Here is a 53,989-nt window from a genome sequence, read left to right as displayed (position 1 = left end):
GCGTTTGGCTTGCCGGACGATTGCCGGATACTGCTCCCGCATCCAGGCCTCGACCAGTTGAGGGTCGCGTTGGTAAGCACGCGCAAGCGGTCGCTGGGGTGAAAGCCCGAGCTTGCGGAGCAGTCGGCCCACCGATACCTCAGAGAGCCTGACGTTGAAGTGTTCACGGATCAATTCCCGCACCATGTCTCGCGTCCATAACGCAAACTCGAACTTCATCTGCATCGGATTCTTCGTCGTGACTGTCTGATAGACGAAGCGGATAGCCTCGGACGACAGCTTCATCGGCCTGCCAGGAATCGCCTTGGCGCGTAATGCCTCAAAGCCTCCTTCGCGCCAGGCCGCCAACCATTCGTAAATGCGCGCTCTGGAAAATCCCAGTGTCCGGATCACGTCCTCCGGCGACTCGCCGTCTTCGACGCGCTTGACGGCGCGAATGCGGATCTCTTCAAGCGTTGCATGTGAAAGCTGTCGGCCGTCGTCTTCCCGCATTGCGCCTCTCCCCAAGCTCCTTAAAGCTTAGAACATAGCGTCAATCTATGTTCGCTTATTTATGCACTGGTTAGTAAGTCGCGAACGCCAGCAACGTGCTGAGCCGTTTCCCGACTTAACGATCGTCGTACCGTCTACAACGACGAAGCACTGACCCGTTTGGCCGACGCGGTACAAAGCGCAGCCGCGAACATATTCGCATAGCTAATAAGCCCCCAAATCTGTCCATCGCTGTGGACGCACGGGAATTGTGGCGGCGGCTAGTCTTTAATCTGCTCATCACCAATACCGACGACCATCTCCAAAACTTGGGCTTCCTGTACGACGGCAGTGGCTTTTGGCGTATTGCGCCTGCATTCGACGTGAATCCAATGCCCGGCAAACTGCGCGAGTCCAAGACCTGGCTCACGGAGGACGCCGGCCCAATCGATTCGGTTCAAATGCTTTTGGATGCGTGCGCGTATTTCGCGCTGTCCAAGGCCGAGGCGCTGCTAGTCCTCGCCGAAGTTCTCGACGCGGTGCTGGACTGGAAGCAGGTGGCGCTGAAGCCTGACGTCGGCCTTACCCAGGAGGAACTACCGGACCTCGAGGACGCTTTTGAGCACGACCAGACGGACCAGGCGCGCAAGTTGTTGGGTCGGCCGATGCTGCGTCCCGATCTCGAAGAAGAAACCGGATAGCGAGCGGTGGCCACCTCGGGTCACACGAGCGCCTTCTTTAAAAGCCACAGCAAACGCGCTGCTTACATCGCCTTCTTGAACGGCGCGCCCGAATGCTCGCGTAACTCATTGAACACGACCTTCGGCCACGCTTTCTGCGCGACTTCAATTTCAGAGACGTGCGATGCGAGATAAGTCGGTGCATTCGATGCATCGAATGCGATCCGCGCCGAATAGGCATCGGTAAAGCGCCGCAATTCAGCCGCGTCGTCGCACGTCACCCAACGCGACATACGGTAGCGTGCCGGCGCCATCCGCACGTCGACCTTGTACTCGGTCGACAGCCGGTGCGACACCACTTCGAACTGCAGTTGCCCAACGGCGCCGAGAATCATCAGGCCGCCGACGACTGGCCGGAACACCTGAATCGCGCCCTCTTCGCCGAGCTGCTTCAGCGCTTCGCCGAGCTGCTTCGCACGCATCGGATCGACCACTTCCACAGTCTGAAATATTTCCGGTGCGAAGAACGGCAAGCCGACGAACTGTAGCGTCTCGCCTTCGGTCAGCGTATCGCCGAGGCTCAAAGTCCCGTGGTTCGGAATACCGATGATATCGCCCGGATACGCCTCGCTGACCGTCTCGCGACGTTGCGACAGGAACGTCACCACGTTGTTGGCACGGAACGTCTTGTTCGAACGCGTCACCTTCAAAGCCATGCCACGTTCGAAATGCCCCGAGCACACACGGATAAACGCGACGCGATCGCGGTGCGCCAGATCCATATTGGCCTGCACCTTGAACACGACGCCCGTGAACTTCGGCTCGTCCGGCTCCACAGACCGCTGCACTGCCATCCGTGCCGACGGTGGCGGCGCGAGATCGACCAGCGCGTCGAGAATTTCCTTCACGCCGAAGTTATTGATAGCCGAGCCGAACAGCACCGGCGATTGCTGGCCGGCCAAAAACTGCTCGCGGTCAAAATCAGGCGTCGCACCGGTGATCAGGTCGATTTCTTCTTTCGCCTTGGCCCAGCTATGGCCGAAGCGGCGTTCGCCTTCTTCGTCGCTGAGCGCTTGCAGCGTTTCAACCTCGCCGCCCGCCTTATCCTGTCCGGCGCGGAACAAGCGCACCTGATCGCGTTGGATATCGTAGACGCCCTGGAATTCCTTACCCATGCCGATCGGCCAGGTGAACGGAATCGCCGAGACGCCCAGATGCTGTTCGATTTCGTCCAGCAGTTCCAGTGGCTCACGCACTTCGCGGTCGAGCTTGTTGATGAAGGTGACGATCGGCGTCTTGCGGCTGCGGCAGACTTCGAGCAGCTTCAGCGTTTGCGCTTCGACGCCGTTGGCGCCGTCGATCACCATCACGGCGGCGTCGACCGCGGTCAGCACACGGTAGGTATCTTCGGAGAAGTCCTCGTGGCCCGGGGTGTCGAGCAGGTTGATCACGGCGTCGCCGTACTCGAACTGCATGACCGAGCTGGCCACCGAAATGCCCCGCTGCTTTTCGATCTCCATCCAGTCCGAGGTCGCGTAGCGATTGCTCTTGCGGCCCTTCACGGTGCCGGCGATCTGGATCGCGCCCGAGAACAGCAGCAGCTTTTCAGTCAGCGTGGTCTTGCCCGCGTCCGGGTGGGAAATGACCGCGAACGTGCGGCGGCGTTTGAGTTCGGAGACTGACATCGGGTCTGGCGGTCACAGAGAAAGGTTCGGGCGGTCTTCAGAAGCTTGTGGCCTCTGCTCTGCCACGTCTGGCGCGGCGGCGTCGAGCTGCGGGAGTTGGGTCCGGGACCCGCTTCACCATGGCAAAACCGCCGCGTCATAGCCACGCTACGCACGAGCGTTCGAAAATGCGGGAATTGCCAGCGCAGAACAGCGCAGGGAACGAATGATACACGTCATAGGGACCGACGGAGGGAAATGGGGTTTGGGGGACGGATGGGGCGCCAGTGCGAACACCCGCACCCTGAGCTCCGTCATTCAACGATCCCTGGTGGAATCCGCCTGCTGCGCCGCCGCCCCACCCACGCAATGCCCTTCCACCGAGATGTACGCGGCGCCGGTCTTACCCGTCTGCTTCGGCAACACATAATCAATCCGGCACTGCTCGGACCCCGCCTCACCCCACTTCACAAACAGCGCGCCTTTGTCCTCGAGGCCACGCGCAAAAATCCGGCTGTCCTGTGCGACGACGCCAACGGTCTTGCCGTTTTCATCCACTACATCCACACCGAACGGCAGCGCCTTGTCACCCAGTCGCGGCGCACGAATCAACGCCGCGCGACCGCTCATCGTCTTGTACTTGATCATCACCACCGAACCGAGACGCGGCACGGCCTGCTCCGAGGTCGATTCAAATTCGACATCAGTCGACGTGCCTTTCGGATCGATGTCGACGGTGTTCATGCCATACGGCGTCAGGTACGGCACAACGGCATAGCCGTGGCTATTGACCTTGACGCCTGGCGCGCTCGATACGCTTGCCCCCGCCGCACCCTGCGCGTCGACAATGCCGAACGTATCGCCGACGGTTTGCGAGAACGTCACGCCGCCCGGATGCGCTACGACGGACCCGCTAATGCCGGCCGAAACCTGGCTAGAACCGGAACCCGCGCTCGCTGACGCGGTCACCTGCGCATACGGCGCGCGATACACACCGCTCACACCCGCATTCGAAGCACTGCCACTGCTGGCGGCGTTATAAGTGCCATACGCGTTGTACGAGTACTGGTTGCTATCCCCCAGCGACCCGCTCACGTTCGCCTGCATATTCGCGGCACCGCCCGTGCTCGACAGATTGGTCGACAGCAACGGTGAGTGCTGACCATGACCGAGCGGAATCGTCGCGCTGACCATGAACTGATTCTCCATCGAACCGTCCGAGTCGCGCGTGCGTCCCGCCGTGATGCTGTAGGTGCCGTACTTGAAACTGTTGGTGTAGCCGGCCTGGTAAAACGTGTCGCTGCCACTATGATTCCAGTACTGCTGCGACGAAGCGCTCAGGAACACGCTGCCGTGGTCCTTGAAATTCTGGTTGATCGTCAGTTGCAACCGGTTGCGCTGGCGATAGACCGAGTTGATATCGCCACCGTGCATCGCCTGATCGCGCACCGATGCCGCATCCGACAAATTCAGGAAGCCGGCGGTCGAATAACGATAGGCGGCAACCGCGATGTTGGTGTCGGTCGGGTCGATGAACTTGCTGTAGCCAATGCGCAAGCTGGTGCCGCGCATCGTCTCCCGCCCGGGCACTTGCGTCTGTGCGCCTGTCACGTCGGCCGAAAAGGCGCCGTACCTCGTGTTGAGGGCCGCGCCCAGGTCCGCCGCCACATAACCGTTACCTACGATGCCGCCGCCATAGGCAGTCACCGTGTTGGTGAGACCGCGCTGCACCGTGAACTGCGCAAAAGCCGGCTTCGACTCGAGGGAATCGTTGCGCAACTGTCCAGCCGTTACCGAAAAGCGTGTGGTGCCCGGCCTCAGCGATTGCGCAACCGAAGCGTAGGGCACCGTAAAGCTTTCGGTGCGGCCGTCAGCTTCCGTGACGGTTACGTCGAGGTTGCCGCCGTATCCGGTGGCGTACAGGTCCTTGATCTCGAACGGCCCTGGCGACACGTTCGTTTCGTAGATCACCTGCCCGTTCTGCCGGATCGTCACCCGTGCGTTCGATTGCGCCGTGCCGCGCACGACCGGAGCATAGCCGCGCAGCGATTCGGGCAGCATGCGGTCGTCGGTCGCGATCTGCACGCCGCGGAACGCCACGCTGTCGAATACGTCGCCCGACGTGTTGGCATCGCCCACCGTCAGCTGGGACTTGAGCTTCGTAACATCGTGCTGAATGTAAGTGGCAATGTTGTCGAACTGCGTGCCTTGCCCTGACGTCGAGGTGATCGACGACTGATGGCGAAAATGCCACCCGCCGATGTTCACGCCCGCGTTAAGTCCCAGATAGCTTTGCGTCGAATTGATACCTGCGCCGTTGGTGCGGTAGGTATTCGCGTCGTAGCTCACGAAGCCTGCGTTCACCCCCTGTTGCCACATCTCGGGCGGCACATAGCCACGCGCCGCATTACGCATGTACTTTTGCGGCACCGTCAGCGTGAGCTTTTGTTCCGAGAAGTCGAAGTCGACGGTCGCATCGGGAACCGCGGTACTCAGGTCGATGCATTCGTTCGCATCGGTCGTGTCGCCAGCCGACTTGTTAGCAGTGGTCTCGCCCGTCGTTTCAGCACCCGCCTTAGCGCCGGCGTCCACGCCGACTTTGGCGAAATCGACACCGAAGCTTTCCAGCATCTTGCGGCTCAAACACGGGCGCGCTCCTTGCCCTTCGCGTGCGGCCACAAAACGCACATCCTCCCGCGACACGCGGATCTCGTTCACCCAGACATCGACTGCATACACGCCCGGCGACACCGAGTTGCCGCGCGCAAAACGCGCGACGTCCACGGTCTGGTTCGGATCGGTGCGCAGAAACGTCGTGTCGAACGACACGGCCGCGTCGGCGTTAGCCGTTTCAGATGCACTCACGCTCGCCGACTGGACGCCGCCCACCACCGCGAAAACGGACAGGACAACTGCCGTTACCCGATTCAGGCCGAACGGACCAGATACAGCACTGATATGAGCATGCGGTTGATGTAGTGGTGAGCGTTTCATGATCTGGTCGACCTCAAAGTCCTGCAACAGGCGTGCGTTGTCCCTGTGCGTTGCCTGTGCAACGCACGCTATGTGCAGGGAGATTCTTTAAATGGGCAGGAGGCGCCCGCCCGACCGGCGTGCTGCTGCGGCCTATTGACCCAGCGTTGCGTCGCCGTTAATGGCGCCGCCGTAATCGCTGATTGCGGTGTAGTGGACCTTCGCGCCTGCGGGTACTGCATTCATCTGTGCAACGGGCAACACTTCGGTCGCGTGGGGCGCAACCATGCCGCCCTTTTCGTTCTTGAAGGTGTGACCGCCACTCTCGACATCGACTTCGCTAAACGATACGTAGTACGGAGTCGGATTCGATACGCTTAGCGCCTCGCCTTTTCCGCCGGACGCTGCCGCGAGCTTCCAGGTCAATTGAGCCGGCGCGTCTTCGGGCTTGCCCGGCAGCTTCGCGGGGCGCACGAACACCTTGATGCGCGTGCGATACGCGAGCTGCAACGTGTTGGCGTCGGTCGTACCTGCCGCCTTGGGCGGAATGTCGAGCACGTTGAGCCAGTACACCGATTCGCGATCGGTCGGCAATGCTTCGCCGCTGTACATGACGCGCAGCGTCTGCGACTTCTTCGCGTCCATCCGGAAAATCGGCGGGGTAATGACAAAAGGCACTTTGATATCGCCTGGCTTCGCATCCGGATGACCATCGTCCATCCACACCTGCACCAGCGAAGGCAACTTGCTGTCGTTATCCAGCTTGACGGTCACTTCGCGCTGGTCAAGCGGATACACCACCCGCGTGCCGCCAATCGTCACGCTTGCCTCCGCGTTGCCTGCCAGCAGCGCACAGGCAAAACCGATTCCAACTGCTATTCGACCCAGCTTCATCACATTCACCTTTTGAAAAACAATCTTGAAAATTAGCCGTTAAAAAGGCGTTCGAATGAGCGAACGCCTTGATCTACCGCTTACTGGTACTGCATCGTGTATTGCACCGACGTATTCACAGCACCGGGAGTGGCCGCGCCAGTCGAGTAGTACTGCGCGAAATACTTCAGGTTGCCGCTGCCGCTGGTAATCGTCGCGCCGTCATTGGCGATATCGTTGTTCGTACCGGTCGTGATGTTGATCGGCAGAAGCGATGCGTTCAGCAGGCGGACTTCGACGTTCCCAGCACCACCCGAACCTGCAGCGGTCTGGTTAGCCAGATTGCCGGTGGTCTGGTCAACGGTCGGACCGTTTTCGAAGTTGGCGATCGCCTTGGTTGCGCCGCCCGTGCAGCCGCTCAATGCCAGCACCATTTGGGTCGGGTTCGACGTACCGGCAACAGCGCCTGCCGTCGACAGCGTGCCGGCCGAAACCGTCGGCAACGTGACCGACAGGTCTGCCGGCGCACCCGATGCCACGCCATTGATCGAGCACGTGGTGTTGGATACGGTGCCGGTGAAGGTAATCGTGCCGTCGGCCGCGTGGGCGCCGAACGATGCCACGCCCAACAAACCGCCCGTTACGATGGCCAATGCGGGGAGAAATGATTTCATTTTGCTGCTCCAATGCGTGAGAAAAATTTTTGCTAAAGATCAACAGCGAATTCGTGTTCAGAACGACCCGCCATTTGCCCCTGGGCGCTCCAATGTTCATCGCCGGCAAATGGCGGTCTTTCTTTCGAACCATTGGCCTATCGTTCAGGCGCAACTTAATGGTATGGATTGGCGAGTCCTAAGTACCTAGGACGATTCTTATTTGAGTAGGGGTTTTCTTATCCAGGAGTCAGACTCCGTAGGACAGCGGCCGCTCACGCACCGACGCACGAGTCGGAGTAATCTGCCGATCGGAGAAGGGCGATAGGGTCAGTCCGTTTCCGCCCACGACGATGCACGGCGACGCAACGGTCCGTGCCGCCGCCTCACCTCGTTCGAAGTCGAGCCAGCCATACTAAAATCAAACAACGAATTTCATTATTATTTTTATAAATGAAATGCTCAATCAGTTAATCACATTAATCGAAACAATTACAAACTCAACATCATTGCGGATTATCCAACGTTAGCATACGATTAAGCACGGTCGCCGCATGGCTTGGCGTCCGCAATAAACCCGCTCAGGCATTCGCCTGTGAGATATCCGGAAAACCTGGAGGTAGGTGTATGTCCGACGAAAATAATCCGGCTTCCGCTACTAAACGTCGTGATTTTCTTAAAGGCGTGGCCACAGTTGGCATCGCCACTGGTTTGGGCACGGTCGTAGGTGAAGCGCTGGCGCAAAACCCGACAAGCCCTAAAGCCACGGGTACCGGCGCAAAGCCACCCACCAAGGCAACCCGTGAAGCAAACGCCGTATATGCCAATCAGCTAGCGTTTAACGATACTCAGGATTTCCAGGACGCCACCCGCGGACTGATTGCCACTTTGCCCGATCCCGGCATTATTCCAAGTTCAAAAGGCGGCGCCGCCTGGGACCTGGGACAATTCGCTTTTATCAGCGGCGGCCCTGAAAATAATTCACCTGATTCAGTTAATCCCAGCTTATGGCGTAATGCCAAGCTGAATATGAATCACGGTCTTTTCGAAGTCGTGGATGGAATATGGCAGGTTCGTGGTTATGACCTGTCGGTGATGAGTATTATCCGCGGCGATACCGGCTGGATTGTGATTGACCCGCTGATGACCGAAGACGCTTCAGTCGTTGTATGGAAGCAGTTGGTCGTCCCGCATCTCGGTGACCGGCCGATTACCCACGTCATTTACACCCATAGCCACGCAGACCACTACGGCGGCATTCGCGGCATCGTCGATGAAGCCGATATCAAAGCGGGTAAGGTAAAAATCTACGCTCCGGCGGGTTTCACCGAAGCCGCGGTCGGCGAAAACGTGATCGCTGGTAATGCGATGAGCCGGCGGGCCGCCTATATGTACGGCAATCTGCTGCCGCGAAACCCCAGCGGCGTGGTCGACGGCGGCTTGGGCAAGACGACGTCCGTGGGCGCCATCACACTCATCACACCGACTGACTTCGCGAACACGACGGGCGAGAAGCTGACGCTGGACGGCGTCGAGATGACTGTGATCATGGCGCCGGAATCTGAAGCGCCGTCTGAGTTCATGTTCTACATCCCGAAGTACAAGGCGTTCTGTGCCGCGGAAGACGCCACCCATACGCTCCACAACCTGTACACGCTGCGCGGCGCCAAGGTTCGCGACGCGTTGTTGTGGTCTAAATACCTTCAGGCCGCCATTGATATGTTCGGCGGCGAAATGGAAGTGTTGTTTGCTTCGCATTACTGGCCGACGTGGGGCAATGACCGAATCGTCGCCTTCTTGAAGGCCCAGCGCGACATGTACCGGTATTTGCACGACCAGACCATGCGCCTTGCCAATACCGGCTATACCCCGCTGGAGATCGCCGACACGCTGCGGTTGCCCGACAGCCTGGCCAAGCAATGGTATTGCCGCAGCTATTACGGCACGGTGTTTCATGACCTCGTCGCGCAATACAACCTTCGACTTGGTTTTTTCGACGGCGTACCGGCCAATCTTCACCGGTTGCCACCTGTCGAAAACGGCAAGCGTTACGTCGAGTTCATGGGTGGCTCCGCCGCCGTGTTGCAGAAGGCCCAGCACTACTACGACAAAGGCGAATATCGCTGGGTCGCTGAGGTGGTGAACCATGTCGTGTTTGCCGATCCGCAAAACGTCGCTGCCAAGCACATGCTGGCCGATGCTTATGAGCAGATGGGTTATCAGGCGGAATCGGCAAGCTGGCGCAATTTCTATCTGACTGGCGCCATGGAGTTGCGCAACGGTGTGCATCGGGTGCCGTTCGGCAGCTCGCAAAGTCCCGACACGATCAAAGCGATGCCTTTGGAGATGTTTCTCGACTACCAGGGTGTTCGCCTGAATGGCGCCCGCGCGGCCGGCAAATCCATTACGTTTAACTTCGTGATGACCGACACGAATGAAAACTACGTGGTCGGCGTCGAGAATTCGGCGATCCATTACTCGAAAGGCAAGACGTCGGATACCGCGGATGCATCGGTCACCATGACACGCGTCGATCTCAACGAAGTCATGATGGGCAATACGTCGATGGAGAAACTGGTGATGGCCGGTAGAGCCAAGATTTCCGGGAGTGCTCCAAAGCTGGGGGAATTCGTGTCCTGGCTCGACAATTTTGACTTCTGGTTCAACATCGTCACGCCTTGACAGGCATGTGGCTCTCAACACGGAACCGAAACGATGTGCGCAATCTGCGACCTGAAGATCGAATTTAATATTGGGCACCCTCAGGCGCTCACCGTGGCCGTTGCAACGCGAGAAGCAATGGACGCAGGAGCGTTGCCGGAGACAGCGGTTGACGGTGCGTTAAGCAACATGAAGCTGCGCATGGCTGCCATCGATGCGCTTAAAGGCCTGCAGGCTAAGCTGGAAGGTTCGCTGCCGGTCAGTCGGTTGATGGCGCTGCCTGACTTCTACGTCCTCCTGATCGAAATCGGTACGTGGGGATTTTTTCATGCGACCGAGACTGGATTCGATCCTGACATCACGCCGGAGCCGCCCGACGTGACCTCGGAAGACCAGGCTGATCGGGATGTCGTGTTTGTGTCGTCGGAGGCGGCGATGCAGGCTATCCTGGACGGAGAACTCTCCGTTGACGCTGCTTTCGCCGACAATCTGCTCGTCCTGGACGCTGGCGAAACGCATACCAAGTTGCTGCGTTCTGCACTCGATGCGGCGTTTCCCGTAGAAGGGAATAAGGCGGTCAATTTCTGAGCGGAGGTTGTGCAGATCTCTGCTTGAGTCGCTTTTCGCTCTTGCCAGCGAGCGTTATCCGATACGGCCGAACGATGCACGTTCGGCCGTATCGTTTTGGCGGATGATTGATTGATGAAGTATCACCGCACTACGCCCCGCTCGCCTCATTGAGCGTCAGATGCTTCGTTTCCGGCGCCCACGCAATCGACACCACCATGCCAATCAGGAGTACCGCGGCGAGCACCATCATCGTGACGTGGAAGCCAAGTTGCGCAATGCCGAGCGGGAGCAGAAACGTGCCCACCGCTGAACCGAGCCGGCTGCACGCAATCGCGAGGCCTACTCCACACGCCCGCACTTCCGTCGGAAAGCACTCGGGCGGGAACACGCCGACCAGATTCGAGAACGCCGACATGGTCAACGTGAAGATGGCGAACGCCACGATCATTGCAATCATCGCCGACTCAGGCAGCAAACTCAACGCCACCAGCGACAGGCACGTCACTGCGAACGACCCGATCAGGAACACTCGACGCGGCAACTGAATCGTGAGCCAGATGCCGATCAGCGCACCGAGTACGAGAAATCCGTTCAACAGGAAGTCTGCACCGGAGCCATCGTTCAGATGGATCGCCTTGAGAATGGTCGGCAGGAACGTGTAGATCGCGAAATACGGAATCACGAGGCACACGAAGAACGCGCAGTTGAAAATCGTCCGGCGAATCAGGTCCTTTCTGAAGAGACGCGCGAAGCCGCCCTGCACATGCGCGTGCTCATCGTGGCCGCCGTCGAGCGTGACGTTCGGTCCGAAGTGCTTCAAGACAATGGCCTTGGCTTCTGCGATGCGTCCTTTGCCATGCAGCCAACGGGGCGATTCGGGCGTGCCCATGCGCAGCAACAGCACGATCAGCGCGGGTACACCTGCCGACGCGAGCAACCAGCGCCACGCGTCCGGTGCCGCGTTCGCGTATTGCATGCCGAGCACATTGGCCACGACGTAGCCCACTGTCCACACCACACTGAACGAACCGAGTAGCGTGCCGCGATGTTTGCGAGGTGAGAATTCGGCCAGAATCGCGTGCCCAACCGCAAAATCACCGCCCATGCCAATACCGATCAGCACGCGCAACACACACAACTCAGCGGGCGACGTGACATAGAACTGCGCAAACGCTGCCGCGGTGATGATGAGAAAGCTCAGCAGGAAGATCTTCTGGCGCCCCAACTTGTCCGACAGCCAGCCGAACACGAGACTACCGAGGAAAATGCCCATCAAAGCGGAACTGCCGATCATGCCCATCCAGAACGCGTCGAGCGGCATCTGCCGATTCAGCGAAGCGAGCGCATAACCGATCGTGCCGAGCGCGTAGCCTTCGGTGAAGTGCGCACCGAAGGTCAGACCGGCGATCTTGATGTGAAACCCGTTCAGCGGAACGTCGTCGAGGGGAATGCGGCCGTGCGCGGGTGCGGTGTTGGTGGCGCGAGGCGCGATTGGGGCGAGGCCAAGGGTGCCTGCCTGGGTATCCTGATTGCTCACGCTGTCTCCTTACTTGTTGGAGCAGCCGTGCTACAGCCAGCGTATTGCCGGATCGCCGGACCGCCGGATCGCGCACGAGACTGCATCGTCCGCTTCGCGCGTGCGCAACGCGAAGCGGACCGTTGTTGCCGGTATTGCGACGATCAGCGTCCGAGGCCGCCCATCATCGTGTACTTCAGTTCCATGTACTCGTCGAGCCCATACTTCGAGCCCTCACGGCCCAGACCCGACTCCTTCACGCCGCCAAACGGCGCCACTTCCGTGGAGATGATGCCTTCGTTGACGCCCACCATGCCGCTTTCCAGCGCCTCAGCCACGCGCCATGCGCGGCCGAGATCGCGCGTATAGAAGTACGCGGACAAGCCGAATGGTGTGTCGTTGGCCGCGGCGATCGCTTCTTCCTCAGTCTTGAAGCGGAAGCATGCGGCAACCGGACCGAAAGTTTCTTCGCCAGCGATCAGCATCGACTCCGAAGCGTCGACCAGCACTGTCGGCTCGTAGAACGTGCCGCCCAGCGCGTGACGTTTAGCGCCCGTCAACACCTTGGCGCCCTTCTGCAACGCATCGGCGACATGGGTTTCCACTTTCTTCAACGCAGCTGCGTTGATCAACGGCCCCTGTTCGACTTCACCTTCTAGCGCGTTGCCGACGCGCATCTTCTGCACGGCCTTCGTCAGCGCCTGGGTGAACGCGTCGTAGACGCCGTCCTGCACGTAGAAGCGATTAACGCATACACAGGTCTGGCCGGTGTTGCGAAACTTTGAAGCCATCGCACCTTGAACGGCGGCTTCGATATCCGCATCGTCGAATACGATGAAGGGCGCGTTACCGCCGAGTTCGAGCGAGAGCTTCTTGAGCGTGTCTGCGGATTGTTTCGCGAGCAGCTTGCCCACTCGCGTCGAACCGGTGAACGACAGCTTGCGCACCACGGGCGATGCCGTCAACTCGCCGCCAATCGCTACTGCGTCGCCGGACACAATGTTGAACACGCCAGCCGGAATACCTGCACGCTCGGCCAGTACGGCCAGCGCAAACGCCGACAACGGCGTTTCTTCGGAAGGCTTGAGCACCAATGTGCAACCTGCGGCGAGCGCCGGACCGGCCTTGCGCGTGATCATCGCCAGCGGGAAATTCCACGGCGTGATGGCCGCGACCACGCCAATCGGCTCACGCGTCACGATGATCTTCGCCTTCGGATTCGGGCTCGGAATCACGTCGCCATAGGCGCGCTTCGCTTCTTCGGCAAACCATTCAAGGAAGCTGGCAGCGTAGCCCACTTCGCCGCGCGCCTCAGCGAGCGGCTTGCCCTGTTCGCGCGACATCAATTCAGCCAACGCGTCCCGGTTCTCGAGCATCAGCTCGCCCCAGCACTTCACCCGCGCGCTGCGTTCCTTCGCGGTCAGCGCGCGCCATGCCGGATATGCGCGTTCAGCCGCGGCAATCGCCTGCGCGGTTTCCGCCGCGCCGCCCTTTGCGACATGGGCGATCACCTCGCCAGTGGCGGGATTGGAAACAGGATACGTCTCGGCGCCCGCGTACCACTCGCCATTGATGTAGTGCCCGGTACGGAGAAATTCACTCATGCTGCTTTATCCATGGTTTGGACGAACGTCCCTTGCGCGGGGCGCGACTCGCGCGCGATGCGTTTGCCAGCCGTGTAATCGTTGATCAGATCGCACGGCGTGTAATTACGTTCGAGTTCGTAGAGTTCGTCGGCCGAGAGCTTCGTGTCGAGTGCGGCAAGCGCGCTGTCGAATTGCGCCGGCGTATCAGCACCGACCAGCATGCTTGCGATACCGCCGTGATTGAGCACCCACGCCTGCGCGATCTGCGCCGCCGACACGCCACGCGCCGCCGCCACTCGCGCCACCGAAGCAGCAATCTCACGCGAAGCCGTATCGCCGTACATTTGCGCGGTGAAGAAGTCGGTCTGGTTACGCGTCGAGTTCGGATCGCTCGTCAGCAGACCGCGAGCGAGCGGGCTGAACACCGAGACACCCACGCCCTGATCTTCGCAGTACGGAATCATCTCGCGCTCTTCCTCGCGGTACGCGAGGTTCAACTGCAACTGCATGTTGATCGGCTTGTGCCAGCCATTGCGCTCGCAGACCTGCATGATCTTGGCGAACTGCCACGTGTACATCGTCGACACGCCGATATAACGCGCCTTGCCAGCGCGCACGATATCGTTCAACGCGCCCATGGTTTCTTCGACCGGCGTATTCACGTCGAAGAAGTGCAGCATGTAGATATCGACGTAGTCCATGCCGAGTCGCGTGAGCGACCCGTCGATGCCATCCATGATGTGCTTGCGCGAATGGCCGCCGGCGTTCTGATACGTGCCCATGTCGTAGCCGACTTTGGTCGTCACGACGATCTCCTCACGGCGCGCAATGCGCTTGAGAATGCGGCCCACCACTTCTTCACCGACGCCGGTCGAATAGAAATCCGCGAGGTCGATGAAGTTCACGCCGGCTTCGAGCGCGTGACGTACGATCGGCTCGCTTTGCGCTTCGTCGAAAATCCACGGCTTCCATTGCGGCGTGCCCATGTTCATCGTGCCGAGGCACAGACGCGAAACCTTCAGGCCAGATTGGCCGAGGCGGATGTATTCCATTTGTTGTCTCCAGTGTCGACTGGGGTTAGCGCTTTAACGCTTGCTCCAGTTCCATGCATGGTTGCAATGGCGGCGGCTGCGCTGCTCGAGTGGCGCGCGAACCGCGGCGTTTTGGTGGGCGCTTTAGCGTTGTTTCGGCGTATAGAACGGGTTCGATACTTGGCGCGCGGCGGCGAACACTTCGTCGCGATGCGGCAGGCCTTTCATGGCCGCGAGGATCGCGTTCTTGCACGCGCGATAGTTGTTCTCGAAGACGGCATCGAGATCGTCGGTTTTCGGGTTGACCCAGTTCGCCGATACGACGACCCAGTCGTTTTCCGCTTCCGGCGGCAGCGTGCCGTTCTCGAGCGATTCGGCAACCGCCTTGGCGATGCCCGCTTGCGATGCGCCCCACGTGGCATTGCCGTGGAAGTCGCCTTCGATCTGCGCCTTGTTCACATACAGCGTGAGCGGCTTGGTCGGAATACCCGGACGGGCGATCACCACGAACGGTGCGTGCCCCGCGGACGGCGTCGAGAGCGCGGTGGCGAATGCCTGGCCTGCCGGCCCATTGCGCGGGCCGACCAATACGTTGATGTGCGCGAGGTTTACGCCCGGGCCTTCGAAGCCTTCACCGATATACAACTGCTTTTCCGTCGATACGCTCATGTCTGATCCCGTCAAGGGTTGGGTGGATGAGCGGATTGTGCTATTCGAGATGGCCGACCATGAATCGATGTTTTTTGATCCGGGGTATGAGACGGACTCAACTCCGGGTTTGTCCTGGGCGCATCGCTGCGTTTGCAACGGTTTCGACGTTAAGGTGAGGGTTTTCGGGACCTGCGGAGAAAACGGTCAGAAAGCCGCTTGAGGTGATGCGCGTCGGCATGTCGCGCGCACCGGACATTCTGCACTCCGCGCTAAATCGGAGATGGGATGACGAAGGAGAAGATGCAAATAGAAGTGATACGAGTGACGGGCCACACGGCATCATGAAAGCGCGAAAACCCTTGCCGGACAAGGGTTCCCAGCTTCACACCAGACACGGTGCAACACGCAAAACAGCGCTCGTGGCTGGCGCATAGGCACGGCGCGCGCTCAAGAAAAGCATTTCAAAACGAACGGCGGCACGCAATGCAAAACGCAGCCGTGTACGGACTCAACGGCTGCGGCAAAAACGAAAGGTGAGGGTTTTCGGGACCAGCGCGGCGGTGCGCAAAGTCATCGCCGCCGCTTCACTTGTGGAGGAAGGCACGCCGTTTCGGGCCGCGCCATCCGGTATGTAACGCTTAGTCAGTGATCAGGAAGCGTTCGCGATTCTTGCCTGCCAGCCATCCCGGCGAACGGCCGCGGCCACTCCAGGTCTCGCCGGTTTTGGGGTTGCGATATTTCGCCGGCGACGGCGTCTTCTTCGCCGCTGCACGTTTGCCTGCGAAGCCAAGCTCCTCTGCGGTAATGCCGTATTCCACAATCTTCTGCTTGATATCGGCAATCGCCTGCTCGATTTCTTTCTCACGCGCGAGCGCGACTTCCTTATGAAGCTTTTCGAGCTGTGCAGTCAATTGTTTGTAGGTGGCCATGTAGCGTCGTCTCCAGTCGGTTGGATAACTGCAGTGTGACCCTATCAGATCGAAAAAGTGCCGGATAGCATTCGTTCGCGAATTACAAGATTAACGGTGAATGAAACAAGCCGCACGGTCAGTCGTCGATGCCGGATCGCGCAACACGCGCGGTGCCGCCAGGCGAGTCACAACCCCGAACACTTCTCCCCGGTCGACATAGTGTTGCGTCGACGCCGTCAGTTGCGTGAGTCCTGTTGGGAAACATCCTGCTGTCCGCATCGGGCGTGCTGAGTGCGCAGTTAGCCCGCATCGCTGATGGTTGATTGTTGAGTCCCGCGCGGGCCGTGCAGAAATTGCAGACGACCTTTGCCCGCCGGGTAAGAATGGAACGTAACGTTATGCACCTATCGGCTAAACGTTATCGCGCATTTCCTGGAACGGCCGCCCGTTCTACTCTCGCCTCGAGCGCGCTGAGGGCGTCGTTGAGGCGTTTGAGACGGCTTGCCTGCGACGGCACCACAGCCGTACCCAATATTAATTTGAGCCGGCCGCGCCAATACGACAGCGGAATGCGGTCCGCGGAGGAAATCCGCGCGATCACGTGTTCGAGATGCTCAATGTCTTTTTCGAGTTGGTGATGATTCATTACTTTCCCCGGAGATTCTGGTCTGACCGAATACAAGCATGAAACGTGCCGCGTGGCGCCTCTTTCACCGTGGCCGTGAGATTCTTCCCGGTTGCCTTTTCTTCGCTGCTTATTGGCACGTGCCGGCCCGCTGACATGGCCCGACTACAGGGCGCTCTGCTAGAGACGATGAAGGCAAATACGATAAGCTTCCGTTGGCCTCCGCACTGAAGAATGTGAGTTCATCATTCAAGCAACGCCGATAATAAATCGTGAAGCCATCAACAATAGCGGTGTCGAGGCCACCGGTATTTTTCATACTTTCGAAACAAATTTCCGAGGATTGGACGAATTCTATATAACCGAGCATTCCGCACACAGCGTGATACTGGAATTAAGCCCCGGCCAATATGACGGTTTTATGCACAGCATTTATGACACGGAGGGCGATTTCAACGCACGCAGGATTTATATACGGCGTTGGCCGCCAGTGTCGGCGCGAAGTCCATGCAGGTAATCGGACGCGACAGGCAACACAACGTTGCTTCCTTTAGCGGAGAAACTAGCCGGTGAACGGCGCATGGGGTCGCCTGGAGCCCGCCCGCCAGACCGGCCCGCGTCTGGCGGGCGGCGGCGATCAACCTCTACCAGCCTCTACTGCGCCCGGATCGGACACGCGTAGATCAGACTGAGCGTGCCGTTCTCGCTCGACTGGCGCACCACCTCGAACTGGCCACCGCAATTGACGCGTGCCTGCTGCGCGCACGAATCGGAGCCTGCCGGACATTGCACCAGCGTGGTCGGACGGCCGTCCGGCAGGAACAGCGGCGGGCTGCTGCTGCAACCGGCGAGCGCCGCGAGCAGAGCAACCCCGGTCGCGCCGAGCGCGGTACGCATGAGGCGATCCGTCCGAGCAGAAAATGAGTAGCTGCGTTTCATTGAGAACCCCGATCCCTTTTTAATTCTTCGACCCAGCGATTGTGCCATGCGCGCGTTGCACTGCGTCACTCGTGAGTAGTGGGATCGCTTGCGGGCTCGCTTACAGGTTGGCTTGGCGCGGCAAGCGTTTTGTAGGAAAGCGGCCCGCGCGCATCCGTATTGATGCGGATGAAGACCTGCTCGACATCGGGGATCGCTTCGAGCTGTTGTTGCAGCACATGGACATCGAAAGCGCGCGGCGCGCATCCTTCAGCGTAGACAAAACGGCGCTGCACTGTGATCCATACGCTCGTGCCATCGAAGGCATGGGTATCGGTGAAGTGCGCGCGTATCGCCCCGGCGATGTCCGCGTCGTACATATATGAATTGGGCTTGGTGCACTTGTGCGCCAGCCAACAGGTCGTGCCACGCTCGACGCGGTAGTGCGCGTCGTCCTCCATTTGCGCACGGGTCATAAATGGGCCGAGAGGCACAGGACAGTCGGCGAAGGCCCGCGAGAGCGCGAAGAACGGGTCGTTGTACCAGTTTTTCAGTTCGGGCTCCTGCGCATGAGGCGCAGCACTCAGCAGAAACAGCAGGATTGCCACAGGCCAGGGTTGCCAGGGTTTCATGAGACCTCCGACTGCATCGATCGACCAGACTGCTCAAGGCAGCCGCCGTCACAACATGGCAGCCACCCCTCGCTCAGACTTCAATGCCGTATGCCGCGATTTTCTTATAGAGCGTGGCGCGGCCCATGCCAATCTGCGCGGCCGCATCGACCACTCGTCCGCCGTTGGCGCGCAGCGCTTCGCTCAGAAAGCGCTTCTCGAAGCCGGCCATCGCCTCCGCCCACGAGGGCTGCACAGTCTCGGGCTGCGCAACGGATGCATGCGACGCGACCTGGGCAGCCTGCGAGACCGATGCAAACGGCATTGCCTTGACGCCCTGCCCACTCGCCTGCAGCGGACTGATGAAAGACGCGAGGGCGTTGGCATCAATACGCTCACTATCGGACAACATCACTGCGCGCTCCAAAGTGTTGCGCAATTCACGCACATTGCCGGGCCACGCGTGCGAACACAGGAGACGCAATGCGTCCTCCTGCAATTCGAAATGGGCGCCGCCGTGCGCCCGCGCCGAAAGGTCTTCGAGCATCGCGTAAGCCAGCGATTCGATGTCCGCAAGCCGCTCGCGTAAAGGGGGCGCGTGAATGGTCAGCACGTTCAGACGATAGAACAGGTCCGCGCGAAAGCGCCCCGCTGCTACCAGCGAGGGCAAATCGGCCGAGGTGGCCGCGATGATGCGCACATCGGAACGCACGATGCGGTTCGAGCCGAGCGGCTCGAACTCGTTGTCCTGTAGCACGCGCAACAGCTTGCCCTGCAACGGCAGAGGCATATCGCCGACCTCGTCGAGAAACAGCGTGCCGCGATTGGCCAGTTCGAACTTCCCGACCCGGCCCTTGCGATCGGCACCGGTGTAGGCGCCAGGCGCGGCGCCGAAGAATTCGACTTCGAGCAACGTGTCGGGAATGGCGGCTACATTGACCGTCACGAGCGGTTGATTGGCCCGCACCGACGCGCCGTGGATCGCATGCGCCAGCAGTTCCTTGCCGGTGCCGGTCTCGCCGAGCAGCAACACCGGCGAATCGACCTGGGCCGCGCGGCGCCCCTGGCGCTTGACCTCGAGACTCGCCGCACTCGTCCCCACAAAGCTCGCGAACGTGTATTTGGCGCGGCGGGCCTGCGCTAGCGACTGGCGCGTCGCAATCAACTCCTCCTGGAGCCGCGAGTAGTGCGAGAAGAGTGGCGTCAGCGCCTTCAGTTCATCGAACAGGGCAAAGCCGACGGCGCCGACTGTGGCGCCGCTATCGTCCTTCAACGGCAGACGCGTGACGACGAGCGGCTCGCGGTCGGTTTCGAGAATATCCAGCAGAATCGGCTTGCCGGTATTCACAACTTCGCGCATCAAGCTATTGGGAATCACGGCTTCGCAATCGCGGCCGATCGCCTGTTGCGGATCGGCAAAGCCAAAGCGGGCAGCGTAGCGTTTGTTGATCCACACCACGCGTGCGTCGGCATCGACAATGAAGGTCCCCTCGCTGAAATTCTCGAAGGTCCGAAACAGCGATTCCATCGCCCGGCGCAGTACATCGCTGTAGTTGGCGGGCAGTCCTGCCCAGTCGTTCATCATCCTGACGCTGTCTCCAGTTATCGTCGTCGTTGCTGCACTTGTCTCTATTTGTAGACGAGCTTATCTCAATGTGGAGATCGCCGGCAAGCCCACCAGCAAAGGCTTCCCGGCGCTCGCGGCGGATATTGAGACGTCAAGCATCCCGAAATTGAGACGATTCGGTACAATCGCTCGAATCGCGCGCCCGCGCCGCGCAGCAAAAGCGCGGCAACAGGCCGGTCTGCCACGAGTGGCACGGAACCTGCATTCGCGGGCCCGGGTCGCCGTGCCACCGGGCGCGTGGACACGTAGAACAACCAAGTTTTGGAGACTCAATGTCCTTTGTTATCGTCCTCGCCGCTCTGGCGTTTCTCATGTTTGCCGCTTATCGCGGCTACAGCGTGATTCTCGTCGCGCCGATTGCCGCCCTCGGCGCCGTGTTGCTGACCGACCCCGCCGCCGTCGCGCCGGTGTTCTCCGGCATCTTCATGGACAAGATGGTCGGCTTCGTGAAGCTCTACTTTCCAGTGTTCATGCTCGGCGCGGTGTTCGGCAAGGTTATCGAATTGTCGGGCTTCTCCGAGTCGATCGTGGCCGCTGCGATTCGCTACATCGGACGCTCACGGGCCAATGCGGTGATCGTCGCGGTGTGCGCGTTGCTCACCTACGGTGGCGTGTCGCTGTTCGTCGTCGTGTTCGCGGTGTATCCGTTCGCGGCCGAACTGTATCGCCAGAGCAATATTCCGAAGCGCCTGATGCCGGGTGCGATCGCGCTGGGCGCCTTCTCGTTCACGATGGATTCGCTGCCAGGCACGCCGCAAATCCAGAACATCATCCCGACCACCTTCTTCAAGACCACCTCGTGGGCGGCGCCGTGGCTCGGTACGATCGGCTCGGTGTTCATCATCATCGTCGGCCTGACCTATCTGGAATGGCGCCGGCGCTCCGCGATGGCCAAGGGCGAAGGCTACGGCACGTCGCTCGTGAATGAGCCGGACCGCATCGAGTCGAAGCAACTGCCGCATCCGCTGCTGGCGGTCGCGCCTCTCGTGCTGGTGGGCGTAGCCAACTTTGCGCTGACCAAGCTGATCCCCGACTGGTACGGCGCGTCGTACACGGTCGCACCGGAAGTGCTGCCCGGCATTCATGCGCCTGTCACGACTGCGATCAAGACTGTAGTCGGGATCTGGGCCGTGGAAGGCGCGTTGTTGCTCGGCATCGTGCTGGTCATGCTGACCGCCTTTCGCCGCATGCGTGAACGCTTCGCTAGCGGCACCAAGGCGGCCGTTGGGGGCGCGCTGCTGGCGTCGCTCAATACCGCGTCGGAATATGGGTTTGGTGGCGTGATCGCCGCGTTGCCTGGCTTTCTGGTGGTGAGCGATGCGCTCAAGAGCATTCCCAATCCGCTTGTCAACGCGGCGGTGTCGGTTAGCTCGCTCGCGGGAATTACCGGGTCGGCATCGGGCGGCATGAGTATCGCGCTCGCTGCCATGTCGGACACCTTCATCAAGGCGGCCACCGCGGCGCATATCCCGATGGAAGTGCTGCACCGCGTGGTGGCCATGGCAAGCGGCGGGATGGATACGCTGCCGCACAACGGCGCCGTGATTACGCTGCTGGCCGTGACAGGGTTGACGCACCGCGAGTCGTATCGCGACATCTTCGCCGTGACGATCATCAAGACGCTGGCCGTGTTCTTTGTGATTGCCGTGTATTACACGACTGGGCTGGTTTAAGCCCACTCGCGAAGTTGAATGGGTTTGCTGACAACACCGAAGTTTGAGTTTGAATCAAACTTTGGTGTTCCCGCCCATCACCGTTGCCCTAAGATTGACCGCGGTTTCGGCTGAATAACAGCATCGCGCCGCTCTTTTTGGGCAAATACGAACTTACGACTACTCCACAGCGCCATCACTGTCACGACAGTTATTGCGCCTGCGATCAAGTCGACGAGATAGTGCTCCCCACGTGTCGGCGTTGAAGCGGTAACGACAATATTTAGTATTAAAAAAACAGAATATAGGGGCGTTTTCCGCATCACATATACCAGCAGCATGGCCATAATCATATGAAAAGAGGGGATTGAAACGAGTCCCTGCATTTTTCGCAAATCGATTATTCTTAGCGTCCCCTCCCGTAAAGGCTCGAAATGACTGAGCATTGAGACGTCGGCATGTACGACTGCCTGGTAGTACTTGGCAGGCCCGGCGGCAGGAAAAAAACATGAAATGATGCTGGTTATCAGAAAACAGATAGCCAATACGCCATTAAACTCTGCAAGCTGCTCGTGTCGTCTGGTATACGCCAGATAGAGGATGACTACGCCAATCTGCGGAAAGACGCTTGAGTATGCCAGGTCCAGAACGAAATCGAGGCGCGGTCGCTCTTTCGTCCATAGAAAAATTTTCGGCCAATCGAAGCCGATCATATGATCCCAGCTGGCCAGCGAACTATCCACCAATGGTGCATTCGTGCTGACAACAAGATAGCTGAAAATCGAAGCGACTACAGAAAACGAAATAAAAAGTGAAGAGCAAATTAGTCCAACCCTTGTTCTCTCGTCATACCGGTACCGCTCGAAAAGAAGAGGGGAAAGCATGCCAGGAACAACGAAAAAGACAGGCGCTACTCCACGTACAGTTACCGACCAATGCCCTCCCCTGCACCAGACCATATCAACGACGGCGAGCAGCAGCGTAATCACGAATAGCACCGCATCTGGTGCTATTAACTTGGCGGAGAAATGCACATCCGCGGCGTGAAGTTCCTTGCCCATTGCGTCCCCTGATCGATCTGGCCGCGCGTCACAAGCCGGCGTTCACATATTCACTGCGTGTCGACTAACGACTAACAACTTCCTCTCTCACTGGGTCAATCGAAGCACACCGAGGTTGCCGGCAATCTGCTGAAAGATGGCGTCAAGCGTCGCATTGGTCGGCGCGTGGTAGTAGTCCCCCGGCGACGCGCAACTCTGCATTGCCTGCTGGGCCACCGCGCTCGCTGCATCGCTCCCGAATGTGATCGCGTAGATAGTGATTCCGTCATTCTTCATGGCGGTACAGACACCGAGCTGGAACGCATTGATGTCGGTGACCGAGGTCGTCGAACCATTGACGAGTGACGAGCCGTCCGAGCGCGTCAAGGTCGGCGCCTGCAAGGCGCTGCTCCCGACACCCGACAAGCCATTGAACGACGGCGGCGGCATGATGCCGTTGGCACTACCCGGATCGTTTTCGCCGTCGGTCAAGACAATCGCCACCCGCTGCAATCCCTGGGTGGTCTCCGGACGGGGCAACGTGCTGTCGGACGATACCCAGCCATTTCCATTCGACACGTTGTTCGACCAGTCCGACGACAACATCCGCCAGCCCCACAGCAAACCCGTCGGAATGATCGTCGAGCCCGCCGCCTGCATGTTGCCGATAGCGGTAGTCAACGTGGTCGCGTTCTGGGTGAGGAATTTCACCGGCGCGATCGAGCAGGGGCTGCCGGTACCGTTGACGTTACCGTTCTGATCGTAGGTATTCGTGCTGGGGTTAGTCTTGTTTGCCTGGCCCCAGGCCGCGGTGATCCCCACCCCGTTGCCAACGTTGCAGGTCGTAGCGGATCCGTTGGTCTGCAAAGTCAGCGGAACACCAGTTACCTCGGTGGAACTCGACGCGACGCAATTTTTGCTGCCGCCACTCGTACTCTTGAAAGTCGTGACCTGAAAACCCGTACTCGGCACGTTGTAGTAGAACGGCGTGAAGCCGGGATTATTGATCGGCGCATAGGCCTTCGGATACAGATTGTGCCCTGCATCGCGTGGCTCGACGGCGCAACCGCCCCAGCCGGATCCGGTCACACCCTGCGTGGGCGCTATCGAGACATTGGTGGGGTTGTAAGCGAAGCTCTGTGTCATCCAACTGCCGCTCGGAAGCAGCGAGCCGCTGAGGTTCACCATGGTGGTGAAGGGCACGAGCCCGATGTAGGACTGGTTGTTCGGCACGCCCAAAATGTCATTCACCAGGCCGGAGGCCGCAGTCCGCAGCCCCTGGATCTTCGTACCCTGCGACTTGTCACTGCTCGCGTAGTCTGACATAGAGCCCGTGTTGTCGAGCACCAGTACCAGTTCGAGCAGGCTTTGCGGCATACGCAGTCCGGTGTTGCTGGCGGTAATCGTCACGGTATCGGGCGATCCTCCGCTCGAACCGGAACCGGAGCCGGAACCACTACTCGACGTGCCGGTACCGAAGATAATAGGCGCCAGCAGCGGCGCCGAACCTTTCGCCGAGAGCTGGATGGTCTGGCCGGTGGACGGCAAGCCGCTGACTGTCGCCGAGAACTGGGCGTCAGGCATGGTGAAGTCCATATAGCCGGACGGAATGTTCGCGTTGTAGTAAGCGCGCGCGTCCTCCTGCCATTGGGTGAGACTGCTTCCGGTAGGGGAGTTGTAGTGTGAGAGGTCGGCGCCTGAGGACAGCGTGGCAACATCAAGCGCCATCTGAACGCGAGTTTGCGTCATCTCGTAGTGAATCGAGTCGATGGCCGTGCACATCGCGCCGATCATTAGAGTCGCGCACATCGCAAACATGATGGTAACCGCACCTTCATCGCCCTTGAGCAGCGTCGTGAGGGATCGAGGCTGCGACGGAACCACGCGACGGGTCGGCCTGCCGGCAGTCCTTGCTGCGACGGGATCGCGGATCATGACGGCTCCAGCGCAAGCGGCGTGGGCGTGCGCGGACGCACATAGACACGCTCGTAGATGGTCTGTGTGCCCGGCGCGTTGGTCCAGAACGGCATGGTCATCGAGAATGGCGTGTAGGAATAGAACACCTCGACCACGATCGCGGAATCGCCGTTGCGGAACGGCCACGTCGCCGGCAAGAGGTTGCCGTTGGTTTCCTGCGACTTCATGGCCGGCAAGGTCCAGGGCGCGCTTCTCTGCCAGAGCTGCACCGGCGTGCCCGCAGCCATCGTCGGGTTGAAGGGCGCCGATGGCGGGCTGGCCGCGACGGCCGCGGTGCAGCCTACCGTCTGGTCACAGATAGACGTGATGTACACGCCGCCCTTCGCCTGCAGGCTGTTGGGCGCAGCGATCAAGGCCGCGGCGTTCCAGATCGAACCGAGGCTATTTGAGGAGCTCGTGGTAGGGTCATCGATGACCGCCGACATCTGCCCTAACGAATCAGCGAGTGTGAAAGCCGTATGCTCGACGAGACTCACCGCCCGCATGTACATATAGACCTCGCTGAAGCCGAGCATCGTCAGCAGCATCAGCGGGACAATGACTACGAACTCGATGGTCACGCTGCCACGATCCGATCGCAGCAGGCGGCGAACGACCCGTCGCAACCCGCAGCGCTCAGCCAAGGGCATTTTCTGTGATGTGCTTTTCATTTTTCGTTCTGCACAAGGAAATTGCGTTGGAACGTCAGCGGCAATGGCACGCCGAAAAATTTAGGCAACCCCGTAAAACCCGTCGGCAAACTGACCGTGATCTGATACGAGACGACATCACCAAAGCCGCCCATGTCGTTGGCCTGGTAGTTCGGTGTACCGATATTGTCGTAAGTGCCGTAGTCCACCGTGTTGATCGTCACCGTCGCGCCGATGTTCTGCCAGCCGCCGAGCGCGCTCATCACAATGCTTTTTGCCTGGTCCGCACGCGTGCCGGTGGCCGGAGCGGTCGTGGTGAGCCCCGTGCGCGAAGCGGACTCCGCCGCGATCTGCACCGATGCGTCCACGATCATGTCGAGCGCGAGTTCAACCGTGCCAAAAATGAGGAAGAACACGACCGGCGACAGAAACACGAACTCGATGGCCGAAACCCCGCTGTCGTCAGCAAGCAGGCCACCCAGCCCGCGACGCCGCTGCCCGGCCACCGTCTTCACCGGAGGCTCGCGGCCTGCACGGCAGCGCTCGGCACGACTGCGACTTTTGCCGTCCCCGGCCGCGACTCGAGACGCTCGCGCTGGATTTCGTAGAAGCGCAAGTTGTCCTGCACCGATGCCTTAGGCAGATCGCGTCCCAGGATTTCAGCGGCCGCTTCCTTATTGCCAAGCAGGCCGTACGCCAGCGCGAGATCTTGACGGGCCTGCGGGGGCGCGGCCGGATAGCGCGTGACGTCGAGCAGCACGTTCGCACCTTCGCGCGGATTCCCGCTGAGGATCAGCGACAACCCGAGGTTCACGCTCAGCATCGGATCGCCGGGATTCTTGTTCAATGCGTCCCGCAGCACGGCCTGTGCGCCCAGGTGATCGCCCGTGAGGTCGAACGCCGCGCCGAGGCCCGCCAAGGCCATCGGATCGTTGGGTGTCACCGCAAGCACGCGCTGATAGGTGGCAATGGCGGCGTCGAAGCGCCGCTGGTGAATGGCGACACGTCCAAGGCCGATCAATGGCGCGGTCGCAGCCGGATCGATCTTGCTCGCGTGCTCGTAGTAGACCCCCGCACGCGTGAAGTCGCCAACCGCGTAGAGCGTATTGCCGAGCCCGGTCAAGGCCTCGACCGACTGCGGATTGGCCTGCACGATTTTGTCGTAGAGCGTTGTTGCCATTTCGAGGTCGCCCGACTCGAGCGCGGTATCCGCGATACGCAGCTCGCTCATGCTGCTCGGCGTCGAGTTCCGCGCAACGGGCTGCGTCACCGCGGCGCGTTGGGTCGTCGTGGTACAGGCTGCGCCTGCCGCCAGCAGCGCTACGCCGCCAACCACCAGCGCGGCGTGCTGGACGACGCGCAGGAGCTTTGCTCCCTGCGCGGAGAGTGTGCATTGGGCGATGGTGAAGTGAGCGTTTTTCATTGTTTGGCGATAGCGTCCATCAGTTGAATAACGGCCGGGCCGGCCGCGATCGCGACGACTGCGGGAAGAATGAACAACATCATCGGTACGACCATCTTCGGCGCGAGCTTGGCAGCCTTCTCTTCCAGCGACACGATGTGCGCGAGACGTTCCGTACGCGACAGCGTACGCAGTGCCTGCGTGATCGGCGTGCCGTAACGCATGGATTGGGTCAGTGTGGAAATCAGCGCGCGGATCGACGGCAGGTTGATGCGCTCAGCCAAGCCGTGGAGCGCGCGCGTGCTGTCGCCGGAGAGCTTCAGTTCGTCGGCCGTCAGCGCAAATTCGCCGGCAAGTGGCGGGCAGATCGTCGCGAGTTCGTCGGCGACGCGCCGGATGCTCACACCGAGGCTGTTGCCGGCGTTGGTGCAGATCACAAGCAGGTCGAGCGCGTCGGGCAGGCACCCGGCCATCGCCTTGCGACGTTGCGCGGCACGAAACCCCATGATGTATTCCGGAATGATCATCCCGGTAATGAACACGAAGATCATCATCACGCCGCGGCCGGCCGGATACGCGCCAATCACCGGAATGTGCGAGCCCAGCATGACCGTCAGCGCAGCGCAGATCAGTCCGACCGCGAATTTGATCGCGAGCAGGACCGATACGGCAGATCGGCTGCGATAACCGCTCTGCAACATTTCCTTCTGCAGCTTCAGGCGGTATTTCGCATCGAAAAGCGGAAGGCGGTCGCCGATGATCGCAAGGCGGCGTATGAGGCGCTGAGCGAACCCGCTGCCCTTCTCGACCTCCTCAATGGCGAGGTTGTCGGGGCGCTGGGTAAGCGCCGCCTGCCGCGCTCGCTCGGCGATCCGGCCGCGCCGGCCACCATGCTTCGTCGCCCACCAGATCGTGAGCGCTGCAAGCAGCGCCAGCAGCATCAACAGGTTGATCAACGTCTCGACGCTGGCGGGGCTCATCGTGATGTGTCCAGTTTTGACATCTTGCCGATCACCAGCAAGCCGAACACCATGGAGATCGCGCCGAATGTCATCAGTTTTTGTCCTGGATGCGTCTCGAACAAAATGAAGAGGTAATTACGATTCAGAACGTACATGGACAGCATGATGACGACCGGGATGCTAGCCATGATCTTGGTGGTGATGCGGGCTTCGCCCGTTAGCGCCTTCGTTTTCTGACGAATCTCGCGCCGGGTCCGGACGATCGTGGCCAGCCCCTCGAGCGTTTCGCCGAGTTGCCCGCCGGTTTCACGCTGCAGCAGCAAACAGACGCAGAAGAACGAGAAGTCCGCGATTTCGATGCGCTCGACCGCGACCGTCAGCACTTCTTCCAGATCGAGACCCACCTGAAGCGAATCGCTCATCAATTTGAACTCCTGACGTATCGGCTCGGCGCACTCGCTCGATACGGTGCCAATGACCTGTGTCACCGGGACACCCGCGCGCACCGCGCGTACGATGAGATCGATCACGTCCGGAAATCCGTCCAGAAACCGCCGGCGAAAGCGTTGAATCAGGAAGCCGTACGCACGGACCGTGGCGAACGCAGGCAGCCCGACAACAAGCAGCGGCCGGGCGAAGTCGGGCAGCGGCATGAAGCGTGTCATCAGCAGCGCGACCAGCTCCCCCCCCACAGCCGCCGCGAACACGATGCGAGTGCCGCTCTTCCCGGCGACGGTACGAAGGCGTGCCGCCTTCGGGCCATACCAGCGGCTGAATATGTTGTCCCTTTTATCGACCGTGAACAGGTCCGTGTGGTGTGCATTGACGTCCTTGGGGCGGACGCTATGTGCCGAGAAAGTCGCCTCCATACGCGCTTTGATCCGCGCATGAGGCTGCTTTTTTGGCATGTCCTGCACAGTCAGCCACATCACGCCGAGCATCAGCACGAGGATGAAAGCGCACGCGGTCAGGACGTCGATCCGGTTCATGGCCGCATCGCCTCCAGTAACGCGTCTTCGAGTCCGTAGTACGCCGCGCGCGCAGAGAATGCCGGCCGCACAAGCGCGGATTCGTACACGCCCTTGACCTCTTCGCTATAGGCCGTTGCGTCGTAGCGGAACGTGAACAGGTCCTGTGTAATGATGACGTCGCCTTCCATGCCGACGAGCTCAGTGATCCGCGTCACGCGGCGCATGCCGTCGCGCATCCGTTCGATCTGTACGATCAGGTGCACGGCGCTCGCGATCTGCCGGCGAATGGAGAGAAGCGGCAGGTTCCCGTTCGCCATCATCACCATGCTCTCGAGCCGGGTGATGCCGTCGCGCGGCGTGTTCGCGTGAATCGTAGTCATCGAGCCATCGTGGCCGGTGTTCATCGCCTGCAAGACGTCAAAGGCTTCAGGGCCGCGCGTTTCGCCGAGGATGATCCGGTCGGGCCGCATCCGCAGCGCGTTACGCACGAGATCGCGCTGGGCCACGCCGCCTAGCCCTTCGGCATTCTCGGGCCGCGTCTCCAGACTGACGACGTGCGGCTGCACGAGTTGCAGTTCAGCGGCATCCTCGATGGTGATGGTCCGTTCGCCGAGTCCGATGAAATGCGATAGCGCGTTGAGCAGCGTCGTCTTGCCGGAGCCCGTACCGCCGGAAACGATGATGTTGAGGCGGCAAGTGCTCGCGAGCTTGAGCAGGTTCGCCATTTGCTGCGACATGTTGCCCTGCTGCGCCATGCGGTGCAGCGTGATGTTGCGCTTCGAAAACTTCCGTATCGAGATGGTGGCGCCATGAATCGCGAGCGGCGGCAGCACGACATTGACCCGACTGCCGTCGGCGAGACGCGCATCGACCATTGGGCTGCTTTCGTCGACGCGCCGGCCGACCCCTGCCGCAATCCGTTGCGCCACATTGATCACGTGCGTGTTGTCGCGGAACTTGAAGGGCGTGAGTTCGAGTCGGCCATGCCGCTCGACGTAGACCTGGTCCGGCCCGTTGACGAGCACGTCGGTGATGGTTTCATCGGCGAGCAACGGCTCGATCGGCCCCAGGCCGAACATGTCGTTCAGCAGTTCGCCGACAATTTGCCCCTGCTCTGCAATCGTGATGTTCAAATGCTCGCGTTCAGCAATTTCCACCACGAGTTGTTCGACGCCGAGTTTCATCTGCTCACGCGTCCTGCCCACTGCGGCGGAGGCGTTCATCAAGCTGAATACGCCGGTCCGGATAGTCTTGAACAGTTCCGACCGGACCAGCGTCTCGTTGCCCCCCGGCGCAGGGATGGGAACCGCAGCGGGTGCCGCCGCCGCTTCGAGCACGGCGACGGCTTCCGCGGCTGCGGAATCGTCCATCGTGGCGGAAGTGCGTACCAGTTTTTGCCCAAACATCAACTCCTCCTGAGTCCGAGCTTCTGGAAGAAGGTGCGCTCAGCCGCCGCGGGCTGACCGGTGAGGTCGTGGCCGATCCGCGTGATGGTCTGATTGAAGCCGTGCGGGCTCTTTTCATTCGGCGCCTCGCCAAGATTCTCCGCAATCGTGATCGCTTTGGCTTCGAACGGAATCTCATACAACGCCGCGCGTCCGACGGCCGATGTAAAGTCGGCCGCCTGGACCTTGCCGGCGCTCGCAGCGTTCGGGTTGTTCAGCAGCAGCGAGGTGGGCGGATTGTTGTCGCGGTCCTCGATAAAGCGCAGCAGGCGTATCGTCTCGCGGGTCGAGTGCACTGAGCGGTCGGAGATCAAATAGGCGCGCGAGGCAAAATCGAACGCGTCGCCCGCAAGGGGATCGGTCGTCTTGCCGACGTCGAGAATCACATAGTGGAAGCTGTCGCACAGCAGTTCGAGCACACGTTCCAGCGCGCCGCTCGCGAAAGGCTGGACGCTTCCATAGTCGAGCTCGGCGGACAGCACGAAGAGCCGCGCGCCTTTGGCGACGAGCGTGCGCTCCACGTACTGCGGATCCAGTCGGTGCACGTTCTGCAGCACGTCGGTCAGGCCGTTGTTGCTCTGGATGCCGAGCATGCTGTTTGCTGCCCCGCCGTACAGATTCAGATCGACATAGGCCACCCGGCGGTGCGTGTCCTCGGCGAGATGCCGGGCCACGTTGAGCGCGATCGTAGTCGTACCGACGCCGCCGCGCGTTCCCGCGAACGCAATCGTCTTGCCGGCACGAGCCAGCATCACGGGGCTGACCTTGCCCTCGGCGACGTTGACGGTCCGCTTGAGCAACTCCACCGTGAGCGGCTTGACCAGATAGTCGCGCACGCCGATTTTCAGCAAGCTGCGGAAGAGGCCGACGTCGTTACGCTCGCCGAGCGCCACGACCTGAACCGACGGCTCGCACACATCCGCCAACCGGCCGAGCTCCGAGAGCGGCATCACCGAGTCGTGCAGGTCGACCAGCAGGAATTGCGGCGAGCGCTCGATCTTCGACAGATACGCAATCGCGTCGTTGACCCCGCCGATCGCGATGTACGTATGTGGCATGGCCTGGTCGAGCACGAAGCTCTTGAGCACCTGCTCGGTCTTGCGATCGTTGACGAACGCAATGAAATCCGCGACCCGCGTGGCGGTGTTGCCCTTCGTGAGGTTGAACTCAGTCGTGCTCATGATGTTCTTCCGTGAGTATTGCTCGCGTCACTTGGAATCGCGCGATGTGGCGGTATCGAGCGGAATCACATGGCCGGTTTCGTAGCGGCGCACCGCGCTCGCCGCGACGGCCGCGTCGGCCGGACCGAGCGGCTCCGGCTTGACGAGGTCTTGCGGATGCGCCACTTGCGCCGCGAGATTGGTGTAGGTCGCACACCCCCATTCCATGCTCGGGCGATGCCAGCCCGCGTCCGTCAATACCGAAGGACGTGCCAGGCTCGCGCAATCGGGCGGCAACGCGGAACGGCCGTCAAAACCTATCGTCGATGGATCCGGCATATTGAGCGGCGGCTTGAAGCAACCGCTGACACTGGCCGCGACAGCGCAAGCGAGAAAGAGCGTAAAAAGACGGGCGGTTTTCATGATCTCGGGCTCGATAAGCGGCTCAATAGACGTATCCGGCCGCGCCGACGAGACGCGGTTGGTCAGACGCAGACGTTGCCTCGCCGGCCTGACGTCTGTAGCTGTATTCGATGTCACTGCTCGGCGATACCAGCGATTCGAGCGGCGTGCGAAGTTTCGACGAATCGGTCGGCTCAACCAGATACGGCGTCACCATGATCACGAGCTCGGTCTTGTTGTTCTGGTAGTTCGTTGATGAGAACAGCTTGCCCAGGATCGGAATGGAACCCATACCCGGAACCTGCGAAATGATGTCCTGGGTATTGCTCTGCAACAGGCCGCCGATCGCGAAGCTCTGGCCGCTGCCCAGCTCCACGGTGGTATCCGCGCGGCGCACACTCAGGCCCGGCACGGTGATACCGCCGGTCGTCACACTCACCGAGGTGTCGATCTGGCTCACCTCCGGACGCACCTTCAGACTGATGCGGTGATCGTTCAGCACGGTCGGCGTGAAATCGAGCTTCACGCCGAACTGCTTGAACTCGACGGAGATCGCGCCATTGGTCTGCGACACCGGAATCGGGAACTCGCCACCGGCAAGAAAACTGGCCGTCTGGCCGGACAACGCCACCAGATTCGGCTCGGCGAGAACGGTCAGCAGGCCTTCCTGGTTCAACGCATCGACGAGTGCCTGGATATTGACGTTATTGGTCTTGAACGCGCCGAACAGTGAATACGCGCCGTTGGATGGCAGGTTCACCGGATAGCTCGTCTGGCCGTTGGCCCCGACGATCGGCTGGGTCAGGTTGTAAATCGGCCGCCCGCTAAAGATGCCGCCATAGAAATTGCCGACCGCATTGCCCATCGCCTGCCAGTTGATACCGAGTTGCTGCGTGACGTTACGGTCCACCTCCGTGATGCGCACGCGCAACTGCACCTGCAGCGGACGGTCGATCGTCATACGGTTGATCAGGACTTCCTTGTCCGCCAGATACGGCGTGACGGCCTGGACGACGGCATCGGCGTCGGCGGAATTGGCCGCATTGCCGGAAAGCTGCAACGAGCCCTGGCCCGTACTCATCTGCACGTTCATGCTGGGAAAGCGAGCAGCGATCATGCTACGCAGGCCGTCCATGTCGCGCCCGACGACGATCGTTCGCTGCACTAATGTCTTGTTGTTCGCGCCCAGCACGTAGAGCGTCGTCGTCCCGGTCTTCTTGCCCAGCACGAACACGGCCAGCGGCGACGGGACGTGAACATCCGCGACCGTCGGGTCGGCGACGAAAACCGAACTGGCGTTCTCGCTCAAACGGACCAGCGTGCCTTTGCCCGCGCTGATGTTCAGGGGCTCCGAGGCGTTGTACGGCATGCCGGCCGGTGCCGCGGCGGCAGTGCGGACGGCCGCGGCATGCGCCGAAGCGGCGGACGCCGCGTGAGCGGAGGCAGCGTGCGCCTTGACCGTATGCGGGCGAGCCGCGAGCGCCGGTGCTGCGCACACTACTGCGCAAGCCATCACCCATATTGCGTTGCGAATCGGACTGAACGGCATTTGACGTCTCTCTATCCTGGCGAATGGGACTTCGGTCTTGCGGTTTGAACAGCCTCAGCGCGGCGCGGGCAGCGACGGCAGCGGCGGCGTACTGTCGCCGGCTGGGACCACGCCCGAAGTTGCGTCGGATTTCTCGGAGCCTCGATAGATCGTGACCGTTCGCGGCGCGACGGGTATCGGCGCAGCAGCGGCGACCTGAACCCCACGCGATCGCGGCAGGTCGCGCACCGCACGCGAGATGTCACCCGCCCAAACCGGCGCAGGCTGCGCCGCGGACGCTGGCATCGAAACCGCGGGGTCGCGCGACGCCGTCGCGAAACTGCGCAACGCAAGCGACAGGCTGCCGAGCCGCGCCGCGACGGACACGACCTCTCCCATCCGCGGCGTGACTTCCAGCGTAACGGTGCGGGCGCGGTTGCCGCTTACCTCGGGCGTGTCGCTGTTCTTCGGCCGCTTGATTTCCGAGCCGACTGCCAGCACCCGGACGTGCTCGACGACGGTTTCGCTCGCCACCGCGAGGTCGGGTAAATCGGTGCGGCGGTCCATCTGCTGGGTTAGCAGCAGGTCGACGTAGTCACCCGGCTGGATCAGACCGGCGTTACCGGACACGTCGTCGACGGCCACCGACACCGCGCGCATTTCAGGTTTGAGCGTCGCCGCGAGAAAGCCGGGTGCGCTCGGCAGGATCACGTCTTCGGCCACGAGAACAGTGCCGCTTGCCGCCGCATGACGCAGCAGTGCACCCTTCAACTCCAGAGCGTCCGGCGCGCCGGAGACGATGGCGCCCTGTGGTACATCCGCAGTAGGCACAGCCTTCCAGCCGAGATCCTCGTCGCGCAGCAGAAGGCCTTGCGGCAGGTCGGCGGCGCTGACCAGCACCTTTTGGGTATCGACAACCCGCTTCGACGGATGCGAGCCGCTCACGATGACCACACGCACGATCAGGGCGATCATGAGCGCCCCGACGATGAGCACGGCGAATTTAATGACGTTTGACATGGGGACGACGTCCTATCGCTTCAGAATCAGGGGCAACACGGCGGGCAGCACGATCGCCACACCGCCGCCGAACGCAAGCGCTACGCCGTAAGGGACACCGCGCGCTCCCGAAAACATCGCCAACGCCCGCAACGGCCGCGAAGGTTGGTCCGGATTCATGTTTCGCGTCGCAAGACTGACCAGGGACACCACCGTCCCGATCACTGAAATCAACGTCAAGGCCGGCAGCGCGAGACTCAGGCCGGCCCACAGGAAAATGACCGAGGCAAGCTTTGCATCGCCTCCGCCAAGCATCTTTGCCGCGAATAGCGCAGCACACACCAGGAAGACACCCAGTGCCAACCCCAGGTGGACGATCACCTGGTCGAAGGTCAGGCGAAGAGTTGCCGCGTCCAGGAAAAACAGCGCACCAACCGCCAGCACGACCCGGGTCGGCAAGCGTCGCGAACGAACGTCGGTGACCGCGAGCCAGACCAGCGCGCACAGCACGACAAGACGGATGGCGAGAGACAGTAGGTGCACGATAGAGGCGGTACTGGAAAACGGGCTACGCCAAACGGAGATCCGGACCAGGCGCGTCCGGATCTCCGGCACGACCGACTAGCTGTCAGCCAGCTGCGTTTGTGATCTTGGTGAACAAGTTAGAAAACATGGTGCCCACGCCGGTGGTGAAGGACGCGCTAACCGCCGTCAGTGCGACGACAATGATGCCTGCCAGAATGGCGTATTCCATGGCGCTGACGCCACGCTCGTCACGAACGAATGCTTTAAGAAATTTGCTCATTTGTTTCCCCGAAAACGGATAGAAGGACTCGCCCGGGAACGCCAGGAACCGGGTGTAGCCAGCCGCATCCCATGCCCTTGTCGCCCTGACAACCTGAGCGGACGATAAACCCTTAGTTCGAATTTCGAGCCGGGATGGCCGGTAAGCCCTGTAACGGCGCGGCACGGATAAACTTTAGTGATCCATAGATAATTTTTTAGAACGACGATATTTCGGTGACCTTTTAAAATCGTTTAGGAATATATATTTGAGCAGTTTTACGTTTGCGAGGTCCGGCCTGCTTGAAAGGCCGCCATCAAGTACCACTGGGGAAGGCAGCCCCAGAATTTTTAACAGGTAGGTGTTTACACTACGTTATGCTCACTGTTTCCATCTGCGGCGCGCCTCGCGGGAACGATGGTCTGTTGCGCAGGATAGTGGCGGCAACTCGCCCCAAACGCCTCGAATAGCGAGCGCGACATTGCATCGGCTTCCACCGTCACTGCCGGGTGCCATTGACATGAACAACCGGCTGCCGTTCGCCGCAGCCAGCGCAATGCTGCCGATGCAGTCTGCTATTGAAGAGGGGCGCCAGTGGCTCTTTATGGCGCACCAGCAGCATCACAGCCTGGTTCAGGCAATGGAGCGCGGTGAAGGCGCACGTGCTCAAGCCCTCGCCTTGGAACACGTGCAGATTGCACAGAGGAACCTCAGCTACGCGCTCGAGCGCCCCGAGCTTTGCATGAAGCTCGCCCCGGCGCTGCAACTGGTTGCCGAAGCGGTTCTGTGAGTAGAAGCCATTAAGCGTAAGACTTTGGCTGGCGCGGCGCCGTGCTTGTCGGCGCGTTGAGTACGACCTTACTCCACACCCTCAACGATCCGGAAATCCCGTTCGACCGCGTCGCCGAGCACGTTTAGGGCTGCCTGATATTCAGCGCTGTCAAACGCGGCTTTAGCCTGCTCCAGACTATCGAACTCGACAAGGACGGTACGCTCAGCAATTCCTGCACCATGGGCAAAAGCAGCGACCCCACGAGCCAGAACGCGCCCACCACCGGCCCGTATCGCTGAAGTGGCGAGTTTCGAATACTCAGCGAGCTGTTCCGGTTTAAGCACCTTGCGATACGCCGAAACCCAATAACCTTTTGCCATCTTCATCTCCGTTTGTGTTGGCACTACGTGCGAATGGAACTACCTAAAGACGTGACTCTTGCCAATTGGCGGGAATTGCCACGTCGCGCATGCCAAATGCATGTCAGGAATAATACGGCATCGAGTTCAATGGCGCAGCAGACGCGCTATACGGCGGGGCTTACGGCATGACAGGCGGGTGGTAGGCCAATGTGCTTGCAAGCGCCCACAGCATAAAAATCACCAGCGGAAAGTGGACCACGAGCTGGGTGAAGGTAAAACCCACTACATCACGCGCTCGCAATCCCAGCACACCCAGTAGCGGAAGCATCCAGAATGGATTGATCAGGTTCGGCAATGCTTCCGCCGCGTTGTACACCGTGACTGCCCATCCAAGATGCACGTTGAGGGTCTTCGCTGCCTCGATGACATACGGTGCCTCGATAATCCATTTGCCACCGCCGGACGGGACGAAAAAGCCCAGCACCGACGAATAGACGCCCATCACGGCCGGAAACGACGCATGCGAGGAGATGGTCACGAAGAACTGCGACAGATGTTCGGCGAGCGGCACTCCGGACGGAGCCGCTGCCTTGGTGAGGATGAAAGCGATTCCTCCGTACAGCGGAAACTGAATGAGCACACCAGCGGTAGACGGGACCGATTTGGCCACAGCATTCAGAAATCGTCTCGGACGCCAGTTCAACAACATGCCTAGCAACAGAAACACGAAGTTGTAGGTATTCAGGTTTGAGATGGCCAGCACAGGGTTCTTCGTCGTGAACTCGTGCCACGTCCAAACCGCACCGAGCATGACAATCAGGATCGTCACAAGGGGGCTGTATTCGAGCCAGTCACCCGGACGCGTCGGCTTCTTGAGGAGCAGGTCTCCATCGTCGAGGACCACGCCCAACTCCGCCGCAGTCTTCGCGCGGCTGCCCGTCGGCGCCGAGAGATAGGCGATCAACAGCGACGCCACGGTTAATACGGCCACCATCAACATCGACTGCGGCAGGAAGATCGTCTCGGAGAACGGGATAACTCCGGTGATGGCCAGCAACGCCTTCGGCAAACTCTCGGGATTCGCCTGCAACTGCGACGCCGACGAACTCAGACCCAGTGCCCACGTGGCGCCCATGCCGAGATACGCGGCCGCACCTGCGGCCCGATAATCCAGCCGCAAGTCTTTTCTCTGTGCGAGTGCTCGAACGAGAAGACCGCTGAAAATCAGGCTGATTGCCCAATTGAATAGCGAGGCAAGAATACTGACCAACGCGACGAACGCAACGGCACTTCGTCCTCCTGACGGTAGACGGGCAAGCCACGCGATGACCCGCGAAGCGGGCGGCGACACTGCAACCACATAGCCCGAAATGGCGACCACGGCCATTTGCATCGTGAACGGAATCAGGCTCCAGAAGCCATCCCCAAAGGCAATTCCGACGCGCTGAACCGGGGCGCCAATCGCCAGCGCGCCAATCGCAACCACGACCACGGCAATGGCCGCGAAGATATACGCGTCCGGAAACCACCTCTCGGACCATCGCGTTACGCCCGCTGCCATGCGTTCAAGCTTGCCCGCAAATTCCACCGTAGGCACTGCCGTGCCATCCGCTTGGGACAGTTGTTTCATTCTGGCCTCCTTCCTCATTGACGAATAAGATCAAACGCTTTGCTAACAGACGAGCGTTGTCGCGGCCAGCTTCTCCAGGCCGGTCCGCACCGTCTGCGGCTTGCGTCTTTAAGCTTCGATGGCAACTTCGCTAGCGGGTATCGCCTGGCACGCGAAACATATATTCGCTTCGTCTGGACCATGCCCCGACATGTGATCGATCTTGCCTGCGGCCACCCTCACCGCACAACTTTCGCACTGCCCTACGCGACAGCCGCTTGGCATCGAGATTCCCAGACGTTCGGCAAAGGACAGCAGACTTCCCTCTTCAGGTGTCCAAAGCGCCCTCTTGTTGGAAAGGGTGAACTCGACCATAAAACGTTGTGTCGGATCAAGCCGTGGTTTGGACGGCGAGCGGAACGCCTCCTTGAAGATATCGAACGGCGGCACCCCACGTGCAACGAGGCCAGCCGTTATCGAATTCATCATCGGCTCCGGGCCGCAGAAATAGAATCTCGTGCGGCGTCTGATCAGATCCTCGTCGACGACATCCGCCGTGAGGTAGCCGCTCATTTCGTAGTCGCAGCCGAGCACCTCGTGCTGCGGATTGTTGTAGCAGTTGACGACCCGCAAGCGTGGCAGCCTCTTCTGCAGTTCGATGATCCGCTGGCGAAAGGCGTGCGTAGCGCTGTTCATGTTGGCGTAGAAAAGCCACGACTCTGGAGCGTCTTCGAGATCCTTGACCGACTCCAGCCAGCAGATAAATGGCGTGATGCCGATCCCTCCCGCAAACATCACAACCGGTTGCTTCGATGAAGGGGGAACGATAAACGTGCCGCTCGGCGCACGAAGCGACACCTTGTGGCCGACTTCGAATGCCCAGTGGATATAGCTCGACATCACACCTTCGAACGGTTCGCCTTCCGGCGTCTTGCCACGTTGGTGCCGGACCGAGATCGAATACGTCCGACGGTCATCCTCAATAGCCGGTCCTACCAGCGAATAGGCGCGGGTCGTTCCATCGTCGCCTAACGTAGGAACGTGAACGGTGATGTGCTGACCCGGAAGATAGTCGGGCAGCGGACCGCCATCAACTGCTGCGAAGGTGACCGTCCGGACACCGACCGCCTCCTCGACAATCGATGACACGACGAAATCCCTGAACCCTTGCCAGACCCGTCGCGCGGGTTCGACCGATGGGTCGACCCACACATCGCAAGGAATCGAGCGCAGCGGCGACGAACCGCTGAGCGGGTCCAGCTTCGCAGCCGACACAAGATTGCTGAAATTGCTGTTCTTCTTGCCCTCGGTCGGCAGCGCCTGCATGCCGATTTCGTCGCACGATTGCCACCAGCCATATTCGGCGATGATGACGTCGCGCGCGAGCTCAGGCACGATGCGCGCCCGAAAGCGCGCCGAACCACTGGACGTCGTAATGACGATCCAGTCTTCGGCCACAATGCCCTTTTCTGAGGCGAGTTGCGCGCTCAGCTCCGCGGTCGGATAGGGCGCGCGCTTACGCAAGCTGGCAAGGCTACGTTGCTGGCTATGACAGTAGTAGCCGTTCTTGACCGACGTGACCACGTGTGGATATTTTTCGTGGTCGTCGTCCGCGGCCTTGCCATGCTGAGGCGGTACATACTCCGGGACTGGTGGATATCCATGGCGTAACAGCTTTTCGGAGTAGAGCTCGACGCGCAGCGTCTCGGTCTTGAATCCACGCACGCCGTCCGGCGTTGGCAGTGAGTAATTTTTCTCATGCTGGACGAGAGGTCGATAGATACCCTCCGGATGCTTGCGCAATTCGGCGACGTCGAGACCCAGTGGAGCAAGAATATGGTTCCAACCCGCCTCGATGCTCCCGCCAAAGAATTCGCCGCCCATGCCAAGCCGGACGGCAAGGTCCATCACGATGTCGTAGTCAGCACGACTTTCGCCACGCGGCGGGACCATTCTCTGCCGCAATTGAATCAGTTCAACCGCTTTCTCGTTGATCTCGAAGCCCACGCGCAATCCTTCCCGCTCCCACGGCGTGTTTACAGGAAGAAAGATGTCTGCATAACGCGACGAGGGCGTCTCGAAGAGGTCGCAATGCACGTGAAAATCGAGCGCGCAGAGCGCCTCATGGGCCGCGCCGGCATCCGCGTGGGACGCGATGATGTTGGTCCCGAAGGCGAACAGCGCGCGCACCTTGCAGGGTTGAGCCTCAGTAATCGCCCGATAGACGTCTCTGGCGGTCACCCATCCTTGCGCCGGCGGCCCAAGCGGTCGTTCATCGAGCCCGAGCGCTTTGGCCCGTTGCTGCGGGCTCAAAAGCGCATACGTGCTGACGGCGTTGGCCGGCTGTTTCGTGAACTCGCGGTTGGACCCGCGTGTGTCGAACGAGCCAGTCAGCGCATACAACGTTGCGATAGATCGCTCGGTTTGGCTTGCATTGGTGTGCTGTCCGACCCCGGACCAAGCGTGATAGGCAATGCGTTGACGAGGCGCGAGCATGCCGGCAACAGTCACGACGTCCCCGGCGCGCACGCCCGTCAGCGCCTCGACGCGCTCCGGCGTGTATTCGTCCAAGGCGGCTTTATAGAGCTCGAACGCGGGCGTGCAATGGATGGTGGTCAAACGACCACCACTCACAATAGACACCGCGTAATTGCCGTCCAGCGCAAGATCGGTTGCGGCGGTATCCGCCTCCTCGCCAACCAGCTCAACACGATTACGCGTCGCATTCCAGATCGCGTAGCGGTTCTGCAATGAGTCAGTATCGAAGTCGCGTTCGCGCAGGAAACGCCCGGTATCGTTCCGCACTAGCAACGGAGCGTTCGTCCACTCGCGGACAAACGCATGATCGATATTGCCGGTAGCAATCATTTCTCGCGCGATGCCCATGGCGAGTGCCCCATCCGTGCCGGGTCGAACCCGCATCCAGACATTGGCTTCCCTCGCCAATGCTGTCGGCCGCGGATCGATCACGATGAGCTTCGCACCGTTACGCCGCCCTTTGCCAATCGCATCGGCCTGCGCAAGCCAAGTGTTCGTCGGGTTCGTTCCCCACAGCAAGATCACTTCGGCATTCTGATAGTCGGCCGTCGGCATACCGCAGCCAAACGTGAAGACATGCGCGACATCCTTATGCCAGTTACAAATCTCAGTCGCATAACAGATGTTCGGACTACCGAATGACCATATGAAGCGCTCGACCCAATCGATGCTATCGCTCATCGGGGTGCCGCTAGGCGTGGTGACGCCGAACGCCACCGACTCCGCTCCGCTTTCACGCTTGAACCAGGCGAGATTCCTGGCGATTTCAGAAAGTGCCTGCTCCCAGCTAATACGCTGCCACCCGGGATCGGCAGAGCCCTTTGGATTCGTCCGGCGCATCGGGTAGAGGACCCGGTTAGGACTGTGCACAAGCTCGGGCGCGGCCTTGCCCTTCATGCACATTGCACTGCCTGTCGGATGCGAGGTGTCGGGGCGAACCTGGAGCAGCGTGTCGCCCCTCACGGTGTTCAACGTCCCACACCGGGAGCGACACAATGTGCAGTAACCCTTTTTCTCCTGAACATCGATCACAGCAGCGTCTCCAGTTGATCGCCTGATCGTATGCGTCCAGAATTGCGATTCCTAATTCATATTTCCCATGCCGGGATATATACTTTTTCGATACCTACTTTCCCGGCGCTACGCACCGCTGAGGCTCAATTGGCGGTGCTATGATTCGCGCCTTTGGTTCTCCTCAGCAGCGACGGACATCGTGGCCACGCACATTACTCTTCGGCAGATCGAATACTTCATCTCCGTCGCGAATACGGGTCAGATTTCCCGGTCATCCAGTCTGTCCAACGTTTCTCAGTCTTCAATGACCGTGGCGCTGCAGAATCTCGAGGACGCCGTCGGGCTGCCGTTGCTTCAGCGACATGCGAAGGGCGTGCGCCTCACGGAGGCGGGCGAGCGGTTTTTGCGCCATGTCCAGCAGGCCACGCTATCCATCGACCATGCGGTACTCGCCGCTCAGGAAGAGCCCGACCAGATCGCCGGCAGCGTGCGCATCGGCATGACGGAGACTATTTCGGCGTATCTGATGCCGGCTCTCATATCGACGATCAGTCAGCGTTTCGCCAACCTCGAGATTCAGATCGTCGAACGCGATCGGCAGACAATCGAACAGGGGCTCGTCGACCGCGAACTGGACATCGCGCTGCTGCTGGTTTCGAACACGGCATTACTGCCTGAACTGAAGAGCGAGACCATGCTTCGCTCGCCGCGACGCCTCTGGACTACCCCTGACCATCCCTTGCAGGAAGCTCAACGGGTGACGCTTGAGGACGTGGCCCAGGAGAACTACCTTCTGCTCGACATGGACGAACACGTCCAGACGGTCGGAAAGTACTGGGGCAAATATGGGGTCCAACCTCGCGTGCGCATGCAGAGCAAGTCAATCGAAGCGGTAAGGAGTCTTGTTGCGCTCGGCCAGGGCGTCACCATTCTTTCGGACCTGGTGTATCGACCGTGGTCGCTGGAAGGTAACCGCATCAGCCGTCGAGATCTGAGCGTGGCCATTCCTACGATGGATGTCGGGGCGGTCTGGTCCCGGAGCGGAACCGTGTCGACACAAGCCAAGGCTGTGCTGGAGCTGTTCCGCTCGTGGAAGCGCTCGGCCTTGTGAGTGGAAACGAAACTTCGAAGGACTTCGAAGTCGGCGGTCTTGCGAACGCCGTTACTGCCTCACTTGCACAGCGAAAACGCTTCGCGCGCGGCAATATCGCCATTGCCGTATATGCCGACCACCGTGCAATCCGCGGCTACGCACTCGTACGTGCTGTCCTGAAACGTGAGGACGTAATGCCGAAAGCCGTCCTGCGCGGCGTCCGCCCCCCAGGAATCGGCCACCAGCGACGAATTCACGATTTCATGAGCCGAATAACCACGTAAGCCTTGCGCCGCCAACGGGTGAGCGTAGAGCCCCTCGTCGTTGGGCGGCCCGAACTGATGAAACGCGGCCGCCGAGAATTCAACCGCGCAAAACGGGTCGTCATCCTCGTCGAATGGGCCGAACCGCTCGAAGTCTGCCTCAGCGATCCGATAGGCAATTACCACGCGCCGTTCATTTGCCACCACAAACGGCTCTGGAGCATCAGCGGCCGGGTTCGGCACGCCGTCCAGCAGGACAACCTGGTCCTGCTGATGAGAATCAAGGGTGCTGTTCATCGACGTCGCCCGGCTCCTTTCCGCAATCGCTTGTGAATGGGTCGCACTATGCCACGGTGACGCACCGAGGGCTACGTTCCGCTTCCTGAAGACAACGGTCCACGTCAAACTCCTCCGAAATCGGTTGACTTCCCAAAATTCCCCCGTACAATGGGTTTTGTTGCACTGCAGCAATAAACCTTCAGCCCTTGCGGCGCGCGGATCTTGTGGTACTTAGAGCTCCCTCGCACTCGCCGCCTTACCCTTTGGAGCAGTGATGAGCACGCCTACCCCCCAACAATTGATCGCCGCACAACAAGCCAGCCTGGAAACCCTGTTCGGCTTCGCAAACCAAGCTTTTGCAACCGTCGAAAAGCTGGTTGCCCTGAATCTGCAAGTCGCCAAAACATCGCTGGCCGAAACGCAAGCTATCGCGACCAAGGCCATTTCGGTGAAAGATCCGAGCGAACTGGTCGCGCTGTCGACGAGCCTGTCACAACCCGCGTCGGAAAAGGCGGCAGCCTACGGCCGTCACGTACATGAAATCCTGTCGGGTGCACAAGCCGAGTTCTCGAGCGCAGCCACGGCACAGTTTCAGAAAGTCCAGAAAGAAACACAAGGTTTCATCGAAAGCCTCGCCAAGAACGCCCCGGCCGGCAGCGAAGGCGCAGTAGCAGCATGGAACTCGGCCTTCTCCGCAGCCAATGCCACGTACGAATCGGCTAGCAAGGCTGCCAAGCAATTCGTAGCAACCGTATCAGCCGGCGCGTAACGTTTCGTTCGCGGCCAGCAGTCGGTCGATCATTTCAAAAAGCGAACTTCGGTTCGCTTTTTGTTTTTGTGCGAGCGGAACAGTAATGACAGCCCGTCGCTCCGCTCACGCCGGCGCGAAAATCACGGCCTGCCGGTCTTCGATATATCGATGCGTTCGCGTGAAGCGATACACCTGACCATCGGCAGTGATCCGGTTCATACCCGGCTCGGTGAGCGCAAGCATCTCGTCTGCAAGATGGGCCGCGACTGCGTCGCTGCTCGATAGCTTGTCGAGCGAGTCAGCTGGGTCGCCGATATACACCGAACGTTCGCCCGTGCCATATCGCATGACGACTACGGCCTGACCGGCATCGAGCGCCAGCTCGAGATAATTGGCGAGTTCCCGCAGCGATGCGGGCGTGCTCGTTCGCATTGCGTAGGCTGAACCGGCTGCTGTTGTCATCGCACCGTTCCCCCGTCAAATGTGCACGTCAAGAAACGGCAGACCCGTCTCTTCTCCGATCCGGCACGCTTCTACTATAAGCAATGCCAGCGCAGGGGCGACGCTCTTTTTTTGACGGAAGCCACGATTGCGTCGCGGCTTAAAATTTCAGACTGTTCAGGAATTGAAACCACAGTCCACCGAGGCTGGCGCCGTGTCCCGCCGCCGCATGATCGTCTCGCGCCGCAGCATGCTCAACCGGCTGCGCTGACTCATCGGCTGCCGGTTCCTCAGGCACACTTGCCTGCCGGCGGGATGCATGCAGCGCCAACACGCTGTCCGCAATCTGCGCCGCGCGGCTGGCATCGCATTCATGTCCTAGTCTTACTGTGTCATAAAATAATTTGCAGTAGAGTGATACCTGGTACTATTGAATAATACAGACTTCAGGCGATCACGATGAGAGAAGATGTCGATGAATTTGAAGCGTATCTGAACCATCTGGCACAAGAGTTAGGACACGCTGATCGCCACGCCGGCTTTAAAGGCTACTGTTCGGGGCTGGTGCTGCCGCTGTCACGAAAGAGCGTCGAGCCGATGGCCGCGCACATTGATCCGCTTCATGCGAGTGCGAAGCATCAGTCGCTCCACCATTTTGTTGCCAAGGCAGAGTGGTCCGACAAAGCGATCATGCAGCGGGTGCTCGAGTGGGTGATGCCCGCGCTAGGCGCGCATGCGGCTGAAGAGGCCGGCTACTACTGGATCATTGACGACACTGGTTTTCCAAAGAAGGGCCGCCACTCGGTAGGCGTTGCACGCCAGTATTGTGGCCAGCTCGGCAAACAGGACAACTGTCAGGTCGCAGTGAGTTTATCGATCGCGACGCAACGCGGTAGCCTGCCAATCGCCTGGCAACTGTATGTCCCCAAGGAATGGATTGACGATCGGGAACGCGCCCGTCGCGCGGGCATTCTTGACGATCAGGCCTTCGCAACCAAGCCACAGATTGCACTGGCCCAACTGCGCGAAGCGATTTCATCCGGGATTGTGCCGGGTATCGTGCTGGCCGATGCAGGATATGGTGATGAGACGACCTTTAGGGATGGGATAAGCGAGCTGGGTTTGTTATACGCCGTGGGGATTCGCCCGGGCACCTCAGTATGGGCGCCGGGTACGGCGCCGCTGCCGCCCAAGCCGTGGAGTGGGCATGGCAAGCCACCTACATTGCTGCGCCGTGCGCCAGGCCACGAACCGCAAACGGTCAAGGCGCTGGCCATGCAATTACCCGCGAACGCCTGGCAAACCGTCACCTGGCGAGAAGGCAGCAACGCGGCACTCTCCTCGCGCTTTGCGGCCGTGCGGGTTCGTCCCGCTCATCAAGACTATTGGCGCAGTACCCAGCGCGCGCAAGAGTGGCTACTCATCGAATGGCCCGAGGGAGATAAAGAGCCGCTCAAGTACTTTCTCAGTAGCGCTCCCGGGGAGGCGACACTTGAACAGCTTGTATTGGTAACCAAGATGCGCTGGCGTATCGAACGCGATTATCAGGATCTGAAGCAGGAGTTCGGACTGGGTCACTACGAAGGTCGCGGCTGGCGCGGCTTTCACCACCACGCCACGATGAGCATCGCCGCATACGGGTTTCTGATGGCCCAGAGACTCAGGATGGGATCAGGCAGCGGCGATAAAAAAAACTTCATTGAACGCGCGCTGCCTGCGCTTCCCGCGCATTACATCGCACGCGGCAGTCCAGCGCGCACAACGCCACGTTCCTGACTCCATCACGACGTTGCGCATCTTGCTCGGACTACGGCTCACGCAACGCTTGCACCATTCATCGAAGCAGTGGCTCGCAGAATATATGACACAGTAAGACTAGCAGCACGCCGAACACCACGTCGCGGTTGTAGCCTTCATCCGCAAAGCGCATCGCGAGCGATACCATCTTCGCGTAGGCGGCCTGTTCGGCAGCCCGGGCCGCTTCTTCGCGCTCGGCCCGTTCCCGCTCCACACGCTGATGATGCTCTTCCCATTCGCGCATCTGTTCGGCAAACACCGCGTCGTAAACCTGACGCTGCGTCGGGTCGGACAGAATGCTATAGGCGTCCTTGATGTCCTGAAACGCGGCACGTGCCGCATCCTCTGCACCGGCATTGCGATCCGGATGCCAGCGCATCGCGGCCTTCCGGTAGGCCCGCTTGATCTCGTCCTCAGTGGCGTTCGGCTGAACACCCAGCTTGTCGTACAGGGTTGCCATCGTTTGCTCGACCTCGTTCACGTCGCGAACCATCGTAGCATGCAAAAAATGCCGTCCGCATGACATTGCACGAGCGGCGTCTTGCCAAACCCCATACTTTTTGGCGAGTTACTTTGGCCATAGCCGGTAAATCCGGCTATTTCAAGGTCAATGTTGTGAACGGAGAAAGAGGTATGACGCAAGGCCCCAAATTCTGGATGATCCCCAACGCGCCGACACCCGTGGCCCCGTTTTCGCATGCGAGCGAGAGCGACGGATGGGTATTCGTGACGGGACAAATGCCCACTTCACCCACCGACGACGCCGCGCCGCTGCCCGAGGGGGTCGTCGCGCAAACCCAGCGAGTCATGGAGAATCTGAAGATCGTGCTCGAAGGTCTCGGACTCGGGCTCGAACACGTGCTGGTCGCACGCATTTTCCTGACCGAATTCAAGCGCGATTACGCGGCGATGAACGACGCCTATCGCGCCTACTTTCCACAGGACGCGTTGCCCGCCCGAACCTGTATTGGCGTCACAGGCCTCGCGCGTGACGCTCTCGTGGAAATCGATTTCATCGCGAAACGGCCCGGCTGAAGGTAGTCGGGCGGCGCAAGTTAGAAGTGGTAAGTGACACCCACCTTCACGATCGGGTAAAAGCGCAGGCGGTCCGCGGTGTTCTGCAGCGATTGCTCCTCGGCGTTGATGTTCGCCTGCCCGGCTTCGGCGACGATGTCGGCGGGCACATCGAAGTCCACCCGCGGTTTGCCGTAGGCGACGCCCGCATCGACAAACATCGAGAAGCCCTTCGTGGCAAGCGGCGAATGGCCGAAGCCGATGCCCAGGTACGGACGTACGACCGGGTACTTGGCCTTCGCGTGGATACTCTCGCCGAGCGTCGAATACTTCACGCCGTTGATGGTGTAGGTGCCCGACATGCTGATTGCGTCCGCATCCACATTGTCGCCGCCAATCAGCACGCCAGCCGTAAAGCGAAACGGCACGACACTCGGCGCCGGGAAGAAATCGCCGTAGAGGCCACCATGCGCGAGCGTTGCTGTGCCGTCATAGTGCAGGCCGCCCGAATTGAAGCTATGGGAGAAACTGACGCCGTCGAATTCCGCGCGAACGTTGGCAAGCGAGCCGAACGAATGACCGTAGCCAATACCACCGCCTTCGGTGCCGATTTGTCCATACACTTCATCCGCCATCGCAAGCGGTCCGTACAGCGTGCTAAGGCCTGCAAGCAAAGCGACAACCAAGCATTTCATCGTACACATTCCCGTGAGATTTTATCTGGCGTGGAGAGATGGCTAAGGCGGGTATGGCTACCCGAGGGACATGGCCTCATGCACGATGCATACGCCCCAGACAAGCTGGTTTACGACGCGCCGACAGGAATCTTGAGACTTACGTATGAGGTAAGCGCTTTGAAGGACAGAAAGTGTGCTGTGGGGAAGGGGCGCAGCGGGCGGTACGCCCACACCCCGTCAGTGCATCGAAGCCTCATCGAAACCGAAGTGGCTGCGCAGACCTTCATGCAGCGCGATGGCGAGTCCGGCCATCTGGCCGCTCCACTGCTCCTGCTGCTGACAGAGGTCTTGCAGTTCACGGCATTGCCCCGCAAACTGCGGATCCCCTACGATCAGAAATGCGCCAGCCGCGCTATGTGCCCAGTCACGCAGCGCGAGCCGGTCGCGCTGCTCGACGATCGCGGACAATCTGGGCAGGTCCGTGGCGAGGTGCTCTTTTAGCATGGCTACATAACGGGCCTTCGTTTCTGCGTCGAAGGCCTCCGGCGAACCTGCGGCCGGCTGCGGCTCAGGGGAAGGCTGCAGCGCGGCATCAGGCCTCGCGTCCAGCCTGGATTCAAGCGCAGCAGCCACGTGTTCCTCATTCACCCCCAACGTGCTGAGCGCCGCTTCCAGCTCGCCGAGCGAAGTCGGCTTGGGAATGTAGCCGGTGAAGCCGCGCTGACGCCACTCGTCCGTTTGCTGCGTATCGGTGACCGCGCTGAACGCGAGCACCGGCAAACCCGGGTATTGCCGACGCAACGTCGCAAGCAGTTCGTAGCCATCCATGACGGGCATGTGGATGTCGGTCAAGACAACATCCACTTCCGTGTGTTCGAGCACCGCAAGCGCCTGGCGGCCGTCACCAGCGAGAATCGGCTCGCATCCCAGCGTCTTCAACTGCTCGACGATCAGCGCCTGGTTCAGCGGGTTATCCTCGGCGACGAGAATCGCGAGACCGAGCAGCGCAGGCTCGCCGGACGCTGTAGACCGCGCAGCGGTATCCACGCGGGACAACGGTGTACGAGCGAGCGCGTCCTGCGTCGCAGCCGTCTCCTCTGCCGCGCCCCCATGCGCCTTCTCAGCCTTGTTGGCAGCCAACTCCACCGCCGCCAGAATCGCCACATGACTGAACTCGCTCACTTCGAACACGCCCTCGCTACGCGGCGTCGGACGATGGGGACCGGTGCGCGTAATCCACACCACATTCGCTGGCTGCAAGGCGCGTAGCGCTGCAATGATCTCAAGGCCGTGTTCGCCGGTGACCACCAGCACATCGGGCCGGTTGGCCCGCAGCCAGTCTTCGGCGGCACGCAATGTGCCGACACTGCGCGTGAACCATCCGGCGCTGCCAAGCCAGCCGTCGATGATCTGCCCGGACTCCGTCTCCTGGCACAGCACCATCGCATTTCCGCGCCGCGTCGGCGCGGCAATCGGTGCGCGCTCGTCTTCAGGCGGAAGCGCCAGCGGGATCGAAACGCTGAAGGCGCTCCCCACACCCTGTACGCTGTCGACGGCGATATGGCCGCCCATCAACTCGCACAGGCTGGCACAGATTGAAAGCCCAAGGCCGGTGCCACCATATCGGCTGGACGTACTGGTTTCGCCCTGAATGAAGGGATGGAAGATGCGCGCGACCAGCGCCGAGTCCATGCCGATCCCCGAGTCGCAGACGCGGCAATGCAACATGCTACGTCCCTGCAGGTCCTCCCGCACCCCGGCATTGAGCGTGATCTTGCCACACGACGTGAACTTATAAGCATTGCTTAGCAAGTTGTTGATGATCTGCGCAATCCGGGTACGGTCGCCGCGCAATACTTGATCGAGCGTCGGCGACAAGTGCGAATAGAAGCGAATCGGCCGCCCCGCTGCCATCGGCGCATACGATAGCGCGAGATTTTCGAGGTCGTCGATGGGCTTGAACGATTCGCTCACGAGCTTCATCTCACCCGCGTCGATCTTCGAAAAATCGAGGATATCGTTGACGATGCGACGCAGCGCGTCGGCGGCCGTGCCGAGTGCCCGCAAGCGCGGCTCGTGCGGTTCCAGACCCGGTGTGCGCGAGAGCAACTCCAGGTTGCCCAGCAGCACGTTCAGCGGCGTGCGAATCTCGTGACTCATCGACGCGAAGAATGTCGAGCGCGCCCGCATGGTGGTCTCCGTCGCCTGCTGTGCGGCGCGTAACTGCTGCTCAAGCATGTGCTGTGCGGTGACATCGAGGATCGCGCAGAACAGCACATCGACGCCGGCGTAACGGGCCGGCGCACACGTAAATTGCAGGAACTGCGCGTTCGCCGGATCGGTTTGCCCGGGGTCCGCCGGCACGGCGAATACAACGCACTTCGACTCGCTGACGGGGCCGGGCTGCGCGGCGAACTGCGTCGTGAATGCCGCCACGATGTGTTCGGGCAGCGTGTTAGCGGACAACTCGACGCGCAGCAACTCGCCTGCAAGCGCATTCGCGGTGAGGATCGAATAGTCGCTTTGCCTGACGATACAAAGGCCGATTGGCGTCGCGCTGACGAGGACATGGTTAATCGCCTCGTTCTCGAGTGCACGCGCGGTTTCATCGTGGCTAGTGCGTAACAGGCGCAGCCCCCAGAGACGCGCAGTGAGCGCGATGCCCAACAACAGGCATAACGCGACGAAGCCGCCGCGCGCCGATCATCGGTCAGGAACAGCAGCGTGCCCACGCGGCGTTGCCGCGCCAGCCGCCCAATCATCACGTCCACAGGAATGCTCATGCTCACCAGGGTGGTCGGCACGTCGCCTTCGTAGTAGGCCGAGACCGCAGTCATCACCGGCACGCCGAGCCACGGATCGACGTAGGGTCCCACCCAGAGCCGCTCGTCTTTGGCCGGCACACGCCGGCCGGTCTGAGCCTCCAGTTCACGCCCGAGCGTCTCGCGTAGCGTGACCACGTCCGAGGGCGTGAGGCGCGGCGCGCGGCCACCTGCCTGCGACTCGACCGCCGGCAGGATCAACGCATAGTCTTCGCTGACCCCAACTAGCATCGCACGGTGATCGAGTTCGAACGCCTGCTGCGTCACGAGCGTGGACTGCCCTGCCCCGTAGAGCCAGAGGAGCTTGTCGTTGAGGGCCGAGCCCCACGCGTTGCGCGCGGCATCGGCGACCAGCAGGTCGAAGCGCGCGCCCGCCGCCCCGGCATAGCACAGCGCCACGCCGGTTTGCCGGATCGACGCTTCGACGCCATCCGGCAGGTGTCGCACGTCGCCGGTGTGTCGGTAGTACCCAACCGTGAGTTCGGTTCGCCGCAGGAACGAGACCTCTCGATGCAGGAGCAGAGAGATATCGGCGGCATATTGGGTGACGAGGGAGCGGCGGTAATCCAGCTGCTTGTTGGCGGCGAGCATGCCAAGCAGCAACGCCGAGAAAACAACGATCGTCATCAACGTGACGATCGCCGTCAAGTACAGATACTGCTGGCGCTTCGCATTTCTCGCCAGCGAGGCAAACGCCTCGGCGAGCGACGCCTGGGTACGGTCGAGGATCTTCTGCATCGGGTCACGTCGTTCACGTTGTTCGCATCGGCAGACCGCTGCGTATTCTGATCGCGAGCAACGTTGTCTGCAGGCCACACCGCACTTCCGGCGCAGTGTAACGCTTTTGACGGACCCGGCAAACGCGATGCACAGGGCATGAGCGAAGGCCCGCCGGGCGGGGCGCACGAACCAGCTTTGGTCTGATAGATCGGCGTTACTCCCACCTCGACAAGGGCTCGTGCGCGGCTCACGATAAGCCCGTCAGCGCCCTGGTTGTGCGGGGCCGGCTGACCCGAGTAATAACGGCGTTTAACGGCCCGTCCCTATGCGGACGGGCTATTTTTTGCCCAGGTTTTGTTTAGGTGTCAGCGCCGGGCACGGGCTATTGCGCACCCTCGGCATCGAGCAATTCAAGTTGCCGCGGTAACGCCGCTGCGGGCCGTTCGAGCGCAAGCAGGCCTGCCTTGCGTTCGAGTCCGCCGGCGTATCCGGTGAGCTCGCCCGCGCTCGATATCACCCGGTGACACGGCACGATGATCGACACCGGGTTACGCCCGTTCGCCGCCCCCACGGCACGCGCACTGCCCACTGGAAGACCGAGGCGCAAAGCGAGCTGTCCGTAGCTGGCGATCTCGCCAAACGGGATCTTCACGAGCTCACTCCATACGCGCCGCTGAAACGTCGAACCGGCCATCTGCAATCGGACCGTGAAACGCTGCCGCTCTCCGGCGAAATATTCGGCGAGCTGCTCCGCACTTTCTGCCAGCACACGTGGTGGCGCAGCGCTCGCCATGTTGGCCGCATTAGAAACGTTAGGGACGTTGGGAGCGTCCGGCGGATAGTACTTCTGGCCGACGAAGTACAGGCCGGTGAGCGCGTCCTCCTCGGCGCGCAGCAGTATCGCACCGAACGGACTGGGAATCGACAGGTAGTGTTTCATGCCGCGTGTGCCTTTTCTTCCTGAATGAGTGCGAGGTGCTGCGCAGCGTACGCGCGCCATGGCGCCCAATGCGCTGCGTGATCGCTCGACGTCGCACTCAACGGATCGCCAACCGGAAAAGCATTCGGCCAACCGAGTGCGCGCATCGCAATGTACTGGACGGACCACTCATCGAAGCCGACCACGCTGCGTAGATACGCAAGCGTCTCGTCGAGCGGGGTAAGCGGTTCGAGAAACACCCGCCGTTCGACGACCTCCTCGGCGAGTTTCAGCAACAAACCGACGCCGCGCGCCGACAATCCGGTTGCCCGCAGCGTTTCAGCCGGTACCTGCGCCAGCACGTCCGCCGTGACGAATGCCGCGCGCAACCCTTCCGGTGCTTGCATCACGCGCGCGCCGAACATCTCGGCAATCCGGCGCAGCCACGCGCATGCGTCGGCGAGCGGCCATTGACGCATGGCAATGGCGCGCACGGCGATTTCGAAACCGTCGAACGCGCCGGGTACACGGATGCCCGGCAGCGGCGCAGCCAACTCGCCGAGGCGTGCGTCGATCAGATCGGGGCGGCAATCGAGATCGAAGAAATGCCGCACCTGGGACAGCAAACGCGGCAACACCGCGGTCAACGACGCTGTCACCGTGAGACGCAGCGCATGCCGCGACGGTACATCCTCGGCCTGTATCCAGCCGGTGACATGCCGCCCGTCCTGCCAGATATCGACGGCACGAGCATAGCTGCGCCCCGCCACCCGTTCGACACCTTCGATCGCATGATCGGTGAGGAAATACAGGAGCGCATCCCATGCAAACGGCGGTCGGTAACCCAGTTCGAATGTGAAGATGTCGGTGCTGACCAAATCGCGCCGACGTTGGCGCAAACGAGCCGGACTAAAACCGTAGCGAGTGCGAAACAGGTCGTTGAAACGGCGCACGCTGCCGAAGCCCGCCGTCAAGGCAATCTCGGCGGCCTGCAGCGTGGTATCGGTCAAGAGACGCTTGGCCAGCAGGAGGCGTTGCGTCTGCGCGTACTCGATCGGCGACACGCCGAACTCCGCTTCGAAGATACGCCGCAGGTGACGCGCACTCACACCGACACGCCCAGCCAAGGCTGTGAGATTGCTGTCGTTGAGAAAGCCGCCATCTATCAGTGACGCGGCCGCCTGCGCGAGCCGCGGCGACACGTCGAGCAAGCCATGGCCAGGCGCGAGTTCCGGGCGGCAACGCAGGCACGGTCGAAACCCTGCGTGCTCAGCCAACGCAGCGTTCGCATAAAAACGGCAATTTGCGAATTTCGGCGGCCGGACCGGGCACACGGGGCGGCAATAAATACCTGTCGACGTCACCGCCACGAAGAACCAGCCGTCAAAGCGCCGGTCGCGTGAGAGTACCGCTTGATAACAGGTTTCACGATCGAGATTCATGGTGGCAATGTAGCGCATCGTCGCCCCGGCTACTGGCCAGATTCGGACATGAGTATTGCAGCACGCCGGTCAACGACTGCAAGGGTCACCGCGTTTACCCCGCAAATGGGTGTCCCACCTGCGCCCTAACGCGCGTGCCCTAACCGCGTGCAGTGGCGCAGGTCGAACGCGTGCAGCGCACATTTGCGGCGCAACGCGCCTAACCCGGCCACGCGTCAGGGCCGTGACAAATGCGCGGAATGGTTGCACCGCAGCGGGGCACGAAAAATGCATCTTGCGACGCAATGAGTCGCGTTAAACTGGTTGCCCCGACGCGGGCGCACCTCGCATAACATTGCGTGGCGCGGATCTCCGAGGTGCGTGGGATGTCACGGTATCAGCAGTGCGCGAAAAGACAGCGCGCCAAGCTGCCCGTACAATGGTTTGATCAACAACGAACGAGGACAACTTCGATGCGCACTACCGGGTCTTCCGGGTCAATGGCCCTGCTCACCGAATACGACG

General features: G+C 60.7%; 47 protein-coding genes and 2 pseudogenes (1 of these 49 running past the window's edge). 11 read left to right on the top strand and 38 right to left on the bottom strand.

Features of this window, described 5'->3' with window-relative positions; translation table 11 throughout:
* Positions 1-492 (bottom strand): IS630 family transposase (locus tag P3T40_RS26960; protein WP_429270756.1); only part of this gene is annotated, 492 nt, incomplete at its 3' end.
* Between the two features lie 233 nt (positions 493-725).
* Between P3T40_RS26960 and P3T40_RS26955 the strand changes: the two genes are divergently transcribed.
* The gene (locus tag P3T40_RS26955) at positions 726-1,172 is read left to right on the top strand and encodes a HipA domain-containing protein (protein ID WP_429270755.1); all 447 of its coding nucleotides are present in this window, start codon (positions 726-728) and stop codon (positions 1,170-1,172) included.
* A 62-nt stretch (positions 1,173-1,234) separates the two neighbouring features.
* On the opposite strand, the gene P3T40_RS26950 is transcribed toward P3T40_RS26955, so the two are convergent.
* The 4 genes from P3T40_RS26950 to P3T40_RS26935 all read right to left on the bottom strand — a co-directional run bounded on the left by P3T40_RS26950 (position 1,235) and on the right by P3T40_RS26935 (position 7,335).
* Positions 1,235-2,836, bottom strand: a complete 1,602-nt coding sequence (locus P3T40_RS26950) for a peptide chain release factor 3 (RefSeq protein WP_429270754.1) — start codon at positions 2,834-2,836, stop codon at positions 1,235-1,237.
* Positions 2,837-3,133: 297 nt separating this feature from the next.
* Positions 3,134-5,809 (bottom strand): fimbria/pilus outer membrane usher protein, encoded by a 2,676-nt coding sequence (locus P3T40_RS26945; protein WP_429270753.1) that lies wholly within the window; start codon positions 5,807-5,809, stop codon positions 3,134-3,136.
* A gap of 132 nt (positions 5,810-5,941) precedes the next feature.
* On the bottom strand, positions 5,942-6,682 hold the full coding sequence (locus P3T40_RS26940) for a fimbria/pilus periplasmic chaperone (protein ID WP_429270752.1): 741 nt from the start codon (positions 6,680-6,682) through the stop codon (positions 5,942-5,944).
* An 80-nt stretch (positions 6,683-6,762) separates the two neighbouring features.
* The gene (locus P3T40_RS26935; protein ID WP_429270751.1) at positions 6,763-7,335 is read right to left on the bottom strand and encodes a fimbrial protein; all 573 of its coding nucleotides are present in this window, start codon (positions 7,333-7,335) and stop codon (positions 6,763-6,765) included.
* Positions 7,336-7,941: 606 nt separating this feature from the next.
* Here P3T40_RS26935 and P3T40_RS26930 point away from each other — a divergent pair.
* Together P3T40_RS26930 and P3T40_RS26925 are read left to right on the top strand one after the other, a co-directional pair.
* Positions 7,942-9,996, top strand: a complete 2,055-nt coding sequence (locus tag P3T40_RS26930; protein WP_429270750.1) for an alkyl/aryl-sulfatase — start codon at positions 7,942-7,944, stop codon at positions 9,994-9,996.
* 168 nt (positions 9,997-10,164) lie between these two features.
* Positions 10,165-10,563, top strand: a complete 399-nt coding sequence (locus P3T40_RS26925) for a hypothetical protein (RefSeq protein WP_429270749.1) — start codon at positions 10,165-10,167, stop codon at positions 10,561-10,563.
* A gap of 130 nt (positions 10,564-10,693) precedes the next feature.
* Here P3T40_RS26925 and P3T40_RS26920 read toward each other — a convergent pair whose 3' ends face one another.
* From P3T40_RS26920 to P3T40_RS26880, 9 genes are all read right to left on the bottom strand, one after another.
* A complete protein-coding gene (locus tag P3T40_RS26920) occupies positions 10,694-12,082 on the bottom strand; it encodes an MFS transporter (RefSeq protein ID WP_429270748.1) in 1,389 nt (462 codons plus the stop codon).
* Positions 12,083-12,225: 143 nt separating this feature from the next.
* Positions 12,226-13,665 (bottom strand): NAD-dependent succinate-semialdehyde dehydrogenase, encoded by a 1,440-nt coding sequence (locus P3T40_RS26915; RefSeq protein ID WP_429270747.1) that lies wholly within the window; start codon positions 13,663-13,665, stop codon positions 12,226-12,228.
* Positions 13,662-14,699 (bottom strand): aldo/keto reductase, encoded by a 1,038-nt coding sequence (locus P3T40_RS26910; protein ID WP_429270746.1) that lies wholly within the window; start codon positions 14,697-14,699, stop codon positions 13,662-13,664. Before P3T40_RS26910 ends, P3T40_RS26915 begins: the two co-directional genes overlap by 4 nt.
* 123 nt (positions 14,700-14,822) lie before the next feature.
* Positions 14,823-15,347, bottom strand: a complete 525-nt coding sequence (gene fae / locus P3T40_RS26905) for a formaldehyde-activating enzyme (RefSeq protein ID WP_429270745.1) — start codon at positions 15,345-15,347, stop codon at positions 14,823-14,825.
* 620 nt (positions 15,348-15,967) lie between these two features.
* Positions 15,968-16,258, bottom strand: coding sequence for an H-NS family nucleoid-associated regulatory protein (locus tag P3T40_RS26900; protein ID WP_429270744.1), 291 nt, complete (start codon positions 16,256-16,258; stop codon positions 15,968-15,970).
* Positions 16,259-16,658: 400 nt separating this feature from the next.
* On the bottom strand, positions 16,659-16,886 hold the full coding sequence (locus P3T40_RS26895) for a hypothetical protein (protein WP_429270743.1): 228 nt from the start codon (positions 16,884-16,886) through the stop codon (positions 16,659-16,661).
* A 633-nt stretch (positions 16,887-17,519) separates the two neighbouring features.
* A complete protein-coding gene (locus P3T40_RS26890) occupies positions 17,520-17,804 on the bottom strand; it encodes a hypothetical protein (protein ID WP_429270742.1) in 285 nt (94 codons plus the stop codon).
* Positions 17,805-17,869: 65 nt separating this feature from the next.
* Entirely contained in the window at positions 17,870-18,415 is a 546-nt protein-coding gene (locus tag P3T40_RS26885) for a BON domain-containing protein (protein ID WP_429270741.1), read from the bottom strand.
* 73 nt (positions 18,416-18,488) lie between these two features.
* Positions 18,489-19,979, bottom strand: coding sequence for a sigma-54 interaction domain-containing protein (locus P3T40_RS26880; RefSeq protein WP_429270740.1), 1,491 nt, complete (start codon positions 19,977-19,979; stop codon positions 18,489-18,491).
* Between the two features lie 314 nt (positions 19,980-20,293).
* On the opposite strand from P3T40_RS26880, the gene P3T40_RS26875 reads away from it, so the two are divergent.
* Positions 20,294-21,694, top strand: coding sequence for a GntP family permease (locus P3T40_RS26875; RefSeq protein WP_429270739.1), 1,401 nt, complete (start codon positions 20,294-20,296; stop codon positions 21,692-21,694).
* Positions 21,695-21,771: 77 nt separating this feature from the next.
* Here the strand turns inward: P3T40_RS26875 and P3T40_RS26870 are convergent, their stop codons facing one another.
* The 14 genes from P3T40_RS26870 to P3T40_RS26805 all read right to left on the bottom strand — a co-directional run bounded on the left by P3T40_RS26870 (position 21,772) and on the right by P3T40_RS26805 (position 34,993).
* A complete protein-coding gene (locus P3T40_RS26870) occupies positions 21,772-22,734 on the bottom strand; it encodes a phosphatase PAP2 family protein (protein ID WP_429270738.1) in 963 nt (320 codons plus the stop codon).
* Between the two features lie 87 nt (positions 22,735-22,821).
* Positions 22,822-24,648 (bottom strand): VWA domain-containing protein, encoded by a 1,827-nt coding sequence (locus tag P3T40_RS26865; protein ID WP_429270737.1) that lies wholly within the window; start codon positions 24,646-24,648, stop codon positions 22,822-22,824.
* Positions 24,645-25,340: a TadE/TadG family type IV pilus assembly protein gene (locus P3T40_RS26860; protein ID WP_429270736.1), complete on the bottom strand. Its 696-nt coding sequence runs from the start codon at positions 25,338-25,340 to the stop codon at positions 24,645-24,647. The genes P3T40_RS26865 and P3T40_RS26860 overlap by 4 nt, the downstream gene beginning before the upstream one ends.
* Positions 25,337-25,834: a TadE/TadG family type IV pilus assembly protein gene (locus P3T40_RS26855; protein ID WP_429270735.1), complete on the bottom strand. Its 498-nt coding sequence runs from the start codon at positions 25,832-25,834 to the stop codon at positions 25,337-25,339. Before P3T40_RS26855 ends, P3T40_RS26860 begins: the two co-directional genes overlap by 4 nt.
* Positions 25,831-26,742 (bottom strand): tetratricopeptide repeat protein, encoded by a 912-nt coding sequence (locus P3T40_RS26850; protein WP_429270734.1) that lies wholly within the window; start codon positions 26,740-26,742, stop codon positions 25,831-25,833. Before P3T40_RS26850 ends, P3T40_RS26855 begins: the two co-directional genes overlap by 4 nt.
* A complete protein-coding gene (locus P3T40_RS26845; RefSeq protein WP_429270733.1) occupies positions 26,739-27,701 on the bottom strand; it encodes a type II secretion system F family protein in 963 nt (320 codons plus the stop codon). The genes P3T40_RS26850 and P3T40_RS26845 overlap by 4 nt, the downstream gene beginning before the upstream one ends.
* The gene (locus tag P3T40_RS26840) at positions 27,698-28,672 is read right to left on the bottom strand and encodes a type II secretion system F family protein (protein WP_429270732.1); all 975 of its coding nucleotides are present in this window, start codon (positions 28,670-28,672) and stop codon (positions 27,698-27,700) included. The genes P3T40_RS26845 and P3T40_RS26840 overlap by 4 nt, the downstream gene beginning before the upstream one ends.
* Entirely contained in the window at positions 28,669-30,060 is a 1,392-nt protein-coding gene (locus tag P3T40_RS26835; RefSeq protein ID WP_429270731.1) for a CpaF family protein, read from the bottom strand. Before P3T40_RS26835 ends, P3T40_RS26840 begins: the two co-directional genes overlap by 4 nt.
* Positions 30,060-31,280, bottom strand: a complete 1,221-nt coding sequence (locus P3T40_RS26830; protein WP_429270730.1) for an AAA family ATPase — start codon at positions 31,278-31,280, stop codon at positions 30,060-30,062. The genes P3T40_RS26835 and P3T40_RS26830 overlap by 1 nt, the downstream gene beginning before the upstream one ends.
* Before the next feature lie 27 nt (positions 31,281-31,307).
* Positions 31,308-31,682 carry a CpaD family pilus assembly lipoprotein gene (locus tag P3T40_RS26825; RefSeq protein ID WP_429270729.1) on the bottom strand — a complete coding sequence of 125 codons (375 nt, stop codon included), beginning with the start codon at positions 31,680-31,682 and terminating at the stop codon, positions 31,308-31,310.
* Positions 31,683-31,704: 22 nt separating this feature from the next.
* Positions 31,705-33,210: a type II and III secretion system protein family protein gene (locus P3T40_RS26820; protein WP_429270728.1), complete on the bottom strand. Its 1,506-nt coding sequence runs from the start codon at positions 33,208-33,210 to the stop codon at positions 31,705-31,707.
* 54 nt (positions 33,211-33,264) lie between these two features.
* On the bottom strand, positions 33,265-34,209 hold the full coding sequence (gene cpaB, locus P3T40_RS26815; protein WP_429270727.1) for a Flp pilus assembly protein CpaB: 945 nt from the start codon (positions 34,207-34,209) through the stop codon (positions 33,265-33,267).
* A 12-nt stretch (positions 34,210-34,221) separates the two neighbouring features.
* Complete coding sequence (locus P3T40_RS26810) at positions 34,222-34,731, bottom strand: A24 family peptidase (RefSeq protein WP_429270726.1); 510 nt, start codon at positions 34,729-34,731, stop codon at positions 34,222-34,224.
* 85 nt (positions 34,732-34,816) lie between these two features.
* Complete coding sequence (locus P3T40_RS26805; RefSeq protein ID WP_429270725.1) at positions 34,817-34,993, bottom strand: Flp family type IVb pilin; 177 nt, start codon at positions 34,991-34,993, stop codon at positions 34,817-34,819.
* 490 nt (positions 34,994-35,483) lie between these two features.
* Here P3T40_RS26805 and P3T40_RS26800 point away from each other — a divergent pair.
* A pseudogene (locus P3T40_RS26800) lies at positions 35,484-35,762 on the top strand (GntR family transcriptional regulator); the annotation flags it as partial.
* A gap of 68 nt (positions 35,763-35,830) precedes the next feature.
* Here P3T40_RS26800 and P3T40_RS26795 read toward each other — a convergent pair.
* The 3 genes from P3T40_RS26795 to P3T40_RS26785 form a co-directional block, all read right to left on the bottom strand.
* Positions 35,831-36,124 (bottom strand): DUF1330 domain-containing protein, encoded by a 294-nt coding sequence (locus P3T40_RS26795; RefSeq protein WP_429270724.1) that lies wholly within the window; start codon positions 36,122-36,124, stop codon positions 35,831-35,833.
* A 160-nt stretch (positions 36,125-36,284) separates the two neighbouring features.
* On the bottom strand, positions 36,285-37,736 hold the full coding sequence (locus P3T40_RS26790; RefSeq protein WP_429270723.1) for a short-chain fatty acid transporter: 1,452 nt from the start codon (positions 37,734-37,736) through the stop codon (positions 36,285-36,287).
* 108 nt (positions 37,737-37,844) lie between these two features.
* Positions 37,845-41,282: a molybdopterin-dependent oxidoreductase gene (locus P3T40_RS26785; RefSeq protein ID WP_429270760.1), complete on the bottom strand. Its 3,438-nt coding sequence runs from the start codon at positions 41,280-41,282 to the stop codon at positions 37,845-37,847.
* A 184-nt stretch (positions 41,283-41,466) separates the two neighbouring features.
* On the opposite strand from P3T40_RS26785, the gene P3T40_RS26780 reads away from it, so the two are divergent.
* Entirely contained in the window at positions 41,467-42,378 is a 912-nt protein-coding gene (locus P3T40_RS26780; protein WP_429270722.1) for a LysR family transcriptional regulator, read from the top strand.
* Positions 42,379-42,437: 59 nt separating this feature from the next.
* Here the strand turns inward: P3T40_RS26780 and P3T40_RS26775 are convergent, their stop codons facing one another.
* A complete protein-coding gene (locus P3T40_RS26775; protein WP_429270721.1) occupies positions 42,438-42,920 on the bottom strand; it encodes a hypothetical protein in 483 nt (160 codons plus the stop codon).
* Positions 42,921-43,176: 256 nt separating this feature from the next.
* On the opposite strand from P3T40_RS26775, the gene phaP reads away from it, so the two are divergent.
* Positions 43,177-43,671, top strand: coding sequence for a TIGR01841 family phasin (gene phaP / locus P3T40_RS26770; protein WP_429270720.1), 495 nt, complete (start codon positions 43,177-43,179; stop codon positions 43,669-43,671).
* 105 nt (positions 43,672-43,776) lie between these two features.
* Here the strand turns inward: phaP and P3T40_RS26765 are convergent, their stop codons facing one another.
* Positions 43,777-44,115 (bottom strand): hypothetical protein, encoded by a 339-nt coding sequence (locus P3T40_RS26765; protein WP_429270719.1) that lies wholly within the window; start codon positions 44,113-44,115, stop codon positions 43,777-43,779.
* A gap of 438 nt (positions 44,116-44,553) precedes the next feature.
* Between P3T40_RS26765 and P3T40_RS26760 the strand changes: the two genes are divergently transcribed.
* Entirely contained in the window at positions 44,554-45,870 is a 1,317-nt protein-coding gene (locus tag P3T40_RS26760; RefSeq protein ID WP_429270718.1) for an IS701 family transposase, read from the top strand.
* An 88-nt stretch (positions 45,871-45,958) separates the two neighbouring features.
* Here P3T40_RS26760 and P3T40_RS26755 read toward each other — a convergent pair.
* Positions 45,959-46,351, bottom strand: a pseudogene (locus P3T40_RS26755) (J domain-containing protein); the annotation flags it as partial.
* 173 nt (positions 46,352-46,524) lie between these two features.
* On the opposite strand from P3T40_RS26755, the gene P3T40_RS26750 reads away from it, so the two are divergent.
* Positions 46,525-46,926 carry a RidA family protein gene (locus P3T40_RS26750; RefSeq protein ID WP_429270717.1) on the top strand — a complete coding sequence of 134 codons (402 nt, stop codon included), beginning with the start codon at positions 46,525-46,527 and terminating at the stop codon, positions 46,924-46,926.
* Positions 46,927-46,946: 20 nt separating this feature from the next.
* Here the strand turns inward: P3T40_RS26750 and P3T40_RS26745 are convergent, their stop codons facing one another.
* Both P3T40_RS26745 and P3T40_RS26740 read right to left on the bottom strand, forming a co-directional pair.
* Complete coding sequence (locus P3T40_RS26745) at positions 46,947-47,600, bottom strand: hypothetical protein (protein WP_429270716.1); 654 nt, start codon at positions 47,598-47,600, stop codon at positions 46,947-46,949.
* Between the two features lie 219 nt (positions 47,601-47,819).
* A complete protein-coding gene (locus P3T40_RS26740; RefSeq protein WP_429270715.1) occupies positions 47,820-50,252 on the bottom strand; it encodes a response regulator in 2,433 nt (810 codons plus the stop codon).
* Between the two features lie 389 nt (positions 50,253-50,641).
* Between P3T40_RS26740 and P3T40_RS26735 the strand changes: the two genes are divergently transcribed.
* Positions 50,642-51,193, top strand: coding sequence for a hypothetical protein (locus P3T40_RS26735; protein WP_429270714.1), 552 nt, complete (start codon positions 50,642-50,644; stop codon positions 51,191-51,193).
* A gap of 313 nt (positions 51,194-51,506) precedes the next feature.
* Here the strand turns inward: P3T40_RS26735 and P3T40_RS26730 are convergent, their stop codons facing one another.
* Complete coding sequence (locus P3T40_RS26730) at positions 51,507-52,064, bottom strand: methylated-DNA--[protein]-cysteine S-methyltransferase (RefSeq protein ID WP_429270713.1); 558 nt, start codon at positions 52,062-52,064, stop codon at positions 51,507-51,509.
* Positions 52,061-53,503 (bottom strand): DNA-3-methyladenine glycosylase 2 family protein, encoded by a 1,443-nt coding sequence (locus P3T40_RS26725; protein WP_429270712.1) that lies wholly within the window; start codon positions 53,501-53,503, stop codon positions 52,061-52,063. The genes P3T40_RS26730 and P3T40_RS26725 overlap by 4 nt, the downstream gene beginning before the upstream one ends.
* 434 nt (positions 53,504-53,937) lie before the next feature.
* On the opposite strand from P3T40_RS26725, the gene P3T40_RS26720 reads away from it, so the two are divergent.
* A protein-coding gene (locus tag P3T40_RS26720; protein ID WP_429270711.1) for a hypothetical protein crosses the window boundary here: on the top strand, positions 53,938-53,989 show its start. The gene runs 200 nt beyond the window's last position; only the first 52 of its 252 coding nucleotides appear in the window; its start codon is at positions 53,938-53,940; its stop codon lies beyond the right edge, outside the window.

Origin of the sequence: Paraburkholderia sp. EB58 (assembly GCF_050436665.1) — a bacterium.
Classification (GTDB): Bacteria; Pseudomonadota; Gammaproteobacteria; order Burkholderiales; family Burkholderiaceae; genus Paraburkholderia.
The sequence above is the reverse complement of the archived record's forward strand: the minus strand, read 5'-3'. Positions and strand labels throughout refer to the sequence as shown.

Excerpts from the sequence above, each read along its gene's own strand:
- P3T40_RS26950 (WP_429270754.1), bottom strand. The coding sequence starts at position 2,836 with ATGTCAGTCTCCGAACTCAAACGCCGCCGCACGTTCGCGGTCATTTCC.
- P3T40_RS26945 (WP_429270753.1), bottom strand. The coding sequence starts at position 5,809 with ATGAAACGCTCACCACTACATCAACCGCATGCTCATATCAGTGCTGTA.
- P3T40_RS26940 (WP_429270752.1), bottom strand. The coding sequence starts at position 6,682 with ATGAAGCTGGGTCGAATAGCAGTTGGAATCGGTTTTGCCTGTGCGCTG.
- P3T40_RS26935 (WP_429270751.1), bottom strand. The coding sequence starts at position 7,335 with ATGAAATCATTTCTCCCCGCATTGGCCATCGTAACGGGCGGTTTGTTG.
- P3T40_RS26930 (WP_429270750.1), top strand. The coding sequence starts at position 7,942 with ATGTCCGACGAAAATAATCCGGCTTCCGCTACTAAACGTCGTGATTTT.
- P3T40_RS26925 (WP_429270749.1), top strand. The coding sequence starts at position 10,165 with ATGAAGCTGCGCATGGCTGCCATCGATGCGCTTAAAGGCCTGCAGGCT.
- P3T40_RS26915 (WP_429270747.1), bottom strand. The coding sequence starts at position 13,665 with ATGAGTGAATTTCTCCGTACCGGGCACTACATCAATGGCGAGTGGTAC.
- P3T40_RS26910 (WP_429270746.1), bottom strand. The coding sequence starts at position 14,699 with ATGGAATACATCCGCCTCGGCCAATCTGGCCTGAAGGTTTCGCGTCTG.
- fae (WP_429270745.1), bottom strand. The coding sequence starts at position 15,347 with ATGAGCGTATCGACGGAAAAGCAGTTGTATATCGGTGAAGGCTTCGAA.
- P3T40_RS26900 (WP_429270744.1), bottom strand. The coding sequence starts at position 16,258 with ATGGCCACCTACAAACAATTGACTGCACAGCTCGAAAAGCTTCATAAG.
- P3T40_RS26895 (WP_429270743.1), bottom strand. The coding sequence starts at position 16,886 with ATGAATCATCACCAACTCGAAAAAGACATTGAGCATCTCGAACACGTG.
- P3T40_RS26890 (WP_429270742.1), bottom strand. The coding sequence starts at position 17,804 with ATGAAACGCAGCTACTCATTTTCTGCTCGGACGGATCGCCTCATGCGT.
- P3T40_RS26885 (WP_429270741.1), bottom strand. The coding sequence starts at position 18,415 with ATGAAACCCTGGCAACCCTGGCCTGTGGCAATCCTGCTGTTTCTGCTG.
- P3T40_RS26880 (WP_429270740.1), bottom strand. The coding sequence starts at position 19,979 with ATGATGAACGACTGGGCAGGACTGCCCGCCAACTACAGCGATGTACTG.
- P3T40_RS26875 (WP_429270739.1), top strand. The coding sequence starts at position 20,294 with ATGTCCTTTGTTATCGTCCTCGCCGCTCTGGCGTTTCTCATGTTTGCC.
- P3T40_RS26870 (WP_429270738.1), bottom strand. The coding sequence starts at position 22,734 with ATGGGCAAGGAACTTCACGCCGCGGATGTGCATTTCTCCGCCAAGTTA.
- P3T40_RS26865 (WP_429270737.1), bottom strand. The coding sequence starts at position 24,648 with ATGATCCGCGATCCCGTCGCAGCAAGGACTGCCGGCAGGCCGACCCGT.
- P3T40_RS26860 (WP_429270736.1), bottom strand. The coding sequence starts at position 25,340 with ATGAAAAGCACATCACAGAAAATGCCCTTGGCTGAGCGCTGCGGGTTG.
- P3T40_RS26850 (WP_429270734.1), bottom strand. The coding sequence starts at position 26,742 with ATGAAAAACGCTCACTTCACCATCGCCCAATGCACACTCTCCGCGCAG.
- P3T40_RS26845 (WP_429270733.1), bottom strand. The coding sequence starts at position 27,701 with ATGAGCCCCGCCAGCGTCGAGACGTTGATCAACCTGTTGATGCTGCTG.
- P3T40_RS26840 (WP_429270732.1), bottom strand. The coding sequence starts at position 28,672 with ATGAACCGGATCGACGTCCTGACCGCGTGCGCTTTCATCCTCGTGCTG.
- P3T40_RS26835 (WP_429270731.1), bottom strand. The coding sequence starts at position 30,060 with ATGTTTGGGCAAAAACTGGTACGCACTTCCGCCACGATGGACGATTCC.
- P3T40_RS26830 (WP_429270730.1), bottom strand. The coding sequence starts at position 31,280 with ATGAGCACGACTGAGTTCAACCTCACGAAGGGCAACACCGCCACGCGG.
- P3T40_RS26825 (WP_429270729.1), bottom strand. The coding sequence starts at position 31,682 with ATGAAAACCGCCCGTCTTTTTACGCTCTTTCTCGCTTGCGCTGTCGCG.
- P3T40_RS26820 (WP_429270728.1), bottom strand. The coding sequence starts at position 33,210 with ATGCCGTTCAGTCCGATTCGCAACGCAATATGGGTGATGGCTTGCGCA.
- cpaB (WP_429270727.1), bottom strand. The coding sequence starts at position 34,209 with ATGTCAAACGTCATTAAATTCGCCGTGCTCATCGTCGGGGCGCTCATG.
- P3T40_RS26805 (WP_429270725.1), bottom strand. The coding sequence starts at position 34,993 with ATGAGCAAATTTCTTAAAGCATTCGTTCGTGACGAGCGTGGCGTCAGC.
- P3T40_RS26795 (WP_429270724.1), bottom strand. The coding sequence starts at position 36,124 with ATGGCAAAAGGTTATTGGGTTTCGGCGTATCGCAAGGTGCTTAAACCG.
- P3T40_RS26790 (WP_429270723.1), bottom strand. The coding sequence starts at position 37,736 with ATGAAACAACTGTCCCAAGCGGATGGCACGGCAGTGCCTACGGTGGAA.
- P3T40_RS26775 (WP_429270721.1), bottom strand. The coding sequence starts at position 42,920 with ATGAACAGCACCCTTGATTCTCATCAGCAGGACCAGGTTGTCCTGCTG.
- phaP (WP_429270720.1), top strand. The coding sequence starts at position 43,177 with ATGAGCACGCCTACCCCCCAACAATTGATCGCCGCACAACAAGCCAGC.
- P3T40_RS26765 (WP_429270719.1), bottom strand. The coding sequence starts at position 44,115 with ATGACAACAGCAGCCGGTTCAGCCTACGCAATGCGAACGAGCACGCCC.
- P3T40_RS26760 (WP_429270718.1), top strand. The coding sequence starts at position 44,554 with ATGAGAGAAGATGTCGATGAATTTGAAGCGTATCTGAACCATCTGGCA.
- P3T40_RS26750 (WP_429270717.1), top strand. The coding sequence starts at position 46,525 with ATGACGCAAGGCCCCAAATTCTGGATGATCCCCAACGCGCCGACACCC.
- P3T40_RS26745 (WP_429270716.1), bottom strand. The coding sequence starts at position 47,600 with ATGAAATGCTTGGTTGTCGCTTTGCTTGCAGGCCTTAGCACGCTGTAC.
- P3T40_RS26730 (WP_429270713.1), bottom strand. The coding sequence starts at position 52,064 with ATGAAACACTACCTGTCGATTCCCAGTCCGTTCGGTGCGATACTGCTG.
- P3T40_RS26725 (WP_429270712.1), bottom strand. The coding sequence starts at position 53,503 with ATGCGCTACATTGCCACCATGAATCTCGATCGTGAAACCTGTTATCAA.